We start from the raw sequence: 57,257 nt of genomic DNA on the forward strand, positions 1-57,257 counted from the left end.
CAATAAGGATGTCGAGCGCGCGTCCGCCCAGGTCTGTCGGGGTGCCGTTCCTGGACAGCAGCCTCTCGTTAACGGCCAGCGTAAACGGACCGAAGCGATATGCCTGATTGTCTGCAACCACCTCAATCGCCATGGTGTCTTCCCGAGAGACCCAATGAACTGGCCAAACCTTAGTTGAAGTCCATCTCATCCGCTATCGCAAACTCGGAGAGATTTGCGCCAAGGCTGCTCTCTTTGATTGCATATCCTTTGTGTAAAACAACTAATTGAGAGTCAACGCCTGGTGAGTACCTGCAACGATGTGAACACTGTTAGATCCAAATGGCGCTGACAGTGCAACGCCACTCGCAAAAGCTAACGCTTCCTCATACCCCATAACGGGCGTTTTCCGCTCTCTCCTCGTAGGTTCTGACGCAGCACGGAGGTGCAGCCAGACCTTTCCGATTTTGAGGAGATTCGACATGCATACGAAAGCTTTCGAAGAGATTGATCAGGACCGCCGCATGCTTCTAGGTGCGGCAACGCTGGGGATCGCTACCGTGGGCGCAATGAGCCTGCTGCCGTCGCGTCTGGCCGCAGCCCCGGCGGCCGACGCTATCCGGCCATTCCATGTCAAGTTCAAGGACGACCAGCTCGCTGACCTTCGCCACCGCGTCGCGGCGACCCGCTGGCCAGACCAGGAAACGGTTTCGGACGACACGCAGGGCGTCCGATTGAACACCATCAAGAAGCTTGCCAAGCACTGGCAGGGCTATAACTGGCGCACCGTCGAAACCCGGCTCAACAGCTTCCCGCAGTTCGTCACCGAGATCGACGGCCTCGACATCCATTTCATCCATGTCCGCTCCAAGCATGAGAACGCGCTACCGATCATCATCACGCATGGTTGGCCGGGTTCGATCATAGAGCAGATGAAAATCATCAAGCCGCTCACCGATCCGACGGCCTATGGTGGCACCGAAGACGACGCGTTCCATGTCGTCATCCCCTCACTACCGGGCTACGGCTTCTCCGCCAAGCCTAAGGAGGTTGGCTGGAACCCACCCCGCATCGCCAAGGCTTGGGCCGTGTTGATGCAACGCCTCGGCTACACGAAATACGTCGCCCAGGGCGGCGACTGGGGCAATGCCGTAACCGAACTGATGGCGGTACAGGAGCCGCCGGGACTGCTTGGCATCCATACCAACATGGCGGCAACCGTGCCCGCCGACATAGCCAAGGCGCTCGCGGCCGGCAGTCCGGCACCTGCTGGTCTTTCAGACGACGAGAAACGCGCCTACGGCCAGCTCGACGATTTCTACAAGAACGGGCTCGGCTATGCGGTCGAGATGAACAATCGCCCGCAGACGCTCTACGGCATCGTGGATTCGCCGGTCGGGCTCGCCGCCTGGATGCTCGATCACGACATCCGCAGCTACCAGATGATCGCACGGTCCTTCGACGGCGCGAAGGAGGGGCTGACACCGGACGACGTTCTTGACAACGTCACCCTCTACTGGCTGACCAACACTGCGATCTCGTCGGCGCGTCTCTATTGGGACAACGCCCATTTCCCGTCGGGAGGATTCTTCGATCCTCGCGGCATCAAGATCCCGGTCGCCGTAAGCGCGTTCCCGGACGAAATCTACCAGGCGCCGCAGAGCTGGGCCGAGAAGGCTTATCCGAAGCTCATTCACTACAACCGGCCGCCGAAAGGTGGACATTTCGCTGCCTGGGAGCAGCCGGAGCTGATGACGACCGAACTGCGGGCGTCGTTCAAGTCGCTGCGCGACGAGACGTGACGAATTCAATGGCGCGGCGCCCCGCGCCATCGTCCCCCCGTATTACCCCATTCCATCAAGGAGAAACGGACATGAGCGAGAACCAGATCGTCGATTCAAGCTTCAGCGCCATCATCAACGCACCGATCGAGAAGATCGACATTCCGAAGTGGTGCTTTTCTCTTCCCGAGAAGGAATATCAGGGCTGCTCGGCCGCCCATATCGCCGCCGGCTTCACGACCGCACCCGACGGCAAGCGCATGTCGATCAATGTCGAGACGATCGGCGGTAGCCTGATGGTCCAGCACTATGTCGAAACACTCGGCGAGAAAGATCATCTGATCCTCGATTCCGACTCCGACGTGTTCACGCCTACGGGCCGCGTCACCATCCACGTGACCTGGGAACTGAGCGTCAGGGAGATCGAGAAGGGGAGATGCGAATTCACCAATCGGGTGCAGTCGTTCGCCACCAAGGAAATGCTTGCATCCCTCGACCGACAGGGAATTCCTTTCGAAATCTTTCGTACGCAGCGTCAACCGATGTCGATCGCGCACAACAAGGGTGAAACGCCCCTGTTTGCCGCCAGCATCGAGCGTGCCGCGCTCAGGAGCAACTGATTCATCGACAGCGATCCCCACGCCGCAACGGAGAGTTCAATGGCCCAACTGTCCTACGATCCTGACGTTACCGCCCTGCTGGTCGTCGATCCGTACAACGACTTCATTTCCGAAGGAGGCAAGATCTGGCCGCGCATCAAGGATGTGGCCGAGGCAAACAATTGCGTTCCGCACATGAAGCAGATTCTTGAGGCGGCACGGGAAAACAAACTTCGCGTCTTTTTCGCTATGCATCACCGCTACCGCGAGGGTGACTACGAGACCTGGAAATACATCGCTCCCATCCAGAAACTGGCGTGGAACCGCCGGACCTTCGAATTCGGAACATGGGGCGGCGAGTATAGGGCCGAGTTTGTTCCCGGGCCGGGTGAGACTGTCGCCTCGGAACACTGGTGCTCCAGCGGCTTCGCCAACACGGATCTCGACAATCAGCTCAAGAGGCAGGGTATTCACAGGCTCATCGTGATCGGCCTCATTGCTCATACATGCATCGAGGCGACGGTCCGCTTCGCGGCCGAACTCGGCTACGACGTAACCGTCGTCAAGGACGCCGTCGCCGACTACTCGGACGAGATGATGCATGCCGCGCTCGAAATCAACATGCCGAACTACGCCAGCGCGATCGTGAGCACCGAGGAGATCCTCGTGGCGCTGTCGTCCGTCCGAAGCGCTGCGTCCGCCGCGCAGTAGACGGTACCAACGACAGATCAAGGGCAGCGGGCGTTTCTTTCCTCCCCAAAACGCCTGTCGCCCTCGGCATCCGCCGCCGGCGCGTCTTTGCCGCCGCGGCAACCCTGTAGCAAGGAGCTCAGCCATGGACATGTCTTTTAGCACCCGCAGCGTCGACCTTCTCCGCCGTCGCCTCATCGGTACCGCCGCGATGGCGACGGCCACCTTACCGCTTGCGGCTCTGTTGGCTTCCAAGGTCCAGGCATCGAATGCGGCGACCTCAACAAGCAAACCGCAATCGGAGCCGTCATTCGCGAACCCGAAACAGATCCGCGCCGGGTTGCTGGATATTTCCTATATCGAAACCGGTCCTTCCGACGGTCTGCCGATCCTGCTTTTGCACGGCTGGCCCTACGATATCCATTCCTTCGAAGAAGTCGCGCCGCTTCTCGCCTCCAAGGGCTACCGGGTGATTATCCCGAGTCTCCGGGGATACGGTGGAACGCGGTTCGTATCGGATGAAGTGGTGCGTAACGGCCAGCCTTCGGCGCTCGCCCTCGATGTCATCGCCCTCATGGACGCCCTGAAAATAGAAAAAGCAGTCCTCGCGGGCTTCGACTGGGGCGCAAGAACCGCCAACATCATATCTGTTCTGTGGCCGCAGCGCGTCCAGGCAATGGTCTCCGTCAGTGGCTACCTGATCGGAAGCCAGGAGGCGGGCAGGACGCCGCTGCCGCCGAAGGCAGAGCTCGCCTGGTGGTATCAATTCTACTTCGCCACGGAACGCGGACGGCTCGGATACGACAAGTACCGGAAGGAATTCGCCAAGCTGATCTGGCAGCTAGCCTCGCCGCAATGGAAGTTCGAGGACGCGACGTTTTCTCGCAGCGCTGCCTCCTTCGACAATCCGGACCATGTTGCCGTCGTCATCCATAATTATCGGTGGCGGCTCGGGATCGCGGACGGCGAGCCTCAATACGCTGAGTTCGAAAGGCAGCTCGCCGCGTTTCCAGTGGTCACGGTTCCGACCATCACCATGGAAGGCGATGCAAACGGAGCGCCCCATCCCGAACCCCCGTCCTACCGAAACAAGTTCACCGGGAAATACTCGCATCGGCTCATCAGGGGCGGCGTAGGACACAACCTGCCGCAGGAAGCCCCGAAGGAATTCGCCCAGGCGGTCCTCGATGTCATCCAGACCTGAAGAGACAAAAGAACCTGCCCGTAGGGGCCGGAGTGAAGCAGTCATCGTCCAACACACAAGATCAAGGAGCATGTCATGAGCGAAGGTTCAAAAGTCCTGTACACAGCAAAGACGCATGTCAGCGGCGGCCGCGAGAATGGCGTCGCGCGCAGTTCCGACGGCCGCCTCGACGTCAGGCTGGGAGTGCCTGGCACGGCGCGCATCGGCACGAACCCAGAGCAGTTGTTCGCCGCCGGCTGGTCGGCCTGCTTCGAAAGCGCCATCGGACTGATTGTGCAGAAGAAACGCATCAAGCTCGACGGCGATGTTGCGATCGACGCCGAAGTTGACCTCAACCTCTCCGACGCCGACGGCTATTCGCTGACAGCCCGTCTCAACGTCAGCATACCAGGCGTGGAGCACGATGTCGCACAGGCCCTGATCGAAGAAGCGCATCAGGTCTGCCCTTACTCGAAGGCGACGCGCGGCAATATCGACGTTTCGATCCGGCTGGTGTGAACCGCCGTAGTTGTCATCCAACCTTAATCAGGGACACCCTCCCGTGGATCTTAACATGGAGAATTTCGATGTTTACGATTACCAGTCCAGACCAACTTCGTGCTCGCCGGGCTGCGGCTGCCGTCATCGCCTTCACAACCCTCGCGGCGTTTTCAGACTGCGCCTTCGCGCTTGAGAGAACCTCCGCCAACTCGCTTCGTTGCAACGGTGCGATGGAAGCCATCCGCCGTGACGGCGCGATCATCGTCAGTCGCCCGGCGGACAGAGTGAGCGGCCTCACCGTCTATGACCGCTATGTCGGTGGCACGGCCTCCTGCAATGCGGACGAGATTGCTGTCCTGCAAGAAATCAAGACTGTCGACGTGTCGATGTGCGCCTTCTTCATCTGCAAGCACGCGCCCATGGGCAATCATTAGGCACCAACCGATGTCTTAGGCCCCTTCGGAAATGTTCTATCGAAAGGAGCAACTGCGATGACATCCGCAATGGGCACGGCGCTCATAACTGGCCATCTTCCGGCATGGGCGCAATCTACGCCGACAGGCTTGCGCGACGAGGATATGACCTCATCCGCGTCGCCGGGGATCCTTGAGGAGCGTAGCGGATGCTATCGCCGCCGCGACGGGTCGGGCCACAACCCGGTCCGCGCGGATCTCGGCAATCCTGAAGACCTTCGACGGGTCGAATCCATCCTCCGCATGGAAAGCTACCGTCAATCAAACATACCTCATCTGCAATATATGCACCAACGTGCGGTTGGATCGGATCGGGAAGACGCCTATGTTTGACTATGGAGCAGTTCGATCTCGATCGTTCCCATTGATCGACCCGGCAATCAACAGAGGCATCCGTCATGACCAAAGGCTCTGATCTCCTCGTCGCCGCCCTCGAAAACGAGGGCGTGGACCGCATCTTCGGTATTCCCGGCGAAGAGAACCTCGACGTCGTCGAGTCAATCCGCAAATCCTCGATCCAGCTTGTGTTGACTCGGCACGAGCAGGCGGCCGCGTTCATGGCCGCGACCTATGGCCGGTTGACCGGCAAGCCGGGGGTCTGCCTGACGACGCTCGGGCCTGGCGCCTTGAACCTTTCAACGGGTGCGGCATACGCGCTTCTCGGAGCCATGCCGATGGTGATGATCACCGGACAGAAGGGGATACTTTCGTCCCGGCAGGCCCGGTTCCAGGTGGTCGACGTCGTGGCAGCTATGAAGCCGCTCAGCAAGCTTACCAGGCAGATCGTCTCGCCGCAGACAATCCCGACAATGGTCAGGGAAGCGTTCCGGATTGCACAGGAGGAACGGCCGGGGCCGGTTCATCTGGAGCTTCCGGAAGACATCGCCGCTGAGGAATGCGAGCCGGTCGCTCTGGTCGCTCCGCATCAGCTGGAACTGCCGATCGCAAGTGATGCGGCCCTCGATCGCGCCGCAGCGCTCATCACGGCGGCGAAACGCCCGCTGCTCATGCTTGGGGCTGCAGCCTCGCGCCCTCGCTCGACGTCGGACATCGCGCAGTTCGTCATTCGCACCGGCATCCCGTTCTTCACGACCCAGATGGGGAAGGGAACGGTTCCGGGCGGAACCGAGCTCTACATGGGCACTGCCGCATTGTCGGAACGGGATTATGTCCACGAGGCGATCGAACAGGCAGATCTCATCATCACTATCGGCCATGACACGATCGAGAAGCCACCCTTCATCATGGGCAGGGGCGGTCCGAGCGTCGTCCACGTTGGCTATCAGCCCGCGACCGTCGAGCAGGTCTACTTCCCGCAATCGGAGGTCATCGGCGACATCGGCCCATCGCTGAAGGCGCTGGCGGATCGCCTCGACGGCAAGTTGGCGAACGCTCAGGCCCTTCTTCATCTGAGGGAACGCATCCTCGAGCGCATCGCGGTTCGGGCGACGGAGGATCGCTTTACGCCGCAGCGGCTGGTCCACGACATCCGGGAGGTCATGCCGCATGACGGCATCCTCGCACTCGACAACGGGATGTACAAAATCTGGTTTGCACGGAACTATCGGACGCGCATGGCGAACACGCTGCTGCTCGACAATGCTCTTGCAACAATGGGTGCAGGGCTGCCATCGGCCATGGTCGCCTCGATGCTTTATCCGGAACGGCGTGTCATGGCAGTCTGCGGGGACGGAGGCTTCATGATGAACTCGCAGGAGATCGAAACGGCCGTGCGGCTGAAACTGAACCTCGTCATTCTCGTCATCGAGGACAATGCCTACGGCATGATCCGATGGAAACAGGCGGTGGACGAATTCCCGGATTTCGGGATGACGTTCGGCAATCCGGATTTCGTCAAATACGCAGAGTCCTATGGTGCCAAGGGAACAAGGGTCAGCGACATCAGCCAGTTCAAGCAAACTCTCGAAAATGCCTTTTCCGGCGGTGGCGTTCACCTCGTAAATATCCCTGTCGACTACTCGGAAAACGAGCGCGTGTTGGTCAAGGAGCTGCGCGAACGGCTTCCTGCCATTCTGGAGAACTGACATGACGCTTAAGCTGAAAGTTTATCAGGCATTCGACCGGGAGCTGATCGCGGAAATTCCGGCGGACGATGCCGCAGCTCTCGAGCGCAAGCTTGACGTTGCCGCGCGGGCCTTTGCCGATCGCAACAGCTGGCTACCGGCACATCGCAGGATCGCGATCTTGAGAAGGGTGTCTGAGCTTCTCTCAGAGAACCGAGACCGGTTTGCGGTCATGATCGCCCGCGAAGGCGGCAAGCCGCTCACGGATGCGATCATCGAGGTGACGCGTGGGATCGATGGTCTGGTCAATGCGGCCGACGAGCTTCGCAATTTTGGCGGCAGGGAGATCCCGATGGGCCTCACTGCCGCCAGCACGAACCGATGGGCCTTCACCACCAAGGAACCGATCGGTGTCGTGGCGGCGATCTCGGCGTTCAACCATCCCCTCAATCTCATCATCCACCAGATTGCGCCTGCGGTGGCCGTGGGTTGCCCGGTCATCGTCAAGCCGGCGGCAACCACTCCGATTTCCTGCATCGAGATCGTCAAGCTGTTCTGGGAAGCGGGACTGGACGAGCGCTGGTGCCAAACGTTGATCACTGAGGACAATGCGCTTGCCGAGCGCTTTGCCACGGATCAGCGTGTCGCCTTCATGAGCTTCATCGGCTCGGCGAAGGTCGGCTGGTATCTGAAGAGCAAGCTGCCTCCAGGCACGCGATGCGCGCTGGAACATGGCGGAGCGGCTCCGGTTATTGTCGACCGCAGCGCAAGCATTGACGCAATCGTCGGGACGATCGTCAAAGGCGGATACTACCACGCGGGCCAGGTCTGCGTGTCGGTGCAACGCCTCTTCGTGCATGAAGACATCCTAGCGACCTTCACGGATGCACTGGCCGCCAGGGTAGCAAGTCTCCGTGTCGGTGACCCCACACTAAAGGAGACAGAGGTCGGGCCGCTGATCCTGCCGCGCGAGACCGAGCGTGTTTCAAACTGGATCCAGGAAGCGACCGATGCGGGCGCGAGGCAATTCGGAGGCGGACGGCTGTCCGACACCACGCTTCTGCCTTCCGTCCTGCTTAATCCGCCAGCGGACGCCAAAGTGTCGCGACTTGAAGTCTTCGGACCGCTCACCTGCGTTTACGGCTATAGCGACGTTGACGAGGCGATCCGCATATCGAACTCGCTGCCATACGCGTTCCAGGCGAGTGTTTTTTCTTCCGACATAACAATCGCCCTCAAGGCCGCAAGGCATCTGGACGCGTCGGCTGTGCTTGTGAACGATCACACCGCTTTCCGAACCGACTGGATGCCCTTTGCCGGGCGCAGGCAGTCGGGATATGGCGTCGGGGGTATTCCCTGGACTATGGAAGAGATGGCCGACGACAAGATGGTTGTGTTCAACGGCGTCAGTTGATTGCCGGTCGTTCACGGGACGTTTTAGTGTGCATCTTTGTGCCGAGTGTTATCTGAGGGCTTAGACCTAACGTGAGAATCACGGTTCGAAGTCCGCGTTGGGAACGAGAGTGGCCATCAGTGCGAACCCATCAAGACCCTCAGTGCATCATTCGATCGTTGGTCACCGCAAGCTGATGAGCTGTTGACTGTTTGACAAGTGGCAGGCTTAGCCGTCCTGGCCGCCGCAAGATTTGCGTACAACCAGCCGGCATGACAATCGAGTGATGCCTGTCGGAACGGTTTCACCTTGTGTCAGACGGAGGATGGCAAGGCCTGCGCGGCGACCGATCTCTTTCAATTCCATATCCACCGTTGTCAGAGGCGGTCTGGTTTGCCGGGAGATCACCTCCCAGTTGTCGAAGCCAATGACGGCAACGTCCTTCGGAACGGTGATGCCGATGTCGCGGAGGGCATCGATGACCCCGCGGGCGATTTCGTCATTGCCGCAGAAAATGGCATCGGGCTTTTCTCCGGGCCGGGAAAAGACGGCGTCGATTGCCTCGTGACCCCATTCCTCACTCCAATCCCCATAGTGCACTTCCGCACCCTTGCCGAAGCTCTCGCAGTAGGCTTCCGCGCGGATGCGCACTGAGAGATAATCTTCCGGCCCGGTAATGTGCAGGATCCGTGAGCGGCCCAGTCCTTTCAGATGCTCAACGGCTAGGCGGGCGCCCTGAGCATCGTCCGGGAAAAAGCTGATATTTTCGGGTGGTCCTTCGGCAAAGGCATAGACGACAGGAATTGCCAATTTGGCCAGTTCAGCCGGCGGCTTGAGATCGAGGCGCGTGGCGGTGAAGATGATACCGTCTACCTGTCGATCGAGGAGGGCCTCCAGATGCAGGCGTGCGAGGCGCGGGTCGTTGTTGGTGGCGCAGAGGAAGACGGAGAGGCCGTGATCGACGAGCACTTCCGACACACCGGCAGCCATGGGCAACGTCAGCCTTCCATAGGTATCATTGGTGAGCATGCCGATCGCATGACTCCGCTTGCTCAGAAGCCCGCGGGCGAGCGCATTGGGCCGAAAACCGATTTCCTTGGCTACACGTATAACGCGTTCCCGCGTTTCGGCATTGGTGCGGCCGGTTCCGTTCAGGGCATTCGAAGCTGTCGAAATGCTGACCCCGGCTGCCTGGGCCACGTCATGGATCGTCCGCCGTCGTGTGTCCTTTTCAACCAAAGGCCGGTTCCTTTACCGAATACGATAAAACCTTTTAGCAGAAATAATCGTGATGATAAAAGGTTTTATCAGATTCCTTTCGAAATGCTGCGTACATACTGTCGACATACCAAAAAATGTCGACTAACGTTTTGCACACGCCACTGGGAGGCTGCTGGCGGCAAGAAAAAGGGGAACATCTATGTTCAAGTTAAAGTTGACGCTTTCTGCGCTTTCGCTTCTGGCCAGCGCGACGCTCGCCAATGCTACCGACATCACCCTTTGGGTACGCACCTCGTCCGGCGCCGTGCTTCAGGGGCTGGCTGACAAGTACAACGCATCGCATTCCGACAAGATCAACGTGACCCAAATCACGGCTGAGCAGATGGTTCCGAAGCTCGGCGCCGCTATTGCCGGCGGCGCGGCTCCTGACAGCGCCGTGCTCGACCTGATCTACCTTCCGACCTTTGCCGCGGCTGATGGTCTGGAGGATATCACCGACTTTGTGAAAGGCCTGCCATATTCCCAGGCGATGAGCCCGTCCCATATCCGGCTTGCCACCTATGACGGCAAGATCTACGGCGTGCCGGCACTGCCGGATGCGTCGATCATCGCCTACAACACCGATCTCTTCAAAAAGGCCGGTCTCGACCCCAACAAGGCGCCGGCATCGCTGGAGGAAATCGCCACTGACGCCAAGAAGATCACGGCGCTCGGCAACGAGACCTATGGCTTTTATTTCGTGGCCAATTCGGGAAGCTGGCTGATCTATGACTTCCTGCCGCATCTCTGGGCCGCAAATGCCGACGTGCTGAGCGATGACGGGCGTGCAGCAACCGTCGATACACCGGCGCTGCGCGAGACGATCGCGGCTTACCGAGATATGTGGAAGGCGGGCGCGATCCATCCCACATCCCGTTCCGGCAACGGCAACAATGCCGTCGAAGCGTTCGCTTCGGGCAAGGTCGGCATCCTGATGACCGGCTCCTACATCGTCAACCTGCTGACCAGCAAATATCCGGATGTGAAGTTCAACGTCGCGCCGATCCCGGGGCCGAAGGGCGGTGAATCGAGCTTCGCGGGTGGTGACACGCTTGCGCTCATCAAGGGCATCAGTCCGGAAAAGAAGAAGGTCGCGCTCGACTTCGTCAATTTCTATATGCAACCCGAGCAGCAGGTCTACATTACCCAGGAATCGGGCATGCCGTCGCGCACCGATCTGGCCGCCGAAGCCTATGCGAAATTCGACAAGCGCAATCTCGTCGCCTACGACATTCTCGCCAAGGCACGCACGCCTTACACCTTCTCCTCGGATGAGCTTTTCGTCAGCCGCACCGGTCCCTTCCTCAACCTGATTCAAGGCACGATTTTCGGCGACGATGTCGATGCAACGATCGCCAAGACACAGGCCGATTTCACCCGCATTCTCAAGCGGACCAATCCGAACTGAGTGGTGTCGCCCGCGATTTCGGCAGGGCGTTTGAACACGCCCTGCCTTTCTGACCGAACATGTCGATAGTCAACCAAGGGGGAAACAGCCGTGAGATCGTCGATGCCTCACAATGAGACGCGAGCCATCTCCAGCGGAGAACCCGAACCGAAGGGATGGCTTGGTCTCGCGTTCATCCTGCCGGGTCTTCTGTTCATCGTCGTACTTTTCCTCGTCCCCCTGGTGATGACTATCTGGATGAGCTTCTACAATTGGCCGCTTCTTGGCCGGACCAAATTCATCGGCCTTGCCAATTATGCCGAGCTTATGGGCGACGTCCAACTCTGGCATTCCCTGGGTTTCACGCTGCTCTATACCGTGCTGGTGACTGCTGCGATCTTCCTGGTGGCTTTCCCGCTCGCGCTGCTTGTCGACCGGCCGCTTCGCATCGCCGGCTTCTTCCGCACGATCTATTTCATGCCCGTCGTCATCGGGTTCGGGGCCGCATCGACATTGTGGATGTGGCTGCTCAATCCAGACAGCGGCGTCTTCGCGCAGCTGCTGCGGGGAGTGGGGCTTATCGACAGTGCCCCGAGGCCGCTGCAAAGCTTCTGGTCGGCACTTGGTGTCGTCATTCTGATGGTCGTCTGGAAGACGGCGGGCTTCACCATGATCATCCTGCTGACAGGTCTGCAGAGCATATCTGATGATGTGATCGAGGCCGCCAAGATCGACGGTGCCAATGTCTGGAGCCGGTTCCGCCGGATCACGTTGCCGCTGATGCGAAATTCGGTGGTGCTGGCGCTCGTGCTGAACGTGACCTCGTCGATGCTGGCCTTCGACCAGTTCTTCATCATCACCCAGGGCGGGCCGGAGAACAGCACGATCTCGGCGGTGTTCTCGATTTATCTCGCGTCGTTCTCGTCATATCGCCTGGGTTACGGTTCGGCGATCTCGTTCGCGCTTCTCGTCGTCCTCGTAGCGATCAGCACGATACAGTTCGTCTTTCTTCGCCAGCGTCCGGAGGAAGGCTAATGCACCGGCTAAACTACAAGCTTGCGCCCAAGCCTGCGGGCGAGCGGCTCGGCCATCTCGTCTTCATTCTCGTGGCTCTTGTCTTTGCCGTCTTTTTTGTCATGCCGATCGTGTGGTCCTTCGCGAATTCCTTCAAGCCTGCGGCCGAGGCGCTTGCCAATCCGGCGGCGCTATTCTCGAAGACCTTCTCGCTGGAGAACTACCGCCGCCTCGAGCATGTCGGAGCCGGATGGTACGTCTATGCCGGCAATTCGGTGCTGATCGCCACCGGAACGGTGCTGTTGACGGTGCTGATATCGGTTCCGGCGGGGTACGGCTTTTCGAAATTCCGCTTTCCGGGGCAATCCGCGCTCTTCGTGCTGATCATGGCGACGATGATGATCCCGTTCCAATCGATCCTCACGCCGCTCTTCCTGATCCTGAAGGCCTTGCGGCTGCAGAACAATCTCTTTGGACTGGTGCTGATCTATGTGACGTTCCAGCTGCCCTTTTCCGTCTTCATGATGCGCAATGCCTTCGATGCGGTGCCAAAGGCGTTGATCGAGGCGGCGCGGATCGACGGCGCTTCGCAGGCGACGATTTTGCGGCGGATCATGTTGCCGATCGCATTGCCCGGGGTTGCGACGATCGCCATGTTTGCCTTCCTGAACTCATGGAACGAGTTCCTGGCGGCGCTGATTTTTCTTTCCGATCAGAACAAGTTCACCCTGCCGATCATGCTGGTCAATGTTTCCTCGGGCATTTACGGCATCATCGATTGGGGCGCGCTGCAGGCCGGCATTGCCGTGACAATGGTCCCCTGCATCCTGCTCTTTCTTCTCTTGCAACGATACTACGTGCGCGGCCTGACGGCTGGCGCCGTGAAATGACAGCGGTCGTTCCGCTGAAGGAGTTGTCATGTCCAGTTCACCTCGCGTTCAACCGGCACCGCTCACAGGCCTCAAGTGTTATCTGCCTGCCGATCATTCCAGCGTCGTCTTCGATGGCGGCTTCTGGCAGGGCTGGAGCGAAACGGTGCGCAACGTCACCATTCCCACCCAGCACAAGCGGCTGGAGGAAGAGGGCTTCCTGGAAGTGCTCGATTTTGACAGGCCCGCCGGACCGCTCGTCCGCCCGATCCAGCCGAGTGGCCTGTCGATGCAGCACTTTTTCGATTCCGACTTTGGCAAATGGATCGAGGCTGCTAGCTACACGCTGAAGGCCCATCCCAACGCCGAGATCGAGGCGAAGATCGACGATATCGTTGCCAAGCTCGAACAAGGTCAGATGGCGGATGGCTATCTCAACAGCTGGTTCATTCGCCGCGAACCGGAAAAGCGCTGGACCAATCTGCGTGACCTGCATGAAATGTATTCGATGGGCCATCTGCTCGAAGGAGCCGTCGCTTACTATGAAGCAACAGGGAAGGGCCGCTTCCTCGATGTCATGATCCGCGCCGTCGACCATATCATTGACACCTTCGGCCGGGAGCCCGGCAAGCTGAGAGGTTATGACGCCCACGAAGAAATCGAGCTCGCGCTCGTCAAGCTCTATCGGGTCACGCGCGACCCCCGGCATCTGAAGCTTGCGACCTATTTCGTCGACGAACGCGGTCAGATGCCGTCCTATTACGACGATGAGGCGCGCAACCGCGGCGAAGATCCGCAAGACTATGTCTACAAGACATACGCCTATAGCCAGGCTCACATGCCGGTGCGCGAGCAGCAACAGGTGGTCGGCCACGCGGTCCGCGCCATGTATCTCTTCTCGGCGATGGTGGATCTGGCTGTCGAGAATGGCGATCCGACGCTGAAAGAAACTTGCGAGCGCCTCTACGACAATCTCGTCGGCCGGCAGCTCTATGTGACCGGCGGCCTCGGTCCGTCCGCATCCAACGAGGGTTTTACCCGCGAATTCGATCTGCCGAACGAAACGGCCTATGCCGAGACATGCGCCGCGGTTGCACTCGGCTTCTGGAGCCACCGCATGGCCCAGATCGATCTCAACAGCAAATTCACCGACAGGTTGGAAACCGTGCTGTTCAACGGAGCCCTGTCTGGCATCTCCCGCGACGGCGAGCACTATTTCTATGAAAATGTGCTGGAGAGCCACGGGCAGCACCGCCGCTGGAAATGGCATTATTGCCCCTGCTGCCCGACGAATATCGCCCGCTTCATCACGTCACTCGGGCAGTATTTCTATTCCACCAAGGATAGTGAGCTCGCCGTTCATCTCTATGGCACCAATTCCGCTGAGCTGATGGTCGGAGACACCTTCGTTCGTCTCAAGCAGGAGACGCAATATCCCTGGGACGGCGACATCAGGTTGCAGCTCGCGCTCGAACAGCCGAGCCACTTCACCTTGCATCTGCGCATCCCTGGATGGTGCCGGAGCGCTGAGATCTTCGTCAATGGCATGGCCGTCGATCTCGGCGCATGCGTGACGAACGGTTATGCGGCGATCACAAGGGAGTGGCGGAACGGCGACGAAGTCCGCATCAGCCTGTCGATGCCGGTCGACCGCATCTACGCCCACCCGGCCGTCTCGGAAGATGGGGGACGCGTCGCATTGCGGCGCGGCCCGGTCGTCTATTGCGTCGAGGAGACCGATCTTGGCGGCGAGCCGCAGCGGCTTCGCCTGCCGGCAACGTCGGAGATTTCGGCTCGCTACGACGCAGGACTTCTCGGTGGTGCTGCAGTTCTCGAGGGCACGGCGCTCGAGGCCGAAGATGCCGGTTGGGAGAATGCGCTTTATCGCACCGCACCGCCCGCATTGAAGAAGAGGCCGTTCAAGGCGATCCCCTACCATCTCTGGGCCAATCGCGAGGCCGGAGCGATGGCGATCTGGCTGCAGGAATCATAGGAGAAAACGATGGCACGACTGGAACTGAAAAGCGTCGTCAAATCCTACGGCATCTATGAAGCCGTCCGGGGCATCAGCCTTGAAATCGAGGATAATGAATTCGTGGTTTTCGTGGGGCCGTCAGGCTGCGGAAAATCGACCACGTTGCGCATGATCGCGGGTCTCGAACATATTACGGCGGGCGATATCGTCATTGGCGACCAGGTCGTGAATCGCCTGGGGCCTGGAAAGCGCGATATCGCCATGGTGTTCCAGAACTATGCGCTCTATCCGCACATGACGGTGCGTGAAAATATCTCTTTTTGCCTGGAGCAGCAGAAGCTGGCGAAAGGCGAGATCGATGCGCGTATCGCCCGCGCTGCCGAAACGCTGCATATCGGCGAACTCCTGAGCAGGCGTCCGGGCCAGCTTTCCGGTGGCCAGCGCCAGCGCGTCGCGATGGGGCGGGCGATCGTGCGCAATCCTAAGGTCTTCCTCTTCGACGAGCCGTTGTCGAACCTCGATGCGAAGCTCCGCGTTCAGATGCGTACGGAGATCAAGCGACTGCACCAGGTACTCCCAACCACGACGGTCTATGTCACTCACGACCAGGTCGAAGCCATGACCATGGCCGACCGCGTTGTGGTGATGAATGGCGGCGCCATCGAACAGGCGGGGCCGCCGCAGGAACTCTATCACCGCCCGGTCAGCCAGTTCGTCGCCGGCTTCATCGGCTCGCCGTCGATGAATTTCCTTCCGGCGCATTTGGTTTCGAGCCGCGGGGGAGTTGCCGTCGCTCTGGCGGACGGCGCCGAGCTTCTGGTTCCCGATGCGCGCGTCAACGAGTATGCGCGCCATGCTGGAAAATCAGTCATTTTCGGTATACGGCCAGAATCGATTAGCCATCGTCAACAGCGCCCAGGCTTTGCAGACGTTGAGGCGAGGATCGATCTGGTAGAGCCTCTTGGTCCGGAGACCATGGTCTATTTTTCCATCGGCGACGCCAACCTGTGCGCCCGCATCGACCCGGAAAGCGGACCTAAGCCTCAGACGGCGATGCCACTGTCGTTCAATATGAACCAGATGCACTTGTTTGACGTGGCGACAGGCGCGACTCTCTCGCGTGGATAGATGTGATCGAACGTCACGGGCGTTGTCGCCTGCAGCTACCTGCTTGAAAGTGGGTAGTAGGGGGAGCTTGTGCTGCGATACGGTCGGCGTTCGATCGGTATCGGAAACCGCGGGACTATCGTTGCTCATTCCAGCGATGCCCAAAATTGAAATCGTCATGGATCGGCTCCTATTCCGTCAATGACGGCGCATCATACTCGATGTTTTCTGAAGCGCAGGCCATCCATAACCGACACCCCAGCGAGCAGAGGCGCTCAGCTTTTTGGGGCTCGAAATACCGCTTTCCCGCTCAAGCTTTTTGCGAGCGAGTTTGCGGACACGCCTGATACCCTCAGCCTTTTCGCGAGCACGTTTTTCGGAGGGCTTTTCAAAACGCTCCCGAAGTCGGGCCTCGCGGAAAACGCCCTCGCGCTGCAACTTCTTTTTCAAAAAACGGAGCGCTTGCTCAACGTTGTTGTCACGTACTAGAACTTCTGACGCGCCTCGTTAGATCGATGCGCATTGATGATCAAGGCTTGGAAGACCGTTTGCCAGGATTCTCTGTCGCTACTGATTTCATGTGCATGATCGCGAATGGGGCTGGAGGTAAGCTCCGAAGGCGATTACTGGGTCGTTAGTTCCTATCCTTTCAAGGAGATAGAGCTCGCATCCTATCTTGCGAGCTGTCCTCTCGAGCGTTATACTGTTTTTGAAAAAAAGTATAACGCTCGGAGTCGAGCTAATGAAGTCCATCGACCTCATGTACCAGACGATGCTCGCCGAGCTCGGTCAGCGCTCGCTCGACGCCGCATGGACAGCCGATTTCCCTCCGGAGGGTCGGTTCACCCCGGCGAACATCAAAGGGCGCAAATATTGGTACTTCGACATCCCGGACGGACACGGCGGCACGAAACGTCGTTACGTCGGTCCTGCTGAAGATCCGGTTATCGCGCAGCGCGTAGCTGATCATAAGCGGGACAAGGATGACCTACGCGCTCGCAGACGCTTGGTAAATACCCTGACACGCGACGGTGGTATGATCGCCCCTGACGCCATGTCGGGCGACATCGTTGAGGCTCTTGCCGATGGCGGTCTCTTTCGACTCCGGGGTGTTCTCATCGGGACGGTGGCCTTTCAGTGCTATTCGGGACTACTTGGCGTCCGCCTTCCCATGGCCGCGATCCTGACCGGCGATGCTGACATCGCTCAGGATTATGCCATCAGTCGGGAGGTTGAAGATAGTCTGCCGCCGATCCTTGAGCTGCTGCAGGGCGTCGACGCCAGCTTCCGTCCAGTTCCACATCGATCGGGATCCGTGGCCTCGTCGGCCTTTCAGAATGCCGAGGGCTACAGGGTTGAGTTCCTGACATCGAATCGTGGTTCGGATGAGTACGTCGACCAGCCGGCAACGATGCCTGCCCTTGGCGGCGCCAGCGCGGATCCGCTACGCTTTCTCGACTTCCTCATAAGGGAGCCCGTCAGGACAATGCTGCTCCACCGAAGCGGTGTCCCTGTCGTCGTCCCCGACCCGTCCCGGTATGCGGTCCACAAGCTCATTGTCGCCAGCCGCAGAAACACTGACGGGCAGGGGCCAGCGAAGCGAGAGAAGGACGTTCGTCAAGCTGCGCTGCTCTTTGAAGCCCTACAGCAGACAAGGCGATCTGCCGACTTGGCGCTCGTCTACAACGAAGCATGGGAGCGCGGGCCTGCGTGGCAAGAAGGTATTCGAACAGGGGCGGGAATGCTGCCGGCACAAGATGCCGAGCGGTTCAAGATGGTCCTGATCGAGGGCGCAAAAAGAAACCGCGAAGAAGTTGAACTTCCGTTTGGAGAATAGACGTGGTCAGCGGTTCGCGTCCATTTAAGACCGCCACGTCAGGGTTGAAAATTGGAATCCCCAACCGAACAATCAGCTCTAAGCGAGCGCTTATGCACACCTCTCTGTTCAATGCGATCGACCAGAGCTGTCAACCATGGGCGAGTGCCGGACATCTAGCATATGCCAAGCCCGCCGTCGGTTTATCCAATGAGATGATTCTTTTGGGGCCAACCCGTCCAGATGCTACGGGTTGGAGGCGCGAATTCGCCATGGCGGATTGATCCGATTTTGTCCGGCAAAATAGAGAAGTATGCGGTTTCCGCCAGGGTCAAACAACTCTGCTTCGCGCCACAACCAGCTTTGATCTTGGGGCGGCGACGAAAAGGTTATGCCCGCGGCAACGAGGTTTTCGTACTGAGTATCAACGTCATCGCATTCGAAATAGATCGTGGTGCCATTGCCAGCCGCTTCGCCCTTATGTAGCGAAAAAGTGCTGTCGCCGTCAGGGCAAATAAATCGAACATAGTTGGGTCTCGCATCCACGATGGGAACAAGACCGAGTGCGCAGTAGAAACGCCATCCTTCATCCAGATCGGGCATAGTCACAGTGACTTGGTTAAGGTTCATCGCAATCTCCAGACGCGCGAGAAGCTATTTCCAAATGGGTGCTAATAGCAACCTATACAAAGAACATTGAAGGGTAGAGATCCTGGCCTAGAGGGCAACGGGTCCCGCCAAGCGAAGTTATATGCCCGCCCCGCTTTTGCCTCACAACCAGGATAACAGTGGCATATCCGCTGTCGCTTGTGATTACGGATTTCAATGAAGCACCAAGCCAACAACTTTTTATCGCCTTCCAGGCTCCCTCGGGCACCAAAAGAGTGTGATACACAACAGGGCTAAGGTCCAGAATGAAAGACCGGCACCTATAGCTAGACTTTGGGCCTCCGATGACGCCAGGGTTCAAGGTCCGCGCCAGAACGCATCCTGCCCCTGTCGGCGCCATAGGGAGGCAATCTTGCTTTCCTGGCTAAACCCAGTTGAACGTCGAGGTCGATCAGAACGCCGAGCTTGAGGCCGCGAAGCTCAAATCTTCAGTTTTACGTCAGCCAATGGGACTATTTGCCCAAAAGAGACACGTTGCGGCTGTGTGCGCATCGCGGTGCATTTGGAGAGTTGAAATTGAATCTTGTTCTTCGGCGCTCGTTGCCTCTAGCACCAACGCACGGACATGGGTCAAGCGGTCTTGACTATCGCCGGGATGTCGATGGTCTCCGGGCTCTGGCTATTATTCCGGTGGTTCTGTACCACGTGGGCGTACCCGGCTTCGGCGGCGGTTTCGTCGGCGTCGACGTATTTTTCGTCATCTCTGGTTTCCTGATGGCATCGCTGATTTCCAGCGAGATCGCAAAGGGCGAGTTCAGTCTCGTTCGATTCTATGAGCGCCGTATCCGCCGGATTTTCCCGGCATTGTTTACTGTCCTGGCCACTTCCTCGATCGCGGCTTGGTTTCTGCTGATGCCAGCCGAATTTGTCTACTTCGCCCGCAGTTTGAAGGCGGCCGCCCTGTTCACCTCGAATATCCAGTTCGAAAAGGAAAGCGGATATTTCGACATCGGCGCGCAGATGAAGCCGCTGCTGCACACCTGGTCTCTTGCTGTCGAAGAGCAGTTCTACATCCTGTTTCCCTTGCTGTTGCTGCTGATCAACCGATTTGCGCGACGGCGTGCTAGGCTCATCGTGACAGGCTTGCTGGCCGTATCGTTGGTCGCTTGCACTTGGATGCTATTTCGGTCGCAGGCCGAGGCATTCTATCTCCTTCAGTTTCGCGCCTGGGAACTCCTCCTTGGGGCGCTGCTGGCCCTCAATGCAATACCGGTGCCGCAGCAGTCGGCGCTGCGGGCAGGGCTGGGCCTGGGTGGCATCCTCCTGGTAGCCATTGCCATATTCGGCTTCAGCGACCAGACGCTGTTTCCCGGCCCGGCGGCGCTGCTGCCTTGCCTCGGCGCGGCCTTGATTATCCATGGCCGAGACGAGACGGGGCCTGCGGGCAGATTCCTGCAATCCCGACCATTGGTTTTTGTGGGGCTGATCTCCTACTCCCTTTATCTCTGGCACTGGCCGATCATCGTATTCAGCCGGGAGGTCGCGGGACGCCAGCTTTCCCTGCTGCAGGGCAGTTTGATCGTTATCGCATCGCTCGTTCTCGCCACCATCTCTTGGCGTTTCGTGGAGCAGCCGTTCCGTGGACGCGCCAGCTTTGTGAAGCGCATACCCATGTTCGCAAGCGCCGCGGGGGTCCTGATCGCTTCAGTCGGATTGGGAGACTATGTTGCTCATCATCGCGGTGTGCCGGATCGGCTACCCGCGGATGCCCGGACGGTATACGCTTCCACGTACGATCAAAGCCGTTTCAGCCTACCGCCGTGTTTTGCCGACTCCGATAAATCCGGGCCCTCTGTGGCAGATATTAATGCAGGCAAGCTCTGTCCGCTCGGTTTCGAAGGCCCTGCCAAACCATCTTTTGTCGTCTGGGGCGATTCCCATTCCGGCGCGATGGCACCGGCCATCGATGCGGCTGCGAAACTGGTTGGGATCAGCGGCCTCTTTGCAGGACATTCGTCGTGCCCTCCTTTGCCGGGTGTTCAGCTCACACCTCGGGGCGATGCCGGGCTCTGCGGCGACTTCAATGGAGCAGTGCACGATCTGATTGCGGCACAACATATTCCGCTGGTTTTCCTGGTGGCCTACTGGCCCAAATATGTCCACGATGCCGAGTTGCCGAACGAGGGGCCTTACTTCGACCCGTCGGTGCCGCCTCCGTTGGACGACCGATCAGCATCCGTCGTCGAAACGCTGGATCGCCTGATGGCGGAGCTGACCAAGCAGGGAACGAGGGTCGTGCTGGTCTCGGATGTTCCGGAGATGGGGCGGTACATGCCTGAGGCCGTCGCCAAGGCGATAATGCGAGGCACATCGACGGACGTCGCGCCGCCGTTGGACTATATCGAGAAGCGGCAGGCGCTTTCGCACGCGATCCTGACACGTCTGGCGGCACGATATGGAGCTGCGCTCATCGACCCTCTTCCCTCTCTCTGTAGCAATGGTCGTTGCGATGCGGTGCGAAACGGCCTGCCGCTCTATAAGGATGCCGACCACCTGACGGCAACGTTTGCAGCAACCCTCAGTCCGCTCTACGTCCCCGTCCTCTCCGAAGCTCGTCGATAGCGGAGAATGATCTGCGCTGGTCGTTGATGACCGGTCAACGATGGTCGTCATCCCGCAGGCTGAAAGTGTCAGATGAGACCAATCATCGACCACGGAAAACGCGACCGCGCCGGCCTTCGGGTTGCCACGACCCTCGCTGAGTCAGCGGCGAATTCGTTCGTCGCCAAGCGGAGGGTGAAAAAAGCAACAAATGCCCTAGAATCGGTGGATGCGCAGTCCCAGTACTTTCTCCGACAGGACGACGATGAACAAGGTCAGCACGATGGATACCGTTGAAACTGCTGCTGCCTCCGGTGTGAAGTTTGTGCGCAGATAATCGTAGAGCTGGATTGGAAGCGTGGCGGTGCCGACATTCTTCAGCATGAAGGATATCGTGAACGTGTCGAAGGATATGATGAAGGCGAACAGGCATCCGCCAATCACGCCTGGCTTGATCAGCGGCAGCATGATGCGGCGAAACCGCGTCAGTGGTCCCGCGCCAAGGCTCTTGGCCGCCAGGCTCCAGGACGGTTCGTAGGACTCCATGGCTGCCGAAACGTTGATGAAGACGAAGGGAAGGGTAATGAGGCAATGGCCGATGATCATCGCTGCGATCGTTCGTGTGCCCATGCCGATCGAATAGACGAAGAACAACAGCGAGATGGCCGTCAGCACTTCCGGCAGCAGCAGCGGCAGGAGCATGGCGAGGCGGATGCTTTCCTTCCAGCGTCCGGCGTGCTGGACATAGAAGATCGCCGCCATTGTGCCGATGATCGAGGAGATCACTGTCGAGACCGCGGCCACCCAGAGCGATGTCTTGATGGCGTTGAGGAAGACCTCGTTGTGAAAGAACACCACATACCAGCGAAATGAAAGTCCCTGTGGCGGGAACGTCAGGAAGGCGCCAGCATTGAAAGAGGCGCCGACGACCACGAGGATCGGCAGCAACAGAAAGGCATAGATCAGCAGGCAATAGCCGGTGAGGAGGTGCCTGGCCATCAGTTCGCCTTCCATTTCATGCGGGTGAGCCTGGCAAACAGCATCACCACCATAGCCCCGGTTAGAGACAGCATCAGTGCCATGGCCGAGCCGAAGGGCCATTGAAACGTATCGATAAGGGCGTCGACCACGCTGACGGCCATCGTCTTTACGCGCAGGCCGCCGATCAAGGACGGGGTGACGTAGGCGCTGAGCGATAGGACAAAGACCAGTATGCAGCCGGCCTGTATGCCCGGCATCGCCAGCGGCAGAACAATTCTTCGAAAGGCGGTGATGCGTCCAGCACCAAGCGACCGGGCGGCCGCTTCGATTGAAGGGTCTATCCCCTGCAGCGCGCTCATGAGCGGCAGGATCATGAAGGGCAGGAAGACGTGCACCAGCGCGATCACGATCCCAAGGGAGTTATACATCAGGGCAAGCGGGCGATCGATCAGGCCGAAGCCGATCAGCGTGCGGTTTATCATGCCGTTATTGCCGAGTAGTATCGTCCAGCCATAGCTGCGGATGACGATGCCGACGAGAAGCGGTGAGAGCACGAGGCCATAGGCCAGGCCGCGAAAACGCATTTGGGTCTTCGCAAGCTGCCAGGCGACGGGGAAGCCGAGGACAAGGCAGACAAAGGTGGTGATGAAGCCGATCACCAACGTATTTGCGGTCTGCTCCAGATAAAAGCTGTCGGCAAAGAGCCTGAGATAGTTTGAGAGGGTGAAGCCGGGCGCATAGGGCGTGCCGCTCCCCGGATTGCGCAGGCTCATGACCACGATGTTGATGTACGGCAATACCAGGAAGACACCGAGCAGCAGAACAGCTGGGGCGATCAGGGCAAAGGGCTTCAGAGATTTCGCTCGAAGGCTCATGCGGCAGCTCCGAGCGCCCAGAAGCGATCGCCATCGACCTTGACGGTGACACGGTCGCCCGGAGAGAAACGGCTGCGAGGGAAGGTCTGGACATTGATGGTGTCGCCACTGTCGAGCGCCAGCAGATAGTCGATCAGGCTGCCCGAATAGTAGCTCGCAGTGACGGTGGCCGGTACGCCTGCCTGCCCCGCACTTTCGGGAAACAGCTCGACGGCCTCGGGCCGCAGCACCAGCGTCACGGCCCCATCGGGCGACCTTGGAGCATTGAAGATCCTGACCGTACCGAGTGCTGTATCGATGACCGAAATACTGTTGGCGTCGGTGGAGAGCAGCCGACCGGACAGGATGTTGACCTGCCCCACGAATTGCGCGACTTCGAGGCTGGCCGGCCGATCGTAGATATCGGCTGGCGCGCCATACTGGGCGATCTGCCCGCCAAACATGACCACGACACGATCCGACATGGTCATAGCCTCCGCCTGATCGTGGGTCACGTAAACAGTGGTGATGCCAACACGCTTCTGAAGATCGCGGATAAAGATGCGCATCTCCTCGCGCAGCTTGGCGTCGAGGTTGGCAAGCGGCTCGTCGAGAAGGAGAATTCGGGGCTCGATCACCAGCGCTCGAGCAAGGGCGACGCGTTGTTGCTGTCCGCCGGAAAGCTGGCGCGGATAGCGGTCGGCATATCCGGAGAGCTGTACCATGTCGAGAACACGCGCCGTGCGCTCGGCGATTTCGCGCTTCGGTCTGCGGCGCATCTCCAGTCCGAACGCCAGGTTCTGCGCGACGGTCATATGCGGAAACAGGGCGTAGTTCTGGAAGACCATGCCAATGTCGCGTTTTTCGGCAGGCACATGCACGACGTCCTGCCCATCGAAACGGATCGCGCCTGATGTGGCGTCCTCGAAGCCGGCTATCATTTTCAGCGTAGTTGTCTTGCCGCAGCCGGAAGGGCCAAGAAGGGAGATAAACTCACCCTTTGCGATTTTCACGGAGATGCCGTTGACCGCAAGAGATGCTCCATAGTGCTTGGTCAGCGCTTCGATGCTCACCTCTGTCATGATCGATCTTCCAAATTCTGTCGGCGGCGACCGCGTCCATGCCACCATGTCGGGAGAGGGGCCGGACCGCCTAAAGGCGGGCCGGCGCATAGCGAGGGGATCGTCAGGGCGCGCCTAGCGCATGACCTTTGCCCAGGTCTCCGAGAACTCGGCCTGCTTTTGGTTCATGAAGTTCCAGTCCCATGTCAGGATCTTGTCCATGGCCTCGCCCGAGATCGGCACGTCCTTTTGCAGGTCGGCCGGGACCACCACCTTGGAATTGGTGGGGGAGACGAAGAACTGCTTCATGAGCGGTATCTGCCCCTCCGGAGAAAGCAGGAAGTCGGCATATTGGTAGGCGAGTTCCTTTTCCGGGGCATGGGCAAGGATATTCAGCGTCTGGTCGAACATCAGCATGCCCTCTTCGGGAACGACGACATCGATCGGCAGCCCCTGGGATCGCAAGCGCGCCACCTCGCCGAAGTCGAAGGGCGCAACGACGAATTCGCCGGCTGCAAGGCCCGTCGACAGATTGAAATCCGCCTGTATGACGGGGCCGAGCTTTTCCAGCGCCTTGAAGCCGGCATCGATGTCGTATTGATCCTTGCCGAAGATTTTCGATGCCAGCATCAGCTCCATCTTGCCGGCCGTATTGGCGAAGTTGTAGAGGCCAATGCGACCCTTGAACTCCGGGTTTTCCCAGAGATCCTTCCATCCCTTCGGCGGGGTTTTGACCATATCGGTTCGGTAGGCGATGCCGATCGGCGAGACCATGGCCACGGCACCCCAGCCATCCGTCTTCTTCGCAAGAGGGTAGAGATCGTTGTAGTTCGACAGTTTCGTCAGATCGAGCTTCTCGAAGAAGCCTTCCTTGCGCAGGCTGGAGGCGAAGGCCTCGTTGGTCATCAGGATAGAATAGGGCGGGTTTTCAGCGCCCGCCGCCCGCAGGTTGGCGCTCCAGACACGGCCGTTGCCGGCATCGAGTGTCACTGCGGCACCGCTCTTTGCCGTGAATGCGGGTGCCAGCGTCGAGCGCCAGAATTGTTCCCAGGCACCCCCGAGCGTCGGCACCACGAGTGTCTTGCTTTGCGCGCGCGCAGGAAGGCTGATCACGCTTGCAGCGGCAAGGCTGCCCATTCCGGCAAGAAGCTGCCGCCTGTTCATGTTCATCATTTCGGTTCCCCTTGTCATGGTTATGTTTCGGTCGCTGCTGCGCTAGGCGATGTTTCGCTTCTTGCGCTCAGGACTTGCTGAAGGCTTGGCTTGTCTTCAGCGCGATATAGTCTCCGTAGGTAATCGGCGTGTATTTTGCCGGCGCCTTTGCCGCAAAGGGCGGCAGGCATTCGATGAGCGTCTCTTTCGAAGGATTGACAAAGAAGGGAATGGATTGACGCCGTGTCGTTCCCTTGAAGTCGCCGGGTGGATTGGCAACCCGATGTGGCGTCGAGAGCCATTCGTCATTGGTCCAGCGCATGAAGGCATCGGCGATATTCACGACATAGGCGCCTTCGACGTTCGGCGCATCCAGCCATTCGCCATCGCGCCTGCGGACCTGAAGCCCTCCCGGCGATGCCTCCGAGCGCAGAATGGTCATGAAGCCGTAATCGGTATGGACGCCCGCACGTAATTGGCCGGGCAGTGGGCTTTCCTGTTGTTCCGGATAGTTGATGACGCGGAGTGCTGAAAGGTGGTCGGCAAAGGCCGGCTCGAAGTAATCGGGAGCAAGCCCGATCGCCTGGCAGAATGCGCGCCGCAGATGGCCAGCGAGCATCTCCATCTCGGCAAAATAGGCGCTGAATGCGGCCTGTAATCCTTGTGGAACCATGGGCCAGACGTCACCCGGAAGGCGCGGCCCGAAATTCAGGCTTTCCTTGTAGTCACCCGGCGTCTTGATCCCAAGCGTGGCGCTCAGTGCCTCATCCGCGATGGGGGAGAAGGCGACGCCCCCCTTTAGCGAAGTTCCCCGGCCTTGTTGCTTTTTCCACTCCTGCGGTTCGTCGAAGAAATCGCGGGCAAGATTGTAAAGCCGCGCGGTTGCCTCCGTGGACACACCATGTCCGGTGATCAGGAAGAAGCCGGTTTCGCGGCAGGCGGCCTCGATCGCCTTGACCACGGCATCGCTGCCGGCGGTCCGATGGATGAAAGGCGAGATATCTATGACCGGAATGCTGTCCATATCCTGCGTTGAGGACGGGGCCATCTGCATTGTCTGATCCTTTCCGGAGTTAAATACAGCCATGTTGTTGTGGCTGTGCATCGCCAAACCAGCGAGGAAGATGATGTCAGTCGAGCCCCTTGAAGGGTGCGTCGCGAAATTCGAGATATTCCTTCAGTGACATCTTCTGAAGATTGCGCATCCATTCCTGCCCGTCCTTGCTGACATGGAGGGCGGCGATGGCATGCACGTTGTAATCGAAGGATGTCATCAGGCCGGCGGCGATCTGCTGGTTGTTGATGGAGGACTTGGCGAACTTGATGGCCGGAACTGGCATGCGTGCCAGCTTGCGCGCCAGGTTCTCGGTCTTTTGCTTGAGCTGATCGGCAGGCACGATCTTGTTGATCAGGTGCATCCGCAGCGCTTCTTCCGCGTCCACCAGATCGCCTGTGTACATCAGCCAGCGCACGTCGCGGGTGGCCAGCAGCCATGGCATGAAGAGGGCAGGCGGACCGGAATTGTGACGGACTTCCGGCTCGCCGAACTTGGCGTTATCGGCAGCGATCGCCAGATCGCACGACATGACGAGTTCGAGCGCGCCGGCAAGCGCATAGCCGTTCACCGAGGCGATGACGGGGATCGGCGCCTTCCAGATATTCAGAAGCGCCTGGGCATTTTCCGACATGTCGGCATGCCAGTCCTCGATGCTGACATCATAGTCTGCGCCTTGCAGGTCATAACCGGAAGAAAACGCGCGGCCGGCACCGGTGATCACCAGTGCGTTGACGTCCTTGTCGGCGACGGCCAGCGCAACGGCGCGGTCGATCTCGCGCACGGTCGTCTTGTTCATCGCATTGAGCTTGTCCGGCCGATTGATTGTGATCGTCGCGAACTTGTCCTGTTCATCCTTGTCGTAGAGAATGGTCTCGAAGCGCTCGGCTATGCTCATATGTTTTTCCTTTTTACGCTGGTGTCAGCCGGTTGCGATGGCGTGCTCGATGCCTGCATCAACAGGGCCGCCTTATTCTTCTCGAAACGCTCTATCGATGCTGATTTGACAGGGCCAAACCCCCTGATCTGATCGGGGAGCTGGGCAAGCGCGATGGCGCGCTGCTGGTTTTCCGGTGATAGATTTGCTGCGAGGTCGTTGATCAACGCCGCATAATCGGCGGCCAGTTTTCGCTCCATGCGACGCTCATGCGTGTAGCCGAACGGATCAAGCGGCGTGCCGCGAAGGAAGCGCATTTTCTCCAGCACGGAAAACGCCGGCAAAGTGAGCTTGTGGCTGATGGCAATCTTTGCCGGGTTGCCCGTGCGCTTGTCGATCCTTCGGGAAAAGAACGGCGGCGCCAGATGATGCTTGATCTCGAAATCACCTTCGAACTGCGCCGCGATCTTGTCCTTGAAGCTCCGGTCGTTGTGCAGCCGGGCCACTTCATATTCGTCCTTATAGGCCATCAGCTTGAAGGCATTGCGCGCCACGGCCTCGGAAAAATCCTCTCCGAGCTTCAGTTGGGCCTCGGCAGTGCGGGCGGTCGTCACCAGCTTGCGGTATTTGTCGGCATAGGTGGCGCTTTGATAGTGCGTCAGGAACTCGATGCGCTTGGCGACAATCTCGTCCAGCGTCTGCCTGGCCGGCGCCTCGTCCGGATCGATTGCGGCCGCCTGTTTGACAGCCTCCGGATCCACCACCGAGCGACGGCCCCAGCCAAAGGCTGCGCGATTCATCGCAATGCCTGTGCCATTGAGTTCGATCGCCGCATCGATTGCCTCAAGACTGATTGGAACTAGTCCACGCTGCCAGGCGTGGCCGAGCAGGAACATGTTGGCCGCGATCGCGTCGCCCATCAGGGCCGCCCCCAGTTTCGTCGCGGCGATAAGGCTGATGGCATTGTCCCCAGCCGCTTTGCGCAATGCCTTCACCGTCGGTTCCTGGCGAAAATCGATTGCGGTATTCTGCACAAACGAGGCGGTCGGCGCGAAATGATCGTCGAGAACGGCCTTGGTACGGCCGGCAGCGAATGTCGACAGGGCGTTCTGGGCCGCTGACACGACGATATCGAAGCCGAGGACCAGATCGCTTTCCCCCGGTCCGATCCGTACGGATGTGATCTGCTCTCGCGCCCTTGCGACCCGCAGGTGCGAGATGACGGCCCCATTTTTCTGGGCAAGGCCGGTTTGGTCGAGAGTCTGGACCGCAAGGCCGTCAATGTGCGCGGCCATCGACAGTATGGCGCTGACGGTAATGACGCCCGTCCCGCCGATGCCGGCGAGCAGCATGTTGTAGGACCGGTCGGTGATCTTTCGGATGGCCGGAAGAGGGAGGTCGTCGAAGCTTGGCTTGCCTGCCTTGGCGTCCGGCTTGCGGATGGTCCCGCCCTCGATGGTGACGAAGCTTGGACAGAAGCCTTTTATGCAGGAGAGATCGGTATTGCAGCTCGACTGGTTGATCCGCCGCTTGCGCCCGAACTCCGTTTCCTGCGGCTCGATGGAGATGCAGTTGGAAACAGCAGAACAGTCGCCGCAACCCTCGCAGACGAGCTCGTTGATGAAGGCGCGTTTGTCGGAGATGGCGAAAGCGCCCCGCTTGCGCCGGCGCCTCTTTTCGGCAGCACAAACCTGATCGTAGACGAGCACGGTAACGCCCGGCACCTCGCGCAGTTCACGCTGCACCGCATCCAGTTCGTCGCGGTGGTTGACCGTAACGCCGCGCGGCAGATTGCCTTGCCAGACATCGGGCCGCTCGGCAACGACAGCGACCCGGGCCGCTCCTTCGGCGAGCATCTGCCCGACAATGCCGGGAACGGAGACTTCTCCGTCATGTTTCTGACCGCCCGTCATGGCGACGGCATCGTTATAGAGGATCTTGTAGGTGGCGTTGACCTTGGCAGCAATCGCGGCGCGGATCGCAAGCAGCCCGGAATGGAAATAGGTGCCATCGCCCATGTTGACGAAGATATGCTTCTCGTCGGTGAATTGGGAAAGGCCAATCCACGACCCACCTTCACCGCCCATCTGGGTAAAGGTCGAGGTGTTGCGCTCTTCCAGCCCGATTACCATCATGTGACAGCCGATGCCGGTGGATGCCCGGCTTCCCTCGGGCAGGCGGGTGGAAATGCTGTGCGGACAGCCTGAGCAGAAATAGGGGTCGCGTTTCAGCGCTGGCGTTTCCGTGGCACTTGCCGCGAGGAGCGCCTCGATATCGCGCGATCTGGCCAGCAGATCGGTGTGAGCCTCACCGATAAGATAGACGATCGCTCTTGCGACCGCGACCGCATTGATCTCGCCGGCCGCGGACAAGAGCGGTCGACCATCCACGCCGAATTTGCCGTAGACCCTTGGGCGCCGATCTGAAGCGAGGTTGAAAAGCTGAGCCTTGATCTGGTCTTCGATGACCGCGCGCTTTTCCTCGACCACCAACAAGGTTTCGACATCGGAGGCGAACCGTTGCAGTCCCTCCGGTTCGATCGGCCAGACCATGCCGATCTTGTAAAGCCGGATGCCGAGTTCGCCGGCCCGACGCTCGTCGATGCCAAGGCTTGTCAACGCGCCCATGAGGTCGAGCCATGATTTCCCGGTCGAAACGATACCGAGCCTCGCTTTGCCGGCAGTGCTACCCCAGATCGTTCTGTCGATGCTGTTTTGACGGGCGAAGACGTGTATCGCGTCCATCTTGTTTTCCAGCCGCCGTTCCATCGCATGCGGGCCATCCGGCCATCGCAATGAGAGGTCGCTGTGACCATCGGGATAGATGATGGCGGGCCGATCGAGTTCGACCGTCGCCGTGCATTCGACGATTTCAGTCTGGCATTTGAAGCCGACCCAGGCGCCGGAATAGCGACTGAGCGCCCAGCCAAACAGTCCGTAGTCGATATATTCCCCCACGCCGGCCGGCGACAGGAGCGGCACCATCGCGGAGATCAGATTATGTTCACTCTGGTGCGGTAGGGTCGACGAAACGGCACCGTGATCGTCTCCGACGAGCAGCAGAACGCCGCCATTCGGATTGGTGCCGACGGCGTTGGCGTGACGGATCACGTCCATGCTGCGATCGACGCCAGGTCCCTTGCCGTACCACATGGCGAAGACGCCATCATACCGGGCGCCCGGAAACATCGCCGTCTGCTGCGTGCCCCAGACGGCGGTGGCGGCCATGTCTTCATTGAGGCCGGGCTGGAAGCGGATGTGATGGTCGTCGAGATATTTCCTCGCGCGCGCCATTTCGCGGTCGAAGCTGGCAAGCGGCGAGCCGCGATATCCGGAGACATAGCCGGCGGTGTTCAATCCGCGCGCAAGGTCACGCTGACGCTGGATCATCGGCAGGCGTAAGAGCGCCTGCGTGCCGGAAACGAGGATGTTGCCCCGATCGAGCACGTAGCGGTCATCGAGGCTGGGCGTTTTCACGGCGGAGGCCGTGGGCCGATCCTTGGAGTGTGCGGCGACGGGCAGAGTGGACATTTATGCGCGCTCCCCCGGTGCCGTTGGTTCCATGTCGAAAACGCGGCCGGGATTGAGGATGTTATTGGGATCGAACGCCGATTTGAGACGGCGCATGGCAGCCATCTCGGCCGGGCTGCGAACCAGCGGCAGCCACTTCTTCTTTTCAAGGCCAATACCGTGTTCCGCCGATATCGATCCCCCTTCGCTGGCGACACAGGAAAAGGTCGCGTCCGCGACGCGGTCATAGTGGTGCGTACGAACGAGGAAATGCAGATTGCCGTCACCGAGATGACCGAAAATGTAGATGGAAGCGGCGGGATCGACATGCGCGATTTTGGCTGTGGCCCTGTCCAGGAACCGCTGCATTGCGGAAATGGGCAGGCTGACGTCGAAGCCCGCGACATGGTCCATGCTGAAAATGAATTCGCTCGCGGCATCGCGCAAATTCCAGATGGCATGGTAGTGGCGCAGCGAGCGGGAAACCGCGACATCGCTGACAATGCCTTCCTCGTAGCATTCCATCAGCGCAGCGGCAAAGCGATCCTCGTCGCCTGCTTCGTCCTGTCCCTGCATCTCGATGAGCGCATACATTCCAGCACCCGCCGGCACAGGCGGCGGCCCGGCGGTACGCTTGAGAACGCCAGCATAAACAGCCGGGAATATGACTTCGAAAGCGGAGAGGGACGGTCCGAGCCTCTGGCGCAGACGCCGCAGAAGCGTGATTGCCGCACCGAGCGAGGGGAGGGCGCAAAATGCGTTTGCCAGTGACTGCGGCTTGGGATGCAGACGCAGGCAGGCACGGGTTACGACGCCAAGTGTGCCCTCGCTGCCGATGAATATCTGGTTGAGATCGAAACCCGAATTGTTCTTCGAAAGGCCTTTGAGGCTGGTCAGCACGGAGCCGTCTGCCATCACGGCCTCCAGGCCGAGAACCTGGGCGCGATACATGCCATAGCGCAGGACGCGAATGCCGCCGGCATTGGTGGCGATGTTGCCGCCAATTGTGGAGGTGCCCCGAGCGCCGATATCCACGCCGAACATGAAGCCATTGATATCTGCGACCTCCTGAACGGCCTGCAGGGTCGCGCCGGCATGGGCGATCACAGTGCCGGCATCCTCGTTGACAGGTTCGATTGCATTCATTCGTTCCAGCGACAGCGCTACCTCGCCGGCCATGGGCCGCGCGGCGCCCGCAAGGCCGGTCCGTCCGCCTTGCACGACGATAGGCTGGCCGAGGGCGTCGCATGCGGAAAGAATGACCGACACCGATGCGGTATCCCTGGGGCGAAACAGAACGGCCGGCCGCACGCCGCGCTCGTCTGTTGCGTCCGCGCAATAGGCGTCACCGACATCCGGACCCGTGACAACAGCGTTCTTGTCCAGCCTGTCGTGGAGGCGGGTCAACAATTCTGAGAGCCGCAAAGACGTCGCAGATAAGGGACGTGCGACGAGCGCCCGGTCGATCGATCCGCCCATTCTGTTCCCCTGGTTATCTGGATCGAGGGCAGGTTATCGCCTATCTGATATTTGTCAAACCTATATTTAAATACCTATAGCCTTTTCGACGAAGGCATGGCATCAATGCTTTCGAGCGAAGGATGGAGCTCTATGAATCTTAGATATGACGAAGTGGTAAGATCTGGTATCGCCAAGCAGGTCGCCGAGAATATCAAGTCCGCGATCCTGGACGGGCGCCTGAAGATCGATGAGCGCTTGCCGACGGAGGAGGATCTTGCCCGGAGTTTTGGAATTTCGCGCCCGACGGTGCGCGAGGCGTTGAAGCGTCTGGCGGCGCAGAACCTCATTCATTCGCGCCGCGGCCCCCTGGGCGGCAATTTCGTGATGCGACCCGATCCCGAGGGGTTGTCGAAGGCGATTACCGGTGCCGCGACACTTCTCGTCGGTATCGGTGCTTTCGATATCGACGAGATCATTGCCGCAAGGCTTGAGACGGAAACCATCTGCTGCCGGCTTGCCTGCGAAAACCGCAGCGAAGAGGGATTGCAGGCTATGGCCACTGAGATCGCCTTGCAGCGGGATCAGGATATCAGCGACGAAGATTTCTGCGCTTCCGATGTACGGTTCCATCGCGCCCTGGTCGACTCGACCGGCAATGGCCCCTTGAAGCTGATGATGTACATCGTGATCGAATCCTTCATTCCGATCACGAACATGATTGTCTTCAGGGTGCGCGAGCGCCGCCAGGTCGTTGCCTTCCACCAGCGGATCCATGAGGCGCTCAGCAATCGCGATGTCGGTGAAGCAACGGCAGCGCTCACAAATCTCCTCGCCTATGTGCGGGACAGCTATAGCGCCGCGCTTGATGCGCGCGGCCGCCGGGCGAGCGAGCAGGCGCAGTCCTGAACCCAGTCGGCTCACATCCTCAGAAGCATTGAAGTTCAAGGGAATTCCATGTCAGATTCTTTTACGGCAATGGTGATCGATACGGTTGATGGCAAACAGCAGGCCGGCTTCCGACAACTGACCTTGGCCGATCTGCCCGACCATGACGTTCTGGTCGAAGTTGCGTTTTCCACCGTCAACTTCAAGGACGGTCTCGCCCTTTCCGGCAAGGGAAGGATTGCGCGCCGCACGCCGATGGTTGGCGGTATCGATCTTGCCGGCGTTGTCGTCGAGTCGCGCTCGGATAAATGGGTTGCGGGCGACAAGGTTGTGCTGAACGGCTGGGGTCTTTCCGAGACCGAATGGGGCGGCTATTCCCGATACCAGCGGGTCAAGGCGGAATGGTTGATTCCGCTGCCGCAGGAGTTCTCCCTGGAGCAGGCGATGGCAATCGGAACGGCTGGCTATACCGCCGCCCTTTGCGTCAATGCCCTGGAGGATTGGGGAACGATCGGCGTCGACGATCGGGAAGTGCTGGTCACGGGAGCGGCCGGTGGCGTCGGCTCGGTGGCTGTGAGCCTGCTTGCCAGCAAGGGCTACAAGGTTACGGCTTCGACCGGCCGGCCCGAAACCCATGATTATCTCGCCTCGCTGGGAGCGTCCGGATTCGTCGAGCGCGCGGCGCTTAGCGAGAAGGGCGGCCCGCTGCAAAAAGAGCGCTGGGCGGGAGCAGTCGATTCCGTCGGCTCGACGACGCTTGCTAATGTGCTGTCCCAGACGGTCTACGGAGGGGCGGTGGCTGCTTGCGGTCTTGCCGGCGGCGCAGATCTGCCGGCGACGGTCTTGCCGCATATCTTGCGCAATGTGGCACTGCTCGGCATCGATTCCGTCATGGCGCCCGTTGCGAAACGTCTACGTGCCTGGCAGATCCTTGGCCGGCACCTAAACCCTTTACACCTGCAGGCATTAACGCGGATTGAGCCGATGTCCGCGTTGCCGAAAATAGCAGAAGATATCGTTGCGGGTCGCATCCGTGGTCGCGTAGTCGTAGAGATCGGCTGACGTTGCTGTCACATTGATTTCTCATCAATATTGCTGCGATAGCTGGCAACATGAGCGAGGCAGCCCTGATTTACACGAACCATCTGTTTTCGGTCGAGATCGTAGCGCGTGCCGTCTGGCTGTTGAATTCCGACTTGATTTGACCCCTCGGGGATGCGGATAAAAACTTGGACTGGTTTTATATCGTTCGTCCGAACTTCTTTCGGCATGCGATGGGGTTGAGAGAGCCGAGGGATATTTTTATCCGCTTTTCTTTGTACCAGCGGATACAGGAATCCACTACCTGAATGAACTGCTCAATAGTTGTGGTCTTCCAGTCCCGGGGTAGAACAGTTCCGTGAAAAGGGGGTCTGCCGTAAGCAGAATTGCAAGCCATGTCTGGCATCAAACCTTCTATATGTCGGGGAGCGCTTGCCATATTCAAAGGCCGTCATTTCGGCCGCTTAGTAAGCGGCCTCGGCTGGTCGTGGTTCTGCATCATCCTAAGCGCCGACAATGCTCCGGAACGGAGTTGAGTTCGGCGTCACAAACACGGTTTCGGCCTGCGGCTTTGGCCAAATACAAGGCCCGGTCGGCTTCCCGGCAAAGATCCGAGAGCTCCGCATGTTCCTGCACAGCTCTTGCGATACCAATGCTCGTCGTCACAGTCATCTCGGCCCCAAGTGTGGGATAGCGAAGCTCAGCGACGGCTTGGCGAATCCGCTCGGCATGGAGTAACGCGTCTCCGGCTTTTGCAGGGAGAAAAACTATGAACTCCTCTCCCCCCTGACGTGCAAGCAATGCCGACTGTGGCAAGATCGATTTCATCGCCCGAGCCATCGTCGCGAGAACTTCGTCGCCTGCGGCATGCCCCCAGCGATCGTTCAACTGTTTGAAGTGATCGATATCTAGATAGAGAATGGCGTCGCCATGGCCGGGCTGACTGGGCGTGTTCGCGTTGAAAAAGCGACGGTTATAAAGACCCGTGAGAGCGTCGTGGTCGGCCAGGTGTTTAATCTTGATATGCTGGCGCTCGCTGATGAAAATCACGATTGCAATCGCAAGCACGAACTTGGAAAGGATCATCAGAAAAAAGCCGCTCGCCACATCGAGCAGAGGAAAGGCATTGAACGAGAACTCCAGACCCATGACCAATGAGAGAAGACTGGCTGCTGCAAGTATTGCTGCAATCAGTTTCCGAATTGGAAGCGGCTCGCGATGTGCATCGAGAAACACGACAACCGCCGTGGCGGCCATCGTCAAGCAACCGAGAAAAGTGAAGGTCGTCGCCCGATACGTGTTGTTCAGATGGAACGCTGTAATCAGTCCCGTTGCCAGCGTTAGTGCGGCGGGGATGAGTATATGTGTGGTGTTTATCTTTCGATCGGGGTTGCTGATCACGATAAATGCCAATCCCAGCATGCAGTAGCCCAGCACGGCAAGAACAATGTTGATGAGGCTGAGAGGCCCATAAAGCGCGGGATGAACTTCGGCATATCCTGCAAGTGTTGAACCTGTCGCTAGGATAATGAAGCTTGCTGCTAATAGTCCTACGCCGCGACTTTCGGCCGAGGTAAGCCGCAGATACCCTAAGGTCAACGCTCCGGCGATATAGGATGTCTTCTGTAAGAAGAGGACCGTCGGCATATCCAAGTGGTTGATCATTAAGCACCAAATTAATGTATGTCGCCGCGGCAATACTTTGAATAGTTGAAAAATTTGTGAAGGTTGACACCGCCCGGAACTTCTTCATTTTTTGCCGGCAATCGTTGACGTATGAGCTTGCCTGCGGAGAGGTTCAAGCCTTCAAGTTGAAGATAGGCATCGGTCCACGACCCCGATCACCTAACCAAAAACAAAGGGGGCGCCGATCGATTTCATAATCGGCAAGATGACGATCGCGATCGCCTCGGGACGCGCGACAGCGCGCCATTTTGATGCTGATCAATGAACAGCGTCGCAACACCGTCTTTGATGATATCGCGTCCTGCAAAGACGATTTGGAAAAGGGCCGGGGCAAGGTCGTCCTCCAATGGTCCTCGTAACGAAGAGGAGAAATGATATGGCCGATATGGCAAGGAAGCTCCCCGTGAGCACGGAGAAGAAGGCGGCACCCGCTATGGAGCGCAGGGCGCCATTCGAGAGCCTGCGATCGGAAATTGATCGCGTCTTCAATGACTTAACCCCTGGCTTTTTCGATCGCACACTCGCACGTTTCCCGAATGCTTTCGCACGTGGCATGCCGGCCATCGACTTCGTCGAGTCCGATAAGGCCTATGAGCTCACGGCAGAGCTTCCAGGTATCGATGCGAAGGACGTGGAACTGACGCTCGCGGACGGCATCCTGACGGTCAAAGGCGAAAAGCATGAAAGCAAGGAGGAAAAGGAGAAGGAATACTACCTCTCCGAACGGCGCTATGGATCGTTCCAGCGCAGCCTCCAGCTTCCCGACGGCGTCGATGCCGAGAAGATCGATGCCTCCTTCGCAAATGGTGTTTTGAAGGTCGTTCTGCCGAAGACAGCCAATGCGCAGAAGAATGACCGGAAAATTGCGATCAAGGCAGGCTAACCCGTCTGGCCTCAATCCCGTGTCCGTCGCGGCTCAGCTGTAGGTTATCAAGGGGGCTGGCGGCACAGGAAGGGAGGGGCTCGCCCCTCCCTTTGGCGTCAACCGACATGAAGGTGATTTTCAACGATGGCGACGCCCGGAACCGACCACGCGGCCTGCTCTGCCGCCTGCCGCTCATTCCAGGCATGCACGTCGCCTTCGAGGACGACCTTGGTGTCGGATACGCGAACTCTTATCCTATCCGCCTCGATCTCGGCATTCCGCTGAAGAGCTCGCTCTATCCGATCCTTGATGTCGGACGTGCCCACAAGTTGCCGGATGGTTAGAGCATTCGTCACACCTACAACGCCGCCGAGCTTTTTGACGGCATTTTCAGCCGCCATGCGCTGGAAGTGCCAGCGCACTTCGCCAGAGAGTGTTACCCATCCGTGCTGGACCTTGACATCAATGGCGCCGTCGGGAAGTGCAGTATCCCAGGAAATGATATCGAGTGCACGCGCCGCGATCTCATCATCGGCATGCCTTTTCTGCTCGGGCCAACGCACGTCGATCTCCTCAGCAATCGCCCGGACACCCTTCACGCGCCGGGCAACAGCTTCCGCCGCCGTTTTTTCGGCGTAGCTCTTTACATGGCCAGATAGTGTCACGACACCATTCTCCACAGAGACGCCGATCGTGGCTGCGTCAATACTGGGATCAAATTCCAGTTCGTCGAGGATGTCCCGACGTATCTTCAGATCACTCATGATTTCCTCCTTGAAGACAATCGATCGAGGCTCGCACCTCGAACCAAATCTCGGCATTCCGGCGTGTGACGTCATTGCGCTGGGTCAAAGTCGAGGTGGGTCATTTTGTGATCCTCTTCGGCGGCGTGACGCAATCGATGCTGGCACGGCATAGCTTTTGCCCACCATGGCTTCGGCAATGGCTCCGGAGATGAAGAGTTGTCGCGAGCCCGAGGCATAGTTGCGATTTGACTATTCTGCGCGATCGTTAGAGATGCTCGTTTTCCACGACCTGACAGGATTCGCCAAACATCGACAGGGCTTCCTCGAGATAGTCACCGAGTAATGGAGTGCCCAGAAGATATGCAGCCGTACGGTTGTTATGCGCGTCTGCTGCTGCGCGGCGTATGCTCGACCACTCGGACACGGTGCCATCACCGCGACCGAGCCAAGCAAGAGTCACGAGATCGATTTGCTCGTCGACGCTGAGCGCCCATATGGCGCTACGAAGTTCCTCTTGAACTGGATCGTCGCTGCTGTCTTCCAGTATGTCGATCATACGGTCGTCCGTGGGATTGGAGGAGGAATCCTCGTCGCTCGGGGCTTCCTTGGCGTCGAACTGGCGAGCTTTGAGGATAAAGTAGCAGACTTTTTCAGGCGCTATTGTCATCGGCCAGGCAGGCCGATCCTCATCGATCTTCTTCATCGCGGTTCTCCGGGTGTTTATCATAGCATCGCGGCAGTCGCCGGGCAGCTGATGGATAAGCTGCCCGGCGATCGGCCTAGTAACCGACCAAGAGGCGGTCCTCGACGTTGTGGACGCCAGGAGCCGACCACGCGGCATGTTCCGCGGCCTGTCGCTCCGACCATGTCTTGACCTTGCCTTGCAGCGTGACCTTGCCGTCGGCGACGTTGATATTGATACCCTTCGCCTCAATCTCGGCGTCGCGTCGGAACGCGTCTTCGATGCGCTTCTTGACATCAGCCGAGCTGACCCGTGGAGTCACTTCGATCATGTTGGAAACGCCAACGACACCGGAGAGATCGCGGATGGCGTCGGCGGCCGCCGTCTTTTGATATTGCCACTCAACTCGACCGTTCAGGGTAACCCAACCGTTCTGGACCTTGACCTGAACCGCATCCTTCGGAACGGTGACGTGCCAGCCAAGCGTATTTACTGCGCGTTTTGCAATTTCGTCATCTGCAGTCTTGTGCGTGCCCGCCGGCCGCACTTCGATGTCCTGTGCGATGGCCTTCACCCCCTTGATGCGGCGTGTTGCCCGCTCGGCGGCTTCCCTTTCGGCATAGGTGGAGACATGACCCGTGAGGGTAATAACGCCATTGTCCGCGGCGACGCCGATATTGGCTGCGTCAATGCTCGGTTCGAATTCCAGTTCATCGAGAATGAGTTGACGAAGTGTGATGTCGTCCATGAGATGATCTCCTCTGTTGATATCTCGAACGAGGGAAGACTAAGGGGCGGCGCAATCCTTGACATTGACCTAGCTCAAGGGACGTTTCCCGGGTCCATTCTTAAAGGGATAGCTTTTGTGCGGTGTTGATGCGTTGCGCGAGCTGCGGTGTTCGAGCCGCAATGAAGCCGTCAATCCTGAGCGTGCGCCGCTTCTCGTCGAGTAGTGGCGATCCGTCGGTCCGCAGCACCGTGCCTCCGGCGGCTTCGACAAGCGCCAGCCCGGCAGCGCAATCCCATAGCATCGTTGGTGAGAGCCTGACGTAGGCGTCAGCCTCCGCTGCCGCGATCAAGGCGAACTTAAGAGAGGAGCCGAGTTTGCGGATCGTGCAGGCTTGCAACGTGCTAAGCAGGCCCTCTGTCTGACGGTCAAGGTGCGTACGGCTTACGAGCACGATTGGTCGTCGTGGGGTGACGATGCGGTTGAAAAGGTCGCGGCACTGCCCATCGGGAGCCTCTTCGAACACGTATCCATTGCCATAGGAAAAGAACAGCCTCTCGCGTGCGGGCGCATAGATCAAACCGGCGGTGGCGTGGCCATTCTCGACCAATGCGATATTAATGGTAAACTCATCCCGCCCGCGGACAAATTCCTTCGTTCCGTCGAGAGGATCGATGACAAAGGAAAGAGGTTTCAACGCTTGCGTTGCGGAGTTCTCGTCCTCCTCGCTGATAATTGGAATCGCTGCTGCCAAGGCTTTGCAGCCGGCACACAGAATCTCATGACTCGCAAGGTCGGCGCGTGTAACGGGGGAACCATCCGGCTTGAAGTTCGGTGCGACGCCAGTTTTTTGAAGAGAGCGTACCAACGCGCCAGCCCTTCGAATGACCGGTATCAGGGCTTCGACAAGTTGTTGTCGTGAAGTGAGATCCATTGACCGTGCCCTTGCGCGCCATGACTGCAGCATCTCCTTTAGCGCTACCCGTGTCTTTGCATCATTGACGCACATCAATGATGCAAAGAGCCAAATGAGGTCACATTGGCCCGTAGCGAAATAGCAAATGAGGCTGGTAAATGATTGTCGAAGACCAGTCCGAGGTCACATCCTTTTTGGAGCGTGTCTTGTCTCGGGAAGGCAGCCCGATGCAGAAGATGGAGACGCACATTTCCTGCATATTCCTGTCAGGCGATCGCGCCTACAAGATGAAACGGGCGGTCCTTTTGCCTTACGTGGACTTCTCCACCGTAGAAAAGAGGCAGGCCGCGTGCTTGAGGGAGGTAGAACTGAATGGCCCGACGGCCCCAGGAATCTATCTTGGCGTTCTGAGAATCACGCGGGCATCCGACGGAAGCCTAGCTCTCGACGGAGAGGGACAGGTCATCGACGCGGTGGTCGAGATGCGACGCTTTGACCAGTCGCAGCTGCTTGATCAGGTTGCCCAGTCGGGTGGTTTGACCTCTGCAATAATGACAGCACTTGCTGGTGCTATCGTGCAGTTCCATCATCAGGCGCCGGTCATTCACGACCGCGGCGGAGCGGCAAACGTGGAGGCAGTCCTTAAGATCAACGAGGCGGGCTTCGCGACAAGCCGCGCCTTCCCACAAAAGGACGTCGAGGAACTGACAGCGCTCTTCCGCCGCCGGCTCACTACTCTTGCTGCGTTGCTGGATAAACGAGAATTGGCTGGAAAGATCAGACGCTGCCACGGTGATCTGCACCTGCGCAATATCTTTCTGCTCAATGGCCACCCTTGTCTTTTCGATTGTATTGAATTCAACGATGAGATTGCGACAATCGATATCCTATATGATTTGGCGTTCCTGCTGATGGATCTCTGGCATCGTGGACATGCCGATTTTGCCAATCTCGTCATGAATCGATACCTGGACGAAACTGGTGAAGATGACGGTTTTGCCGCGCTGCCGTTTTTCATGGCGATGCGAGCCGCCGTGCGTGCCCATGTCATTGCCACGCAGGCGGAGGAGGCCGGCGCCCTGGCGCCGGTGCTCGTATCCCAGGCGCGATCGTATTTCGCGCTTGCTCACTCCCTGCTGCAGCCGCCTCAAGCGAATCTCATTGCTCTTGGAGGTCTCAGTGGGTCAGGCAAGTCTACGCTTGCCGAGACGTTGGCACCGCGCATTGGACTGCCGCCGGGAGCGCGCATCATCGAGAGCGATCGCATCCGCAAGTCCATGCATGGCGTTCCTCCGGAAACGCGCTTGCCTCAAAGTGCCTACCGTCCCGAGGTCTCCGTCAGAGTCTATCAGGAGATATCATGGCGTACGCGGCTCATTCTTGCGCGGGACGGTACCGTGGTGGCCGATGCGGTGTTTGACAAGGCCGGTAACCGTGAGCTGATTGAGCGAGCCGCTGATGAGAAAAAGTGCCCGTTCTCCGGCTTCTGGCTGGAGGCGGATCCAGCCTTACTTTGGCAGCGTGTCGAAGCACGCACAGGCGGATCTTCGGATGCAACGGTGGAAGTGCTGGCAGATCAGCTTTCGAAGGGCAAAAGCGCGATCGACTGGACAAAGCTCGATGCGGCGCATCGGCCTGACGAGTTGGCGGATGAAATTCTGCGCCAAGTTGCGATCGGAAGTGCAAATTTCGTCGGCATAGCTGAAGGCATCTGAAGATGACCGCAAACAAACGGCCATCTCCGAAAACGAGAAGGAGCTCTTTTGCCGAATGCGCCTGCACCGGTGCCGTTCAATCCGACGGATAGGCCGGCGACTTTGTCGCCACATTCCGTGTTGATAGCTTGAAATTCGCGTCGCCGATGGGCTGCCGTCTATTGGGTCACGACCCGTGCCGGTGCCGGTCGTGACGTTTACTGAACGGGAGCACGTGATACTTATTTCACTAACTTGAACGACAACTAAGCCCGAGGCCCTGGCCGCTTTTCACAGCCGGTTCGCCGAATGCGATCTGCTAGCCAGCAATAGGCTCACATGGCGGAATGTCCGACCGCAAGGAGCCAGGAAATATTCAGGCTCGCGGAACGCGTTCGCAGTGGTCGGCTCGTTAGAATGAATAGGTTCAAACCAAGCCTTTGGGCCGTTCGAGGCCGATGAGCTTGGCAAGTGCGGCCGAGGCGAGCCGAACCTTCAAGGAATCGGCGCGGCTGGTCAGGATGATCGGTACGCGGGCGCCCAGCACGAGGCCGGCTGCATCCGCTCCTGCCAGGTAGATCAATTGCTTGGCTAGCATGTTGCCCGTTTCGAGGTTGGGCACGACAAGGATATCCGCTCGACCGGCAACGGGCGAGACGATCTCCTTGATGCGGGCCGAGTCCAGGCTGATGGCGTTGTCGAAAGCAAGAGGACCGTCGACCTTTGCGCCCGTAATCTGTCCACGCCTGGCCATGACGGTAAGAGCGGCCGCATCAAGCGTCGCCGGCATGCAAGCTTCCACTGTTTCCACTGCGGCCAGCACCGCCACAAGCGGCTCCTCGACGCCGAGACGATGCAGAAAATCAATCGCGTTTTGGGTGATATCGCGCTTGTCGGTAAGGGTCGGCGCGATGTTGATCGCAGCGTCGGTGATGACGAGCGGCTTATGATAGGAGGGTACGTCAAGTACATAGACATGGCTGACACGCCGCTCGGTTCTGAGCCCGGATGAAGTGGCGACAACAGCTCCCAGGAGCTCATTGCTGTGTAAACTACCTTTCATCAGCGCATCGATCTTACCCTGCGCTGCAAGTTCGACACCTCGCGCGGCAGCGGCATGGCTGTGTTCCGTCGCCTCGATCTCTATACCGTCGAGCGATATGCCGGCGGTGGTCGCCGCGGCGCGAATCTTCGCCTCTGGTCCTATCAGCAGCGGGGAGATCAGGCCCTCGTCGCGCGCCTCCACCGCCGCCAGGATCGCCTCCGGGCTACAGGGATGTACGACGGCCGTCCGCAGCGCAGGCGCCGCTCTGGCCCTGGCGATGAAGTGTTCGTAACGGTTATGTGGGAGGAAATCGGTCATGGGCCGGATCATCGCTGTATCACGTGGTTTCTGGGCTCATCGCAAAATGGCGTGTAGCTCCTGGCCGCATCATCCACCAGCGGGTGGCGCGACGGGCTCGGTGCTCGTCTATGCCGACAGTCTTGCTTCTCAGCCCGGCCCCCAGGATCTTTCGCGAACTGACGCCGCGGCTTGCCAATCTTCAGGAATACGGCACGGGTCGTCACAGAAGCCGGATGCCGCTCCTGAGGCTCCCGCTAAAGCACGGCCGTTTTCGCAGCCGCAGCTCCAAGGGGATTTTCGGCTTCTTCTCTGATAACGCCGATGGCGTCGGATGCAAATCGTGCATTAATGGCGACGGTTTTGTTGACTTCCTTCGCATAGTCCGAAGCCGCATTGCGCCAATAATCGCCGATGACATCCGCGGTTTCATTAGTCTTTTCCGCAGCTACAATGTCATCCAGCAGCTTGATATCGCACCGGAAACGATGCTGAAGAAAGGATAGGCCTTCAACCTGATAGCGAAGCATTGCTTTGATGACAGTTGTCGGCATCTTCAATGCGGAATCGAAAAATTGTTTACTATCGCCTGATGCTATGAACGACGCCATCGGAAGGTCGAACGCTGACTGTAGAACCTGTTTCTGCATGACACGTTTTCTCCATTAAACACACAGGAACTTACGGCGTCGAAAGGCAAAACGCTTTGATCAAGGTCAAGGACCGCTCAACGCTGCAATCGAAAACTCAGACCTCATGGCTGGCGCGCATGTTGGCGCGCAAACGGCGATTGGCCGCGCCAACAAGATGGCTCGCTCGATCTGGGCTATGCCATCTGCGAAGGAGGGTTATGAGATCCAGCGTTCCGTGGGAAAGGTTGCCTAACGAGAGCACATCAAAAATGGAAATACACACCTGAATATTGCAGCGAACGGCAGGAAATGCAAAACGGTCACTCCCGTCGCTTTTCAAGCCTGATGTGTCGTCGCGTCGATGTCTTTGGGGCATTGAAGTGGAAGCGGTGAAAACCCATCGAGGCTCGCAACGACGGTGTACGCGCCGCGACAGGAAGCTGAATATACGTCAGCAGTTTTAACCGGGAATCTTGTCTTGCCAAACCTGCTGCGATTGGGCGGGGCCCATACGTTCCGCAGATGGGGAATATTCTGGATGATTTTTCTGGCCCAATCGTCAAATTCGTTCCGCGCGGATTGAGGAGCAACTGTCGGCTCAAACACTTTTCACTGTTCTAATACGGGCTCCGGTGCCATAATGGCGTGCGCTGCTACCAAGTTGCAGTTGCACCAAGCGGGAAGGGCGCGCAGATGCGATCAAAGCCTACGTTTCGGGCATGTTGGGGCGTTGTAGCCATTCTCTTCATGGAATTCTTTTTTGGCGAGTGCGCGGCGGCTGATCGCGTTAATGGCCAGCGGATTGCCGAGCGCTGGTGCGCTGAATGCCACGTCGTGGCATCCGGACAGCAGCACGGCTCGGACCGAGTTCCGACGTTCGCCCAGATTGGCGAGTCGAAACGTTTTGACGGGGCGTCGCTTTCAGCCTTCCTGATGGACCCGCATCATTCACGCATGATAAATCTTTCGCTCACGCGTTCCGAAATCTCCGATCTCGTTGCATATATCAAGAGTCAAGGTCGCTGACGCGGTGCGCGTTTAGGTAAATCGATGACCTGTGCCGCTTCAAGCCATTCAGCCTGCGTGAACTGACATGGATCAAAACCGCGCTGGATACCGCATTGACCTTGCCCCCGACGACGCGAAGAGCGCGGAGTTCCGGATTTCCCATCTTCGATATTCGTCCCAGCCTCTCCTTACCTCCGCTTGAATGCGGCCGCAGTGTCAATCCGAGCCAGGCGGCAAAGCGGCGCGCCGACTTGAACCCGCCGGGATCCGGCACAAGCGCTTTGATGGTCGCTGCCATAATGGCGCCTAGGCCGGGAATCGCGGTCAACCGATGCATGTTCTCGTCCCGCTTGGCCTCCACGAGAATTGCGCGCTCGAGCCTGTCGATCTGGTTGGCTGAAGCTTCGATCAGATCGGCAATAGCCATCAGAGCGAAGCGTGCTGCCGCGGATGGCCGAGCGTCTATCCCATCTCTGCGAATGAACCCCGACTGAATGGTGCCTTCAGCTTCCGTTCCAAAGGGAACGTCTAAAAGAGGGACGTTCAACCGCGGTCCTATCCGCCTGAGGAGACACAGTCATGATCCGCACGTCTTTCATTGCAACCGCACTCGTCGCTCTTGTTGGCCTCACCGCCGCAGCCCCCGCCATGGCCAACGATGTGCGTATCGAACAATATGGCTGGTCGAACTCTGCCGGTGGCGCGCAGGAAGGGTACGGAAACCGCATCAGAACTTACCAGAACGGTGGCTACAACCGGATTGTCGGCCATCAATATGGTCGCCACAACCTTTCGGCAGTCGGTCAGGAAGGCAATGACAACTACGGCGCCACCTATCAGAACGGCAACCGCAACATAGCCGGCATCGGCCAGTTTGGCTCCAACCACACGACCATCCTTACCCAAGACGGCAATGGCAACATCGCGGCTGGCGTCCAGGTCGGCCGTGGCTGCAACGCCAATGTCAGTCAGGGCGGCAACGGCAATGTTGCGGCCTTCGTCCAGGCTTGCCCGTAAGCAGCTGCGCGATGACGTGAAAGAGGTCAAGATCGCAGCAGCAAACCATTAGGGGAGACGACCCATGCCAAATAGCGTCAAACATCCACGCCGCCTGATGACGATTCTCGCGCTGGTCCTGTTTCCCGTCGGCGCCATTGCGGCAATGACGACTGCCAACCAATCTGACGAGGCGCAGCTTTGCGAAATCAAAGTAACGCCTGGAGCAGGTATGGTGAGACTGGATGCGCTCGTCCACGCCGACAAGCATGTCGGAGGAACTTACACCTTCCATGTCGATAAATCAGGAGACGGTGGAAGTTCCACGATCAACCAGAGTGGCGATTTTGATGCCACAGCCGGACATGCGGCAATCCTTGGTTCCGTCTCGCTCGACTCCAAGGGAAACGAGTACAAGGCGACGCTGGATGTCGTGATCGGGGATAAGAGTTTCAGCTGCACGAAGCAGATCGGCGGCGACTAATCGGCCTCTACACTCTGCAAATCCCTCAAAAGGGCGCCGGTTTCTGGCGCCCTTTTGCTTTCGATCAGGTCGAAACGACTGAACGACAACTGAACGGGCAATTTCGACTGGGTTCAGCTTAAAGATGCGAAAGTTGATCATCGGCCAAGGCAGCCGGCAAACGGAGATCAGGATGACCCGCAACGTGTTTAGGATCCTTACCATCACTCTTCTGGCCGGGAGCCTGGGGCAAGCAGCCTTGTCTGTGCCAGCCCACGCCGGCGGCCGGATCTCGTTCAACCTCGCGCCGGACAATGCCGAGGATGCGGGTCTTTTCTCAACCGGACTGCGCGTCTATTCGCTCTACCGCGGCCTGAAAGACGCCGACATCCGGCAGCTGGGGCGGGGTAACGCGGCTGGCATCGCCCAAGCTGGGCGGGGCAATCTCGGCTTCATCCAGCAGCGGGGCAATGGTCATTCCGCAACCTTGCGGCAGAACGGCAACAACAATGCTTATGGCATTTTCCAGTATGGACGGAATACTGAAACCGACGTGGTGCAGGATGGGGATAACGGCAGTGGTGCTACCTTCAGCTATGGTTGGTAAGGCAGTTCACAGCAGTCCCGAACGCGATGTCAAGTTGTCAATCCATAAGCAATCGGGAAAACAACTCTTAAAACGAATAGATCGAACGCATCCACCAGAAATGGAAAAAAGGCGGAACGGGCCGAGAAATATGCCGGCGGCTACAGTCTCAGAATGTTTGATACCTCTGAAATCCCTCAGTAATTGTATTATGCAGGCACGGGGTTGACCGAAGTAAGGCACGCCCAACATTACAGTGCGGCACCCTGATCCGCCCCCGCCACTGGCGGACCGGTCTGCATGGTGAATGACAAAGTCTTGGCCCTAGGAGAAGGGACATTTCCGTAATTTAGAAAACTTGGCCGTTATTTCAAACATAGGATCGACCACTGCCCTATCAGCTCAGAACAGCCCAGGTTTGGCCGGATTGCTTGGCAGTTCATCGATCCATGCGCAGCGGAAAAAGAACCGTACACACAAGCGGCAGAGTACCGGGGAGTCAGCGCTGTCGAGGAGAGGGTCCGATAAAGGCTGAAAGCCGGGGGTGTCTATGTCGAGCGCACGCGACCGCCAATTGGACGGCCTGAGAACTCTTGCCGTTGCCACTGTGCTATATGCACATTTCTTTGCGGCGGACGGCTCCATCTGGGGTCATCTCGGCGTCCGGCTCTTCTTCGTGCTTAGCGGTTTCCTGATCACGCGCCTGCTGCTGGAAGCACGAGCCGATGCCCGCTACCAGCCTATGACGGCGCTGAAAGCATTCTACATCCGCCGCGCGCTGCGCATATTTCCTCCCTATTTCGCTGTTCTGGCGCTGGTGTGGTTCGTCAATCTCGAAGGTGCTCGCGGCAGTCTGAAATGGCATATGCTCTATTTGGCAAACTACTGGTATGCCCTGCACAACGAATGGACGCCCTGGGTTTTGTGCCATACCTGGAGCCTCAGCATCGAGGAACAGTTCTATATCGTCTGGCCTCTGGTGATCTTACTGGCGCCGCGCCGGTTTATTGAACAGATCTGTATCACCGTCATTGCCTGTTCGCTTGCCTATCGCCTCTGTTGGCCGCTGACGGGGACACCCTCCCTGATGCGCGACTTGCTCCCTTCGGCCTCGATGGACGCGCTGGCGGGTGGTGCCTTGCTTGCGGCCTACCGCCAGAGAACACAGGCCTGGCCGCAATGGATGCGGATGAGCTGGATACCCCTGGCGGCCGCAGCCACCGTGACGCTGTGGCTGAGACCCGATCCGATAACACCGATCCTCGATTGGGTGATCTGGATCGGCTCGGAGGTCTTTCCGCTCGTTCCGCTCGTTATGCTGGTCGGCTGCAGCTCTTCGGGCTTTCGATCTCCCTTTGGCCGGCTGCTCGAACTCTCGCCAATCACCGCCGTCGGGCGGATAAGCTACGGCATCTACCTGTTCCATCCGATCGTCCTTTCGCTGATCGTCAAGGCCCAATCCTGGATTCCGGTTAGTGTCTCCGAGCAGGGTTTCGGCCGCTTGATCGTCGGAAGCGTTGCCACATTGGCGTTGGCCTCGATCTCATGGTTCGTTTTCGAAAAGCCGCTGAACAACCTCAAGCGCTATTTTCCCTATGTCGCGCGCAGCCATCCGTCGCTTGCTCCGTCGACCGCCACAGCCGGCGAGCCGCGGGAACAACGGCACGGCGCGAAGGTGTTCGAAACGGCGCTTTATCGCGGCGACGCCGTCCAAACTTCCGATCTCCAATAGGTGCGCGAGCTAAAGAATGTCCGTTCCACTGGTTTCTGTCCTACTGCCCGTCTACAACGGCGAACCCTATCTCGCCGCCGCCCTGGAAAGCGTCCTGCGGCAGGATTACAAGCGCCTCGAGGTCATTGCCATCGATGATGGTTCCACCGATCGATCGCTGCACATCCTGCGACGCTATCAGGAGGCCGATGGCCGGCTCCGCGTCGTCTCGCGCGAGAACCGCGGGCTTGTTGCGACCCTCAACGAAGGCATGACCATGGCCAAAGGCGAGCTGATCGCCAGGATGGATGCCGACGATATCGCCTATCAAACCCGCTTTTCGCGCCAAATCGCGCTGTTCCAGGAACAGCCTCGGCTCGGAATCAGCGGCACGGGCGTCGACCGGCTCATCGGCGATCGCGTCGTGCGCGGCACGCCCAATCCGATCCATCGATCGGCCGACTGGCATGTATTGTCGATGTTCTACACCGTCTTCATGCATTCGACCGTGATGTACAATCGCAACGTCATTCCAGCGGACATGCTGACTTACGATCCGACTTATGTGCATGCGGAAGACTTCGATCTGTTCCGGCGTATTACCCGCGAATTCCCTGCAGCCATGATTGATGAGAGCCTCGTTGCCTACCGTGTTCACGACGAGAGCGTCACCAACAAGCACAGGCGGCCGATGCGCCGGACACATCTGAAGATCGCCGCCGAGAATCTCCAACGGGAATCCCTGATCGACGATCCCGATGCGTTTCTTGCTATCGGCACGACAGTGACGCCGGACACGGTTCGGCGTGTCGCCGACTGTCTCCTCTCCATCGAAGGGAGGATCACCGCGCGCGGCATGCGGTCGTCCGCGAGCCATGAGGAAGGATTGATGTGCTTCTTCTATTTTCTTTACCAGCTCATCGCCGACGAGAAGCAGCCCGGGTTGACGCATCAGTTCCTTACGCAGACGGACAAATGGCACAGGATACGGCGTCGCGAGCGATATGGGCTTCGCGCCGCCACCCATGCGCCCTGGTGCAGCCGCCTCTGGAGCGACGCAAGCCTGCGTCTCGACGCCCTGGCAAGATACCGACAATCAGTGCCGGCAAGGAGCGTGCTGCCGCTGCAGGGGCTTACCTGACATGGCGGGAAAGCGTTCAGAAATCACGCGGGAGCGCGCGCAGCCGTCCGCAAAGCCTCATCACCCGTCCACCGGTCGAGATCCCACGGCCAGCTTCATCGTCTGCACATACAATCGCGCCGAAGCGCTTCAGACTTGCATCCGGTTGATCGAAGCGGCCTGTCGCGCGCATGCCTCCGTGACAAGTGAGTTGGTGGTGGTCGACAACGGCTCGACCGACGATACTGCCGAGCGGTTGGCCCGCATCGCCGCGACGTCGAGCATGACGATTACGCCACTGGTGGAACACCGCCGCGGCTTGGCCGCAGCCCGCAACGCGGGTATCGAGCGGTCTCGCGGGCACATTCTGATCTTCATCGACGACGATTGCGAAATAGACCTCCACTACTTGCGGGATCTGGAGCGACATTACGCGAACGGAGAGCGCTGTGTCGTCCGAGGTGGCCGCGTCGAACTGGGCAACGCGCTCGATCTGCCATTTACGATCAAGCGATCGCCGCACCGAGCCCGCTTTACGCCCGATGTCCATCCAGGCGGCTTCGTCCTGGGCTGCAACATGACGATGCACCGGGAAGTCGCCATGCAGGTTGGCCGCTTCGACGAGCGCTTCGGTGCCGGCAGCGCCCTGCAATCTGCGGAAGATACCGACTACCTTGTTCGCGCCTTTCAGCTTGGCATCCCGATCGAATATGTGCCCGATATGACGGTCCTGCATAATCACGGGCGCAGTACACGCGAAGCGATCGAAGGGCTTCATCGCAGCTATAGCCTCGGAAACGGCGGCCTTTGCCTGAAGCACCTGTTCACGGCGCCGTGGCTGCTGCGCCATTTCTGCTGGACTTGCCGCTCGGCCTGGTGGGAATTGTGGGGCGGATCGCGCTTCGATCCGGAAGTTTCCTTGTCCCACTGGCCGATTGTGTACATGAATTTGCTGGGAGCCATCGAATTCGCGCGACATGCCGTGATGAAGCTGCCCCGGTCGCCGGAACCGGACCAAATCAAACAGGCAACCCGCTCGTTGAGGTGAGATTTTATGCTGAAACTCCTCCTGCCGGGTCTGCAACTCCTGCGACAAGCGCTCGGCCGACAGATGCGCCTTCTACCCGTCGTCGTCATGTTCGGCCTGATGAGCGCCGTGCTTGAGGGCACCGGTATCGGCCTCATCATTCCGATGCTCAGCATCATCGGCGGTCAAAAGGACCCGACGGGACTGGGTGGACTTTCCGCTCTCTTCCAGCAGATTGGATCAAGCATGGACGATCGGCAGCGGATGATGGCGATTGCCGCCTGCATCCTGGCGCTGATCACCTTGAAAAACATTATCGCCTTTGCAAATACCGCGCTTACTAACTTTGTTTACGGCAAGGCGGGCCATGCGATCCGCAGCGCGCTCGCCGACCAGCTCCTGAAGATCGGATATCCCTTCTTCCTGCAGGAAAGTCCGGGTCGGCTGCTGAACATCATTTCCAATGAATCCTGGCGGGCATCGGACGCGATACAGACGGTGCTTGCTGCGATCGTGAACGCATCTGCGAGCGTCATCCTGCTTACCTTCCTGCTGCTGTTGTCGTGGCAAATGACACTCTGCGTCGCGGTCGGCCTCATCCTTGTCCAGGTCGCGCATGCCGGCCTCTCCGCCAGCTTGAAGATGCCTAGCCGCAACGTCACCTCCTTCAACAACGAACTCGCCAGCACAATGCTGCACCTCGTCCATGCCGGACGGCTGATCCGCATCTTCGGCCAGGAGGCGCGCGAAAAAGCTGTGTTCGACGGCGCATCGAACGCCGTCAGAAAGGCGGGCTTCATTCTGCAGACCCGCCAGGGCGCGCTGCCTCCACTGACCGAGGTACTGCATTCCGCACTTTTCCTCGCGGTCGTCGTCAGCGCCTGGGCCTGGGGCGTCAGCTTTCCGATCATTGTGGCCTTCGTGGTCCTGCTCTACCGACTGCAGCCGCATGTGCGCGCCTTGCAGCAGGCATGGAGCCAGGTGCAAGGCTGGAGTGGATCGCTGGAGGAAGTCCGCTGGCTGCTGGATTCCTCCGACAAGCCGCGTCCGCCGGCGGGAGACGCGCCGGCTGATGGGCTGAACCGGGAGATAAGATTCGACCGTGTGACCTTCAAATATCCGGGCTCTGCCGCGCGCCCGGTGGTGCTACACTCCGCCAGCTTCCAGATCTGCCACGGTCGCTCCACCGCGCTCATTGGCCGCTCCGGTGCGGGAAAGACGACGATCGTCAACCTTCTTTGCCGCTTTGTCGAACCCGACGAGGGCGAGATTCTGATCGACGGATTTCCACTCAGCCGTATCGATCCCGCGCAATGGCGAAGCCGGCTCGCACTCGCCAGCCAGGACCTTGAACTGGTTGATGGCACCATCCTCGAAAATATCACCTATGGACTGCATGCCTCACCCGCGGAGGCCGAGCATGCCGCCAGGCTTGCGGAGGCGCATGAGTTCATCGAAACGCTGCCCCATGGATACAAAACCCTCGTCGGCTATCGGGGCGCCAGCCTGTCGGCCGGACAGCGGCAGCGGATCGCGCTGGCAAGAGCACTTGTGCGCGATCCTGATATCCTCATTCTGGACGAGGCCACCAACGCCATGGATGGTTTGTCGGAAGCTGCCATCGTCGAGACGCTAAAATTGCGTGCCGGTCGCCGGACGACGATCGTGATCAGCCATCATCGCAGCACGATCTCGTTCTGCGACGACATCGTCATCCTTAGCGACGGGCATGTCCGCAACCAGACCTCGTTTACGCAGGTTGCGTCCCTCAGCATGGACCAGCTTTACGAGCATGAGCTGCTCGGCAAACATTGAACTTGTTTTCCCCTAAACGTCTCCCAGAGCCTGGCATACGCCGTCACCCGGACCATGCAGATCGTTTGGTGCCATAACCACGGCATCAATGCACGGTGATGCAAGTCGCAGAGCAACGCTGGGCGATTTTGGTGGACACGCTGCCGAGAACGAGTTGCGACAGGCTGGAAAGGCCCCTTGCACCACAGACGACAAGGTCGGGATGTTCTCGTTCGATCACTTTCATGATTTCCTCGACCGGATTCCCATCCAAAAGATGGGTTGAGACGCGATCGACACCATGCGCATTGACCGCAGACTTGGCACGTTTGAGAATATCTGTCCCAATCGCCTCTATGGCCCGATACGAGGCACCAGGATCTGTGATTGGAAAAGCGATTGGAAAGCCGGGCGCAGCGACGGGTGGGATCGTGGGGTCATCAACTATCCTCAGGCCGTCGAGATGTTCGACTCTGATCATGCGCTGGAGATCGTCATCCAACTCAGCAGAAAGCATGACATGCACCAAGTGAACTTCTGCATACCGCCCCTTGGCGAGCTCCGATCCGATTTTAACCGCCTTCTGCGCGTGAGGTGAACCATCTGTAGCGATCAAAACCTTCCTCGACATATCACTTCCTCCTGGTGATCTAGCGGCAACGCTTATTGGACCATAGCCATACCAAGAGTAGCGCATCGGAACACACAAAACGCATTGATGAAGATCAAAGGCGGCGACTATCCCGTTCGCTTGCAATGAAGGATATTTGCGCCTGATCAATGCACGCCGCATTCCTTCACGTCACTTTACAATTTTTACAGGAAGAAGGGCGGCAAGGATGTCCGGGTTTTCGGCAACACAAGCGTGGACGGTATGCGTCTCCATCGGCGGTCTTCATCAGAACTTCCGAAGCCGCGGCCTCACCATAGCTATTCTAGCTGCTTTGTTGTTCGTCGGTTTTCATCAAGCCGGCGCTGCACCCTTGCAGCCCTCCTTGGCACCGATGCTGCAGACGGTCATGCCGAGTGTTGTCAGCATAACCGTCCGCTCGAAAGAAACGTCGAGCGATGAAGGCTTGCTGATTGTGCCTCAAGAAGAGCGATCGAAGAGCGCCTCCCGGGAGGCAGCGGCGGTGATGCACATTTCCCAGACCGTGGGAGCTGGCGTGATCGTCGACGCGGGCAACGGATATATTCTGACGAACAACCACGTGATTGAAAACGCTGCCGATATCAAGGTTACGATTGCCGACGGCTCCACATATGACAGCAGGGTGGTGGGCACCGATCCCGAGACCGATATCGCCGTCATAAAGATCAGCGCGCCGGGGCTGATCGCCGTGCATTTCGGCGATTCCAGTAAGCTGCGGGTCGGCGACTACGTCGCCGCCATCGGCAGCCCCTTCGGCCTCGGCCAGACCGCCACATTCGGAATCGTCAGCGCGCTCGGCCGAGCCGAGCTTGGAGTTGAAGGCGATCAGGACATCATTCAAACCGATGCTTCGCTCAATCCCGGCAACTCCGGCGGCGCCCTTGTCAACCTCGACGGAGAGCTTGTCGGCATCAACAGCGCCATCATCGGCCCCTCAGGCAGCAATATCGGCATCGGTTTTGCCATCCCGATCAACACGGTGAGAGGGACCATGCAACAACTGATTGACCATGGTGAAATTCGCCGCGGCCACCTCGGCGTTCTAGTGCAGGACAACAATACAGACTTCGAGAAAGCTCTGGGGATCAATGTATCCATTGGCGCATTGGTCAACGATGTCATTTCGGGATCGGCGGGTGCAGCGGCGGGAATAAAACCCGGCGACGTCATCATTGCCGTTAACGATTCCTCGATTAAAAATGCCAGCGAACTGCATGCGAGGATATCGTCTTACGTCCCGAAAACATCTGTGAGGCTGTCACTGCTTCGTCCAGCCGGTAGGGTCGACCTAGATGCAACGCTCAGCGCGACGCTTCCGGAAGACCAGTTGCCTGTTCCGGCCGAAGTCGAAGGAAAGGGATTGCTGGAGAGTGTCACGCTCGACAAGCTCGGATCCGATTCCGATGCTTACGGCAAGGTGGAGGGAGCGCTGGTGTCGGCCTTGATTGATGGTAGCAAAGCGGCGGCGGCCGGACTGACAACCGGCGATGTAATCGTCAGTGTCAATCAACAGCTCAGCCCGACACCACAGATGGTTGCCAACCTGGCCCAGAAACAGAAAACTCTCCTGCTGCTTGGAATATTTCGGGACGGCCATCGGCGTTTTCTCATCGTAAAATGACGATCCGAAACTCTGGCATGCATCGGATGCGGCCGGAACGCGGATCCGCTTTCTTTCCAGGCCCCGGCTTACCCCACGAAACGGCACGGAAGCTAACAGCGGGCCATGCCAAATGAGGTCAGCGACCATGATTGCTACAATGACTACAATGGAAGCATTCCAACGCCTAAGTTTGGCTCTCGCCATAGGCATTCTCGTTGGCATCGAACGCGGTTGGCAAGAGCGTGAGACCCCCGCGGGCAAACGAACGGCCGGGATCAGAACCTACGGACTCGCCGGCTTCCTGGGCGGTTTTTGTGGCTTCCTCTATCCGGCTGTTGGCCCCCTCTTGCCGATAGCGATCTTTCTCGTCTTCAGCGTTGCGATGATCATCTTCAGCTACATGCAGGCAGCGGAGGAAGGCGACTATAGTGCCACAGGTGTCATTGCCGCGCTCGTCGTATTCGCACTTGGACTGGGAGCGGTTGTCGCCGACATGACGGCAACGGCCGCCGCGGCCGTTGCCATTACTGTCTTACTGGCCGCCCGTGAGCCATTGCATGGATTCTTGCGAAGGCTGACGTGGCTCGAGCTTCGCGCCGCCCTGATCCTGCTCTCCATGACCGTTATCGTCCTTCCCATCCTGCCCGACAGAGCCCTCGATCCCTGGGGAGCGATCAATCCCTTCGAGTTATGGGTCATGACGATATCGGTCGCGCTCATCTCGTTTGTCGGTTACGTCCTGATAAAGCTCATGAGTTCCGGGGCTGGTATCATTGTGACCGGCATCGCGGGAGGCGCTGTTTCCTCTACTGCAGTTACGCTCTCCTTTGCTCGGCAGTCATGCCGAGCGCCGCAGCTGTCGACTACTCTGTCCTCGGGAGCTATGGCGGCAGGTGCGGTATCCCTGACACGCACACTACTGCTTTGCGCTGTAATTGCGCCACAGACCGCACAGATACTAGTTACCGTCCTATTACCTGCAGCAGCGGTCCTTGCGGCGGGCAGTCTCGGCAGCGCCTGGCGCAATAACGTCGGACTGCCCGACTTCATTCCGGCTAACCCGCTGGAAATATGGGTTGTCCTTCGATTCGCCGGCATTCTGATGATCATCAGCTTAGCAACGCATGCCGCGCTCGCAACACTGGGTTCGAGGTCCTTCCTCGCGGTAGCCTTTGTCTCCGGCCTTGGCGATCTTGATGCAATCACATTAACTGTGGCGAGGCTGGTTCCGGTGCAAATCGGCGACATTTCAGCTGCATACGGGATTGCTCTTGCCGCCGCAGCCAATCTTCTAACAAAAATCACCCTGGCAACACTTGCCGGCACAAGGCTCTATTCATTACGCCTGCTCCTCGTCACCCTCGGTGCCATGGCGGCGGGAATAATCAGCATCGCCCTGCATTATCCCTCAATGATTTTGGGATTGGTCAAGGCACAGCTTGCGGTATTCGGTCTATATTGAGCCGCCAAGTTTTCTCGGCATTCGGAAGCTCAATGACACCTGGGAGTTAGGCAGAGCCAAAGTCCGGCGGCCGATATCGTGGCTAACTGACCTAGGCGCCGTCGATCATCGGCGACGGAGAGAAATCCCGAAACTCGAGTTTGGCGTCTGCACACCACGGGTCGAACTTTCCAACCGGCTTCATGCGTTCGCGATAGCGGCCTGTCCGGAACGGATGGTCCGGTACATGAACATATCGCCCCGATACCGCGCAATTCCTCATTGCCGAAGAAAGAATTGTAGTCATGAACAATGCCTTCACTGTGGCCTTCTCGATCTTCGATAAACCAAAGGCCTAAAGTCGTAAGCACTGGACTGCATTGCGGAAGATCAATCTTCTCTGCCCTACCCATTTCCTGCCCATGTGCTCGTTGACGTCGGTCAAATTCATTCCGGCGAATGTGTGTTACCGAATACTGATGAGCCGTCAGGCGATCTCATGGCCACTTCGGGAGACGGGAAATGGCACACAAACAAGTTTTCTTCCATGCGGAAGCCAGGGGCAAGGTTCTTCTAGGTGCAACCAGATTGGCGGATGCGGTTCGCATCACGCTCGGTCCACGTTCCAAGTCGGTGCTGATCGAAAGGAAATGGGGCGCTCCAATCGTCTGCAACGATGGAGTGACAATCGCAAAAGAGTTCGATCTGAAAGAGCCAGAGGAAAACCTCGGAGCGCGCATGCTGCGCGCTGCTGCCGAGAAAACCGGGGAAATGGTCGGAGATGGAACGAGTACGTCGACTATACTCGCCCATGCAATCCTGGCGGACGGCCATCGAAATGTGGTGGCTGGCGCCAGCGCCATCGATCTCAAGCGCGGCCTTGACCGCGCGGTCAGCAGGACCATCAAGGCGCTGCACGATATCTCCAAGCCGGTCACGACAGATAAGGAGATGCAGCAGGTCGCGGCCATCTCGGCTCACAACGATGAAGCCATCGGCAAGCTCGTCGCCGAGGCCATGTCCAAGGTCGGCAAGGAAGGTGTAATCACCGTCGAGGAAGCCAAGACAATGGAAACCCGCCTCGACCTGGTAGATGGTATGCAGTTCGATCGCGGCTACATCTCACCTTATTTCGCGACGGATTCTGAAAAGATGGAGACCATCCTGGAAGATGCCCGTATCCTTATTTTCGACCGAAAGATCTCGGCACTCGGCGATCTGGTCGGTTTGCTTGAGGAAATCGCCAAATCTGGCAGGCCGCTTCTCGTCATAGCCGAGGATGTTGAGGGAGAAGCGCTTGCTACCCTCATTGTCAATCAGATCCGCGGAACGTTCCGCAACTGTGCAGTCAAGGCTCCCGGCTTCGGCGATCGCCGCAAGGCAATGCTTCAGGATCTGGCGATCCTGACCGGAGCTCAACTTATCTCCGA

General features: G+C 58.6%; 49 protein-coding genes and 3 pseudogenes (2 of these 52 cut by a window edge). 31 read left to right on the forward strand and 21 right to left on the reverse strand.

Annotation, left to right across the window (positions count from 1 at the left end; all coding sequences use genetic code 11):
• On the reverse strand, nt 1–133 hold the beginning of the coding sequence (locus tag AB8B29_RS29860; protein WP_113102520.1) for an ATP-binding protein. Its footprint begins 2,732 nt before the window's first position; the window shows 133 of its 2,865 coding nt (coding positions 1–133); the start codon lies at nt 131–133; its stop codon lies beyond the left edge, outside the window.
• A 328-nt stretch (nt 134–461) separates the two neighbouring features.
• Here AB8B29_RS29860 and AB8B29_RS29865 point away from each other — a divergent pair, with 328 nt between their 5' ends.
• The 9 genes and pseudogenes from AB8B29_RS29865 (at nt 462) to AB8B29_RS29905 (ending at nt 8,644) form a co-directional block, all read left to right on the forward strand.
• The gene (locus AB8B29_RS29865) at nt 462–1,781 is read left to right on the forward strand and encodes an epoxide hydrolase family protein (protein WP_052224406.1); all 1,320 of its coding nucleotides are present in this window, start codon (nt 462–464) and stop codon (nt 1,779–1,781) included.
• A gap of 71 nt (nt 1,782–1,852) precedes the next feature.
• Nucleotides 1,853–2,380 carry a hypothetical protein gene (locus AB8B29_RS29870; protein WP_047640731.1) on the forward strand — a complete coding sequence of 176 codons (528 nt, stop codon included), beginning with the start codon at nt 1,853–1,855 and terminating at the stop codon, nt 2,378–2,380.
• 39 nt (nt 2,381–2,419) lie between these two features.
• Nucleotides 2,420–3,070 (forward strand): isochorismatase family cysteine hydrolase, encoded by a 651-nt coding sequence (locus AB8B29_RS29875; protein WP_047640729.1) that lies wholly within the window; start codon nt 2,420–2,422, stop codon nt 3,068–3,070.
• Between the two features lie 124 nt (nt 3,071–3,194).
• Nucleotides 3,195–4,253: an alpha/beta fold hydrolase gene (locus tag AB8B29_RS29880; RefSeq protein ID WP_244655215.1), complete on the forward strand. Its 1,059-nt coding sequence runs from the start codon at nt 3,195–3,197 to the stop codon at nt 4,251–4,253.
• A gap of 75 nt (nt 4,254–4,328) precedes the next feature.
• Nucleotides 4,329–4,751: an organic hydroperoxide resistance protein gene (locus tag AB8B29_RS29885; RefSeq protein ID WP_047640727.1), complete on the forward strand. Its 423-nt coding sequence runs from the start codon at nt 4,329–4,331 to the stop codon at nt 4,749–4,751.
• A gap of 68 nt (nt 4,752–4,819) precedes the next feature.
• The gene (locus AB8B29_RS29890) at nt 4,820–5,167 is read left to right on the forward strand and encodes a hypothetical protein (protein WP_113102521.1); all 348 of its coding nucleotides are present in this window, start codon (nt 4,820–4,822) and stop codon (nt 5,165–5,167) included.
• 57 nt (nt 5,168–5,224) lie between these two features.
• Nucleotides 5,225–5,331: pseudogene (locus AB8B29_RS29895) on the forward strand (SDR family NAD(P)-dependent oxidoreductase); the annotation flags it as partial.
• 273 nt (nt 5,332–5,604) lie between these two features.
• Nucleotides 5,605–7,251 carry an acetolactate synthase large subunit gene (locus tag AB8B29_RS29900; RefSeq protein WP_439006966.1) on the forward strand — a complete coding sequence of 549 codons (1,647 nt, stop codon included), beginning with the start codon at nt 5,605–5,607 and terminating at the stop codon, nt 7,249–7,251.
• Nucleotide 7,252: 1 nt separating this feature from the next.
• Complete coding sequence (locus AB8B29_RS29905) at nt 7,253–8,644, forward strand: aldehyde dehydrogenase family protein (RefSeq protein ID WP_113102522.1); 1,392 nt, start codon at nt 7,253–7,255, stop codon at nt 8,642–8,644.
• A 207-nt stretch (nt 8,645–8,851) separates the two neighbouring features.
• Here the strand turns inward: AB8B29_RS29905 and AB8B29_RS29910 are convergent, their stop codons facing one another.
• On the reverse strand, nt 8,852–9,862 hold the full coding sequence (locus tag AB8B29_RS29910) for a LacI family DNA-binding transcriptional regulator (protein ID WP_113102523.1): 1,011 nt from the start codon (nt 9,860–9,862) through the stop codon (nt 8,852–8,854).
• A gap of 181 nt (nt 9,863–10,043) precedes the next feature.
• Here AB8B29_RS29910 and AB8B29_RS29915 point away from each other — a divergent pair, with 181 nt between their 5' ends.
• The 5 genes from AB8B29_RS29915 to AB8B29_RS29935 all read left to right on the forward strand — a co-directional run bounded on the left by AB8B29_RS29915 (nt 10,044) and on the right by AB8B29_RS29935 (nt 16,256).
• Nucleotides 10,044–11,291: an ABC transporter substrate-binding protein gene (locus tag AB8B29_RS29915; protein WP_047560454.1), complete on the forward strand. Its 1,248-nt coding sequence runs from the start codon at nt 10,044–10,046 to the stop codon at nt 11,289–11,291.
• A gap of 102 nt (nt 11,292–11,393) precedes the next feature.
• The gene (locus AB8B29_RS29920) at nt 11,394–12,305 is read left to right on the forward strand and encodes a carbohydrate ABC transporter permease (protein ID WP_113102524.1); all 912 of its coding nucleotides are present in this window, start codon (nt 11,394–11,396) and stop codon (nt 12,303–12,305) included.
• The gene (locus tag AB8B29_RS29925; protein ID WP_113134165.1) at nt 12,305–13,174 is read left to right on the forward strand and encodes a carbohydrate ABC transporter permease; all 870 of its coding nucleotides are present in this window, start codon (nt 12,305–12,307) and stop codon (nt 13,172–13,174) included. The genes AB8B29_RS29920 and AB8B29_RS29925 overlap by 1 nt, the downstream gene beginning before the upstream one ends.
• A gap of 28 nt (nt 13,175–13,202) precedes the next feature.
• A complete protein-coding gene (locus AB8B29_RS29930) occupies nt 13,203–15,146 on the forward strand; it encodes a glycoside hydrolase family 127 protein (protein WP_113102526.1) in 1,944 nt (647 codons plus the stop codon).
• A 9-nt stretch (nt 15,147–15,155) separates the two neighbouring features.
• The gene (locus AB8B29_RS29935) at nt 15,156–16,256 is read left to right on the forward strand and encodes an ABC transporter ATP-binding protein (RefSeq protein ID WP_047640717.1); all 1,101 of its coding nucleotides are present in this window, start codon (nt 15,156–15,158) and stop codon (nt 16,254–16,256) included.
• A 177-nt stretch (nt 16,257–16,433) separates the two neighbouring features.
• On the opposite strand, the pseudogene rpsU reads toward AB8B29_RS29935, so the two are convergent.
• Nucleotides 16,434–16,730: pseudogene (gene rpsU, locus AB8B29_RS29940) on the reverse strand (30S ribosomal protein S21); the annotation flags it as partial.
• 247 nt (nt 16,731–16,977) lie between these two features.
• On the opposite strand from rpsU, the gene AB8B29_RS29945 reads away from it, so the two are divergent.
• Nucleotides 16,978–18,072, forward strand: a complete 1,095-nt coding sequence (locus tag AB8B29_RS29945) for a nucleotidyltransferase family protein (RefSeq protein WP_037199517.1) — start codon at nt 16,978–16,980, stop codon at nt 18,070–18,072.
• Nucleotides 18,073–18,297: 225 nt separating this feature from the next.
• Here AB8B29_RS29945 and AB8B29_RS29950 read toward each other — a convergent pair whose 3' ends face one another.
• Nucleotides 18,298–18,681: a VOC family protein gene (locus AB8B29_RS29950; RefSeq protein WP_047640716.1), complete on the reverse strand. Its 384-nt coding sequence runs from the start codon at nt 18,679–18,681 to the stop codon at nt 18,298–18,300.
• Nucleotides 18,682–19,125: 444 nt separating this feature from the next.
• Between AB8B29_RS29950 and AB8B29_RS29955 the strand changes: the two genes are divergently transcribed.
• A complete protein-coding gene (locus AB8B29_RS29955) occupies nt 19,126–21,282 on the forward strand; it encodes an acyltransferase family protein (protein ID WP_244655216.1) in 2,157 nt (718 codons plus the stop codon).
• Nucleotides 21,283–21,477: 195 nt separating this feature from the next.
• On the opposite strand, the gene AB8B29_RS29960 is transcribed toward AB8B29_RS29955, so the two are convergent.
• The 8 genes from AB8B29_RS29960 to AB8B29_RS29995 form a co-directional block, all read right to left on the reverse strand.
• Nucleotides 21,478–22,260: an ABC transporter permease gene (locus tag AB8B29_RS29960; protein WP_037201338.1), complete on the reverse strand. Its 783-nt coding sequence runs from the start codon at nt 22,258–22,260 to the stop codon at nt 21,478–21,480.
• Nucleotides 22,260–23,117 (reverse strand): ABC transporter permease, encoded by an 858-nt coding sequence (locus AB8B29_RS29965; protein WP_037201341.1) that lies wholly within the window; start codon nt 23,115–23,117, stop codon nt 22,260–22,262. The genes AB8B29_RS29960 and AB8B29_RS29965 overlap by 1 nt, the downstream gene beginning before the upstream one ends.
• Nucleotides 23,114–24,178: an ABC transporter ATP-binding protein gene (locus AB8B29_RS29970; RefSeq protein WP_047640752.1), complete on the reverse strand. Its 1,065-nt coding sequence runs from the start codon at nt 24,176–24,178 to the stop codon at nt 23,114–23,116. Before AB8B29_RS29970 ends, AB8B29_RS29965 begins: the two co-directional genes overlap by 4 nt.
• 114 nt (nt 24,179–24,292) lie before the next feature.
• Nucleotides 24,293–25,330: an ABC transporter substrate-binding protein gene (locus AB8B29_RS29975; protein ID WP_113102527.1), complete on the reverse strand. Its 1,038-nt coding sequence runs from the start codon at nt 25,328–25,330 to the stop codon at nt 24,293–24,295.
• Between the two features lie 67 nt (nt 25,331–25,397).
• Complete coding sequence (locus AB8B29_RS29980) at nt 25,398–26,363, reverse strand: isopenicillin N synthase family dioxygenase (protein ID WP_047640750.1); 966 nt, start codon at nt 26,361–26,363, stop codon at nt 25,398–25,400.
• A 76-nt stretch (nt 26,364–26,439) separates the two neighbouring features.
• On the reverse strand, nt 26,440–27,261 hold the full coding sequence (locus AB8B29_RS29985; protein ID WP_047640715.1) for an enoyl-CoA hydratase/isomerase family protein: 822 nt from the start codon (nt 27,259–27,261) through the stop codon (nt 26,440–26,442).
• A complete protein-coding gene (locus AB8B29_RS29990) occupies nt 27,258–30,770 on the reverse strand; it encodes an indolepyruvate ferredoxin oxidoreductase family protein (RefSeq protein WP_439006967.1) in 3,513 nt (1,170 codons plus the stop codon). Before AB8B29_RS29990 ends, AB8B29_RS29985 begins: the two co-directional genes overlap by 4 nt.
• Nucleotides 30,771–32,228: an FAD-binding oxidoreductase gene (locus tag AB8B29_RS29995; RefSeq protein WP_439006968.1), complete on the reverse strand. Its 1,458-nt coding sequence runs from the start codon at nt 32,226–32,228 to the stop codon at nt 30,771–30,773. It abuts the gene before it with no gap.
• Nucleotides 32,229–32,360: 132 nt separating this feature from the next.
• On the opposite strand from AB8B29_RS29995, the gene AB8B29_RS30000 reads away from it, so the two are divergent.
• Both AB8B29_RS30000 and AB8B29_RS30005 read left to right on the forward strand, forming a co-directional pair.
• Nucleotides 32,361–33,116, forward strand: a complete 756-nt coding sequence (locus AB8B29_RS30000) for a FadR/GntR family transcriptional regulator (protein WP_113102530.1) — start codon at nt 32,361–32,363, stop codon at nt 33,114–33,116.
• 48 nt (nt 33,117–33,164) lie between these two features.
• Complete coding sequence (locus AB8B29_RS30005) at nt 33,165–34,157, forward strand: MDR family oxidoreductase (RefSeq protein ID WP_113102531.1); 993 nt, start codon at nt 33,165–33,167, stop codon at nt 34,155–34,157.
• Nucleotides 34,158–34,634: 477 nt separating this feature from the next.
• Here AB8B29_RS30005 and AB8B29_RS30010 read toward each other — a convergent pair whose 3' ends face one another.
• On the reverse strand, nt 34,635–35,783 hold the full coding sequence (locus tag AB8B29_RS30010) for a GGDEF domain-containing protein (RefSeq protein ID WP_244655217.1): 1,149 nt from the start codon (nt 35,781–35,783) through the stop codon (nt 34,635–34,637).
• A gap of 415 nt (nt 35,784–36,198) precedes the next feature.
• Here AB8B29_RS30010 and AB8B29_RS30015 point away from each other — a divergent pair, with 415 nt between their 5' ends.
• Nucleotides 36,199–36,705 (forward strand): Hsp20/alpha crystallin family protein, encoded by a 507-nt coding sequence (locus AB8B29_RS30015; protein WP_113134166.1) that lies wholly within the window; start codon nt 36,199–36,201, stop codon nt 36,703–36,705.
• Nucleotides 36,706–36,803: 98 nt separating this feature from the next.
• Here the strand turns inward: AB8B29_RS30015 and AB8B29_RS30020 are convergent, their stop codons facing one another.
• From AB8B29_RS30020 to AB8B29_RS30035, 4 genes are all read right to left on the reverse strand, one after another.
• Nucleotides 36,804–37,451: a BON domain-containing protein gene (locus AB8B29_RS30020; protein WP_047640309.1), complete on the reverse strand. Its 648-nt coding sequence runs from the start codon at nt 37,449–37,451 to the stop codon at nt 36,804–36,806.
• A gap of 247 nt (nt 37,452–37,698) precedes the next feature.
• Nucleotides 37,699–38,136, reverse strand: a complete 438-nt coding sequence (locus tag AB8B29_RS30025; protein WP_113102343.1) for a DUF3775 domain-containing protein — start codon at nt 38,134–38,136, stop codon at nt 37,699–37,701.
• 76 nt (nt 38,137–38,212) lie between these two features.
• Entirely contained in the window at nt 38,213–38,863 is a 651-nt protein-coding gene (locus AB8B29_RS30030) for a BON domain-containing protein (RefSeq protein WP_037200578.1), read from the reverse strand.
• A gap of 100 nt (nt 38,864–38,963) precedes the next feature.
• The gene (locus tag AB8B29_RS30035; RefSeq protein ID WP_047557545.1) at nt 38,964–39,776 is read right to left on the reverse strand and encodes a 3'(2'),5'-bisphosphate nucleotidase CysQ family protein; all 813 of its coding nucleotides are present in this window, start codon (nt 39,774–39,776) and stop codon (nt 38,964–38,966) included.
• A 140-nt stretch (nt 39,777–39,916) separates the two neighbouring features.
• Between AB8B29_RS30035 and AB8B29_RS30040 the strand changes: the two genes are divergently transcribed.
• Nucleotides 39,917–41,473: an AAA family ATPase gene (locus AB8B29_RS30040; protein WP_439006969.1), complete on the forward strand. Its 1,557-nt coding sequence runs from the start codon at nt 39,917–39,919 to the stop codon at nt 41,471–41,473.
• A gap of 406 nt (nt 41,474–41,879) precedes the next feature.
• On the opposite strand, the gene AB8B29_RS30045 is transcribed toward AB8B29_RS30040, so the two are convergent.
• Together AB8B29_RS30045 and AB8B29_RS30050 are read right to left on the reverse strand one after the other, a co-directional pair.
• Entirely contained in the window at nt 41,880–42,815 is a 936-nt protein-coding gene (locus AB8B29_RS30045) for a bifunctional enoyl-CoA hydratase/phosphate acetyltransferase (protein WP_047557657.1), read from the reverse strand.
• A 236-nt stretch (nt 42,816–43,051) separates the two neighbouring features.
• A complete protein-coding gene (locus tag AB8B29_RS30050) occupies nt 43,052–43,444 on the reverse strand; it encodes a hypothetical protein (protein ID WP_113102342.1) in 393 nt (130 codons plus the stop codon).
• Nucleotides 43,445–44,173: 729 nt separating this feature from the next.
• On the opposite strand from AB8B29_RS30050, the gene AB8B29_RS30055 reads away from it, so the two are divergent.
• Nucleotides 44,174–44,452 carry a c-type cytochrome gene (locus tag AB8B29_RS30055; RefSeq protein WP_092576737.1) on the forward strand — a complete coding sequence of 93 codons (279 nt, stop codon included), beginning with the start codon at nt 44,174–44,176 and terminating at the stop codon, nt 44,450–44,452.
• A gap of 138 nt (nt 44,453–44,590) precedes the next feature.
• Here AB8B29_RS30055 and AB8B29_RS30060 read toward each other — a convergent pair.
• Nucleotides 44,591–44,915 (reverse strand): annotated as a pseudogene (locus AB8B29_RS30060) (transposase); the annotation flags it as partial.
• Nucleotides 44,916–45,013: 98 nt separating this feature from the next.
• Between AB8B29_RS30060 and AB8B29_RS30065 the strand changes: the two are divergent.
• From AB8B29_RS30065 to AB8B29_RS30095, 7 genes are all read left to right on the forward strand, one after another.
• Nucleotides 45,014–45,451: a curlin gene (locus tag AB8B29_RS30065; protein ID WP_037200572.1), complete on the forward strand. Its 438-nt coding sequence runs from the start codon at nt 45,014–45,016 to the stop codon at nt 45,449–45,451.
• 64 nt (nt 45,452–45,515) lie between these two features.
• Nucleotides 45,516–45,914, forward strand: a complete 399-nt coding sequence (gene csgH, locus AB8B29_RS30070; protein WP_113102341.1) for a curli-like amyloid fiber formation chaperone CsgH — start codon at nt 45,516–45,518, stop codon at nt 45,912–45,914.
• 172 nt (nt 45,915–46,086) lie between these two features.
• Nucleotides 46,087–46,500, forward strand: coding sequence for a curlin (locus AB8B29_RS30075; protein ID WP_113102351.1), 414 nt, complete (start codon nt 46,087–46,089; stop codon nt 46,498–46,500).
• A 529-nt stretch (nt 46,501–47,029) separates the two neighbouring features.
• Nucleotides 47,030–48,211 carry an acyltransferase family protein gene (locus AB8B29_RS30080; RefSeq protein ID WP_113102340.1) on the forward strand — a complete coding sequence of 394 codons (1,182 nt, stop codon included), beginning with the start codon at nt 47,030–47,032 and terminating at the stop codon, nt 48,209–48,211.
• Between the two features lie 16 nt (nt 48,212–48,227).
• Nucleotides 48,228–49,331: a glycosyltransferase family 2 protein gene (locus AB8B29_RS30085; RefSeq protein ID WP_113102339.1), complete on the forward strand. Its 1,104-nt coding sequence runs from the start codon at nt 48,228–48,230 to the stop codon at nt 49,329–49,331.
• A 1-nt stretch (nt 49,332) separates the two neighbouring features.
• Entirely contained in the window at nt 49,333–50,358 is a 1,026-nt protein-coding gene (locus tag AB8B29_RS30090) for a glycosyltransferase family 2 protein (protein ID WP_113102338.1), read from the forward strand.
• 6 nt (nt 50,359–50,364) lie between these two features.
• Nucleotides 50,365–52,152: an ABC transporter ATP-binding protein gene (locus tag AB8B29_RS30095; RefSeq protein ID WP_113102337.1), complete on the forward strand. Its 1,788-nt coding sequence runs from the start codon at nt 50,365–50,367 to the stop codon at nt 52,150–52,152.
• Nucleotides 52,153–52,237: 85 nt separating this feature from the next.
• Here AB8B29_RS30095 and AB8B29_RS30100 read toward each other — a convergent pair whose 3' ends face one another.
• Complete coding sequence (locus AB8B29_RS30100; protein ID WP_162734462.1) at nt 52,238–52,762, reverse strand: universal stress protein; 525 nt, start codon at nt 52,760–52,762, stop codon at nt 52,238–52,240.
• Nucleotides 52,763–52,970: 208 nt separating this feature from the next.
• On the opposite strand from AB8B29_RS30100, the gene AB8B29_RS30105 reads away from it, so the two are divergent.
• From AB8B29_RS30105 to groL, 3 genes are all read left to right on the forward strand, one after another.
• Entirely contained in the window at nt 52,971–54,404 is a 1,434-nt protein-coding gene (locus tag AB8B29_RS30105; RefSeq protein ID WP_113102335.1) for a trypsin-like peptidase domain-containing protein, read from the forward strand.
• Nucleotides 54,405–54,531: 127 nt separating this feature from the next.
• A complete protein-coding gene (locus AB8B29_RS30110; RefSeq protein WP_113102350.1) occupies nt 54,532–55,848 on the forward strand; it encodes an MgtC/SapB family protein in 1,317 nt (438 codons plus the stop codon).
• Between the two features lie 501 nt (nt 55,849–56,349).
• Nucleotides 56,350–57,257 carry the 5' portion of a chaperonin GroEL gene (gene groL / locus AB8B29_RS30115; protein WP_113102334.1) on the forward strand. 712 nt of this gene lie beyond the right edge of the window, so 908 of the gene's 1,620 nt are visible here — the first part of the coding sequence; its start codon is at nt 56,350–56,352; its stop codon lies beyond the right edge, outside the window.

The organism is Rhizobium sp. 11_C7_N12_5 (assembly GCF_051811145.1).
Lineage (GTDB): Bacteria > Pseudomonadota > Alphaproteobacteria > Rhizobiales > Rhizobiaceae > Rhizobium > Rhizobium lusitanum.

What these genes read in the sequence shown, in the direction of transcription:
- AB8B29_RS29865 (WP_052224406.1), top strand. Translation starts at nt 462, where the DNA reads ATGCATACGAAAGCTTTCGAAGAGATTGATCAGGACCGCCGCATGCTT.
- AB8B29_RS29870 (WP_047640731.1), top strand. Translation starts at nt 1,853, where the DNA reads ATGAGCGAGAACCAGATCGTCGATTCAAGCTTCAGCGCCATCATCAAC.
- AB8B29_RS29875 (WP_047640729.1), top strand. Translation starts at nt 2,420, where the DNA reads ATGGCCCAACTGTCCTACGATCCTGACGTTACCGCCCTGCTGGTCGTC.
- AB8B29_RS29880 (WP_244655215.1), top strand. Translation starts at nt 3,195, where the DNA reads ATGGACATGTCTTTTAGCACCCGCAGCGTCGACCTTCTCCGCCGTCGC.
- AB8B29_RS29885 (WP_047640727.1), top strand. Translation starts at nt 4,329, where the DNA reads ATGAGCGAAGGTTCAAAAGTCCTGTACACAGCAAAGACGCATGTCAGC.
- AB8B29_RS29890 (WP_113102521.1), top strand. Translation starts at nt 4,820, where the DNA reads ATGTTTACGATTACCAGTCCAGACCAACTTCGTGCTCGCCGGGCTGCG.
- AB8B29_RS29900 (WP_439006966.1), top strand. Translation starts at nt 5,605, where the DNA reads ATGACCAAAGGCTCTGATCTCCTCGTCGCCGCCCTCGAAAACGAGGGC.
- AB8B29_RS29905 (WP_113102522.1), top strand. Translation starts at nt 7,253, where the DNA reads ATGACGCTTAAGCTGAAAGTTTATCAGGCATTCGACCGGGAGCTGATC.
- AB8B29_RS29915 (WP_047560454.1), top strand. Translation starts at nt 10,044, where the DNA reads ATGTTCAAGTTAAAGTTGACGCTTTCTGCGCTTTCGCTTCTGGCCAGC.
- AB8B29_RS29920 (WP_113102524.1), top strand. Translation starts at nt 11,394, where the DNA reads ATGCCTCACAATGAGACGCGAGCCATCTCCAGCGGAGAACCCGAACCG.
- AB8B29_RS29925 (WP_113134165.1), top strand. Translation starts at nt 12,305, where the DNA reads ATGCACCGGCTAAACTACAAGCTTGCGCCCAAGCCTGCGGGCGAGCGG.
- AB8B29_RS29930 (WP_113102526.1), top strand. Translation starts at nt 13,203, where the DNA reads ATGTCCAGTTCACCTCGCGTTCAACCGGCACCGCTCACAGGCCTCAAG.
- AB8B29_RS29935 (WP_047640717.1), top strand. Translation starts at nt 15,156, where the DNA reads ATGGCACGACTGGAACTGAAAAGCGTCGTCAAATCCTACGGCATCTAT.
- AB8B29_RS29945 (WP_037199517.1), top strand. Translation starts at nt 16,978, where the DNA reads ATGAAGTCCATCGACCTCATGTACCAGACGATGCTCGCCGAGCTCGGT.
- AB8B29_RS29950 (WP_047640716.1), bottom strand. Translation starts at nt 18,681, where the DNA reads ATGAACCTTAACCAAGTCACTGTGACTATGCCCGATCTGGATGAAGGA.
- AB8B29_RS29960 (WP_037201338.1), bottom strand. Translation starts at nt 22,260, where the DNA reads ATGGCCAGGCACCTCCTCACCGGCTATTGCCTGCTGATCTATGCCTTT.
- AB8B29_RS29965 (WP_037201341.1), bottom strand. Translation starts at nt 23,117, where the DNA reads ATGAGCCTTCGAGCGAAATCTCTGAAGCCCTTTGCCCTGATCGCCCCA.
- AB8B29_RS29970 (WP_047640752.1), bottom strand. Translation starts at nt 24,178, where the DNA reads ATGACAGAGGTGAGCATCGAAGCGCTGACCAAGCACTATGGAGCATCT.
- AB8B29_RS29975 (WP_113102527.1), bottom strand. Translation starts at nt 25,330, where the DNA reads ATGATGAACATGAACAGGCGGCAGCTTCTTGCCGGAATGGGCAGCCTT.
- AB8B29_RS29980 (WP_047640750.1), bottom strand. Translation starts at nt 26,363, where the DNA reads ATGCAGATGGCCCCGTCCTCAACGCAGGATATGGACAGCATTCCGGTC.
- AB8B29_RS29985 (WP_047640715.1), bottom strand. Translation starts at nt 27,261, where the DNA reads ATGAGCATAGCCGAGCGCTTCGAGACCATTCTCTACGACAAGGATGAA.
- AB8B29_RS29990 (WP_439006967.1), bottom strand. Translation starts at nt 30,770, where the DNA reads ATGTCCACTCTGCCCGTCGCCGCACACTCCAAGGATCGGCCCACGGCC.
- AB8B29_RS29995 (WP_439006968.1), bottom strand. Translation starts at nt 32,228, where the DNA reads ATGGGCGGATCGATCGACCGGGCGCTCGTCGCACGTCCCTTATCTGCG.
- AB8B29_RS30000 (WP_113102530.1), top strand. Translation starts at nt 32,361, where the DNA reads ATGAATCTTAGATATGACGAAGTGGTAAGATCTGGTATCGCCAAGCAG.
- AB8B29_RS30005 (WP_113102531.1), top strand. Translation starts at nt 33,165, where the DNA reads ATGTCAGATTCTTTTACGGCAATGGTGATCGATACGGTTGATGGCAAA.
- AB8B29_RS30010 (WP_244655217.1), bottom strand. Translation starts at nt 35,783, where the DNA reads ATGCCGACGGTCCTCTTCTTACAGAAGACATCCTATATCGCCGGAGCG.
- AB8B29_RS30015 (WP_113134166.1), top strand. Translation starts at nt 36,199, where the DNA reads ATGGCCGATATGGCAAGGAAGCTCCCCGTGAGCACGGAGAAGAAGGCG.
- AB8B29_RS30020 (WP_047640309.1), bottom strand. Translation starts at nt 37,451, where the DNA reads ATGAGTGATCTGAAGATACGTCGGGACATCCTCGACGAACTGGAATTT.
- AB8B29_RS30025 (WP_113102343.1), bottom strand. Translation starts at nt 38,136, where the DNA reads ATGAAGAAGATCGATGAGGATCGGCCTGCCTGGCCGATGACAATAGCG.
- AB8B29_RS30030 (WP_037200578.1), bottom strand. Translation starts at nt 38,863, where the DNA reads ATGGACGACATCACACTTCGTCAACTCATTCTCGATGAACTGGAATTC.
- AB8B29_RS30035 (WP_047557545.1), bottom strand. Translation starts at nt 39,776, where the DNA reads ATGGATCTCACTTCACGACAACAACTTGTCGAAGCCCTGATACCGGTC.
- AB8B29_RS30040 (WP_439006969.1), top strand. Translation starts at nt 39,917, where the DNA reads ATGATTGTCGAAGACCAGTCCGAGGTCACATCCTTTTTGGAGCGTGTC.
- AB8B29_RS30045 (WP_047557657.1), bottom strand. Translation starts at nt 42,815, where the DNA reads ATGACCGATTTCCTCCCACATAACCGTTACGAACACTTCATCGCCAGG.
- AB8B29_RS30050 (WP_113102342.1), bottom strand. Translation starts at nt 43,444, where the DNA reads ATGCAGAAACAGGTTCTACAGTCAGCGTTCGACCTTCCGATGGCGTCG.
- AB8B29_RS30055 (WP_092576737.1), top strand. Translation starts at nt 44,174, where the DNA reads ATGGAATTCTTTTTTGGCGAGTGCGCGGCGGCTGATCGCGTTAATGGC.
- AB8B29_RS30065 (WP_037200572.1), top strand. Translation starts at nt 45,014, where the DNA reads ATGATCCGCACGTCTTTCATTGCAACCGCACTCGTCGCTCTTGTTGGC.
- csgH (WP_113102341.1), top strand. Translation starts at nt 45,516, where the DNA reads ATGCCAAATAGCGTCAAACATCCACGCCGCCTGATGACGATTCTCGCG.
- AB8B29_RS30075 (WP_113102351.1), top strand. Translation starts at nt 46,087, where the DNA reads ATGACCCGCAACGTGTTTAGGATCCTTACCATCACTCTTCTGGCCGGG.
- AB8B29_RS30080 (WP_113102340.1), top strand. Translation starts at nt 47,030, where the DNA reads ATGTCGAGCGCACGCGACCGCCAATTGGACGGCCTGAGAACTCTTGCC.
- AB8B29_RS30085 (WP_113102339.1), top strand. Translation starts at nt 48,228, where the DNA reads ATGTCCGTTCCACTGGTTTCTGTCCTACTGCCCGTCTACAACGGCGAA.
- AB8B29_RS30090 (WP_113102338.1), top strand. Translation starts at nt 49,333, where the DNA reads ATGGCGGGAAAGCGTTCAGAAATCACGCGGGAGCGCGCGCAGCCGTCC.
- AB8B29_RS30095 (WP_113102337.1), top strand. Translation starts at nt 50,365, where the DNA reads ATGCTGAAACTCCTCCTGCCGGGTCTGCAACTCCTGCGACAAGCGCTC.
- AB8B29_RS30100 (WP_162734462.1), bottom strand. Translation starts at nt 52,762, where the DNA reads ATGTCGAGGAAGGTTTTGATCGCTACAGATGGTTCACCTCACGCGCAG.
- AB8B29_RS30105 (WP_113102335.1), top strand. Translation starts at nt 52,971, where the DNA reads ATGTCCGGGTTTTCGGCAACACAAGCGTGGACGGTATGCGTCTCCATC.
- AB8B29_RS30110 (WP_113102350.1), top strand. Translation starts at nt 54,532, where the DNA reads ATGATTGCTACAATGACTACAATGGAAGCATTCCAACGCCTAAGTTTG.